The sequence below is a fragment of the Scytonema sp. PCC 10023 genome (assembly GCF_963920835.1).
In the GTDB taxonomy this organism is placed as follows: Bacteria; Cyanobacteriota; Cyanobacteriia; order Cyanobacteriales; family Nostocaceae; genus Kalymmatonema.
On the sequence record NZ_CAWUDP010000084.1, the window covers coordinates 1 to 42152 of the forward strand.

At 45.4% G+C, this 42152-nt stretch carries 35 protein-coding genes and 1 pseudogene; 7 read left to right on the forward strand and 29 right to left on the reverse strand.

Annotated features, from left to right (window positions below; translation table 11 throughout):
• Positions 1-59: 59 nt before the first annotated feature.
• The 3 genes from ACM0OZ_RS35895 to ACM0OZ_RS35905 form a co-directional block, all read right to left on the reverse strand.
• Positions 60-752, reverse strand: a complete 693-nt coding sequence (locus ACM0OZ_RS35895) for a DevA family ABC transporter ATP-binding protein (protein ID WP_414587642.1) — start codon at positions 750-752, stop codon at positions 60-62.
• A 136-nt stretch (positions 753-888) separates the two neighbouring features.
• Entirely contained in the window at positions 889-2082 is a 1194-nt protein-coding gene (devC, locus tag ACM0OZ_RS35900) for an ABC transporter permease DevC (RefSeq protein WP_414587611.1), read from the reverse strand.
• Positions 2079-3389, reverse strand: a complete 1311-nt coding sequence (locus tag ACM0OZ_RS35905; RefSeq protein WP_414587612.1) for an HlyD family efflux transporter periplasmic adaptor subunit — start codon at positions 3387-3389, stop codon at positions 2079-2081. Before ACM0OZ_RS35905 ends, devC begins: the two co-directional genes overlap by 4 nt.
• 568 nt (positions 3390-3957) lie before the next feature.
• Between ACM0OZ_RS35905 and ACM0OZ_RS35910 the strand changes: the two genes are divergently transcribed.
• Positions 3958-4575 (forward strand): TetR/AcrR family transcriptional regulator, encoded by a 618-nt coding sequence (locus ACM0OZ_RS35910; RefSeq protein ID WP_414587613.1) that lies wholly within the window; start codon positions 3958-3960, stop codon positions 4573-4575.
• Positions 4576-4759: 184 nt separating this feature from the next.
• Here ACM0OZ_RS35910 and ACM0OZ_RS35915 read toward each other — a convergent pair whose 3' ends face one another.
• The 6 genes from ACM0OZ_RS35915 to ACM0OZ_RS35940 form a co-directional block, all read right to left on the reverse strand.
• Positions 4760-5458: an ABC transporter ATP-binding protein gene (locus tag ACM0OZ_RS35915; protein WP_414587614.1), complete on the reverse strand. Its 699-nt coding sequence runs from the start codon at positions 5456-5458 to the stop codon at positions 4760-4762.
• Between the two features lie 29 nt (positions 5459-5487).
• On the reverse strand, positions 5488-6702 hold the full coding sequence (locus tag ACM0OZ_RS35920; protein WP_414587644.1) for an ABC transporter permease: 1215 nt from the start codon (positions 6700-6702) through the stop codon (positions 5488-5490).
• A gap of 117 nt (positions 6703-6819) precedes the next feature.
• Entirely contained in the window at positions 6820-8373 is a 1554-nt protein-coding gene (locus ACM0OZ_RS35925) for an efflux RND transporter periplasmic adaptor subunit (RefSeq protein ID WP_414587615.1), read from the reverse strand.
• 350 nt (positions 8374-8723) lie between these two features.
• Positions 8724-8912 carry a hypothetical protein gene (locus tag ACM0OZ_RS35930; protein ID WP_414587616.1) on the reverse strand — a complete coding sequence of 63 codons (189 nt, stop codon included), beginning with the start codon at positions 8910-8912 and terminating at the stop codon, positions 8724-8726.
• A gap of 146 nt (positions 8913-9058) precedes the next feature.
• Complete coding sequence (locus ACM0OZ_RS35935; RefSeq protein ID WP_414587617.1) at positions 9059-9553, reverse strand: hypothetical protein; 495 nt, start codon at positions 9551-9553, stop codon at positions 9059-9061.
• A 211-nt stretch (positions 9554-9764) separates the two neighbouring features.
• Positions 9765-10547: an intradiol ring-cleavage dioxygenase gene (locus ACM0OZ_RS35940; protein ID WP_414587618.1), complete on the reverse strand. Its 783-nt coding sequence runs from the start codon at positions 10545-10547 to the stop codon at positions 9765-9767.
• A 291-nt stretch (positions 10548-10838) separates the two neighbouring features.
• Between ACM0OZ_RS35940 and ACM0OZ_RS35945 the strand changes: the two genes are divergently transcribed.
• Both ACM0OZ_RS35945 and ACM0OZ_RS35950 read left to right on the forward strand, forming a co-directional pair.
• Positions 10839-11522, forward strand: coding sequence for a response regulator transcription factor (locus ACM0OZ_RS35945; RefSeq protein ID WP_414587619.1), 684 nt, complete (start codon positions 10839-10841; stop codon positions 11520-11522).
• Positions 11519-12985, forward strand: coding sequence for a sensor histidine kinase (locus ACM0OZ_RS35950; RefSeq protein WP_414587620.1), 1467 nt, complete (start codon positions 11519-11521; stop codon positions 12983-12985). The genes ACM0OZ_RS35945 and ACM0OZ_RS35950 overlap by 4 nt, the downstream gene beginning before the upstream one ends.
• 34 nt (positions 12986-13019) lie before the next feature.
• On the opposite strand, the gene ACM0OZ_RS35955 is transcribed toward ACM0OZ_RS35950, so the two are convergent.
• On the reverse strand, positions 13020-14072 hold the full coding sequence (locus tag ACM0OZ_RS35955) for a YheT family hydrolase (RefSeq protein ID WP_414587621.1): 1053 nt from the start codon (positions 14070-14072) through the stop codon (positions 13020-13022).
• Positions 14073-14229: 157 nt separating this feature from the next.
• On the opposite strand from ACM0OZ_RS35955, the gene ACM0OZ_RS35960 reads away from it, so the two are divergent.
• The gene (locus ACM0OZ_RS35960) at positions 14230-14976 is read left to right on the forward strand and encodes a response regulator transcription factor (protein ID WP_041035005.1); all 747 of its coding nucleotides are present in this window, start codon (positions 14230-14232) and stop codon (positions 14974-14976) included.
• A gap of 504 nt (positions 14977-15480) precedes the next feature.
• Here ACM0OZ_RS35960 and ACM0OZ_RS35965 read toward each other — a convergent pair.
• From ACM0OZ_RS35965 to ACM0OZ_RS35975, 3 genes are all read right to left on the reverse strand, one after another.
• Complete coding sequence (locus ACM0OZ_RS35965; RefSeq protein WP_414587622.1) at positions 15481-16236, reverse strand: choice-of-anchor K domain-containing protein; 756 nt, start codon at positions 16234-16236, stop codon at positions 15481-15483.
• Between the two features lie 367 nt (positions 16237-16603).
• The gene (gene chlP, locus ACM0OZ_RS35970; RefSeq protein WP_414587645.1) at positions 16604-17824 is read right to left on the reverse strand and encodes a geranylgeranyl reductase; all 1221 of its coding nucleotides are present in this window, start codon (positions 17822-17824) and stop codon (positions 16604-16606) included.
• Between the two features lie 151 nt (positions 17825-17975).
• Complete coding sequence (locus ACM0OZ_RS35975) at positions 17976-18590, reverse strand: GAF domain-containing protein (protein ID WP_414587623.1); 615 nt, start codon at positions 18588-18590, stop codon at positions 17976-17978.
• Between the two features lie 262 nt (positions 18591-18852).
• Here ACM0OZ_RS35975 and ACM0OZ_RS35980 point away from each other — a divergent pair, with 262 nt between their 5' ends.
• Complete coding sequence (locus ACM0OZ_RS35980) at positions 18853-19869, forward strand: sulfate/molybdate ABC transporter ATP-binding protein (protein ID WP_414587624.1); 1017 nt, start codon at positions 18853-18855, stop codon at positions 19867-19869.
• A 139-nt stretch (positions 19870-20008) separates the two neighbouring features.
• Here the strand turns inward: ACM0OZ_RS35980 and ACM0OZ_RS35985 are convergent, their stop codons facing one another.
• Positions 20009-20794 carry a class I SAM-dependent methyltransferase gene (locus ACM0OZ_RS35985; RefSeq protein ID WP_414587625.1) on the reverse strand — a complete coding sequence of 262 codons (786 nt, stop codon included), beginning with the start codon at positions 20792-20794 and terminating at the stop codon, positions 20009-20011.
• Positions 20795-21225: 431 nt separating this feature from the next.
• On the opposite strand from ACM0OZ_RS35985, the gene ACM0OZ_RS35990 reads away from it, so the two are divergent.
• Both ACM0OZ_RS35990 and ACM0OZ_RS35995 read left to right on the forward strand, forming a co-directional pair.
• On the forward strand, positions 21226-21753 hold the full coding sequence (locus ACM0OZ_RS35990; RefSeq protein WP_414587626.1) for an STAS domain-containing protein: 528 nt from the start codon (positions 21226-21228) through the stop codon (positions 21751-21753).
• A gap of 196 nt (positions 21754-21949) precedes the next feature.
• Positions 21950-22600, forward strand: a complete 651-nt coding sequence (locus ACM0OZ_RS35995; protein WP_414587646.1) for a sugar transferase — start codon at positions 21950-21952, stop codon at positions 22598-22600.
• 717 nt (positions 22601-23317) lie between these two features.
• Here ACM0OZ_RS35995 and ACM0OZ_RS36000 read toward each other — a convergent pair.
• The 15 genes and pseudogenes from ACM0OZ_RS36000 to ACM0OZ_RS36070 all read right to left on the reverse strand — a co-directional run bounded on the left by ACM0OZ_RS36000 (position 23318) and on the right by ACM0OZ_RS36070 (position 41211).
• Complete coding sequence (locus ACM0OZ_RS36000) at positions 23318-24301, reverse strand: NAD-dependent epimerase (protein ID WP_414587627.1); 984 nt, start codon at positions 24299-24301, stop codon at positions 23318-23320.
• A 108-nt stretch (positions 24302-24409) separates the two neighbouring features.
• On the reverse strand, positions 24410-25600 hold the full coding sequence (locus ACM0OZ_RS36005; protein ID WP_414587628.1) for a hypothetical protein: 1191 nt from the start codon (positions 25598-25600) through the stop codon (positions 24410-24412).
• Positions 25601-25641: 41 nt separating this feature from the next.
• Entirely contained in the window at positions 25642-27441 is a 1800-nt protein-coding gene (locus tag ACM0OZ_RS36010) for an asparagine synthase-related protein (protein ID WP_414587629.1), read from the reverse strand.
• A gap of 29 nt (positions 27442-27470) precedes the next feature.
• Positions 27471-28562 (reverse strand): polysaccharide pyruvyl transferase family protein, encoded by a 1092-nt coding sequence (locus tag ACM0OZ_RS36015; RefSeq protein WP_414587630.1) that lies wholly within the window; start codon positions 28560-28562, stop codon positions 27471-27473.
• Between the two features lie 66 nt (positions 28563-28628).
• On the reverse strand, positions 28629-29747 hold the full coding sequence (locus tag ACM0OZ_RS36020) for a glycosyltransferase (protein ID WP_414587631.1): 1119 nt from the start codon (positions 29745-29747) through the stop codon (positions 28629-28631).
• A complete protein-coding gene (locus ACM0OZ_RS36025) occupies positions 29744-30652 on the reverse strand; it encodes a glycosyltransferase (protein ID WP_414587633.1) in 909 nt (302 codons plus the stop codon). Before ACM0OZ_RS36025 ends, ACM0OZ_RS36020 begins: the two co-directional genes overlap by 4 nt.
• Positions 30653-30674: 22 nt before the next feature.
• Complete coding sequence (locus tag ACM0OZ_RS36030; protein WP_414587634.1) at positions 30675-32162, reverse strand: MOP flippase family protein; 1488 nt, start codon at positions 32160-32162, stop codon at positions 30675-30677.
• Positions 32163-32174: 12 nt separating this feature from the next.
• Positions 32175-33158: a glycosyl hydrolase gene (locus ACM0OZ_RS36035; RefSeq protein WP_414587635.1), complete on the reverse strand. Its 984-nt coding sequence runs from the start codon at positions 33156-33158 to the stop codon at positions 32175-32177.
• Complete coding sequence (locus ACM0OZ_RS36040; protein ID WP_414587637.1) at positions 33155-33754, reverse strand: acyltransferase; 600 nt, start codon at positions 33752-33754, stop codon at positions 33155-33157. The genes ACM0OZ_RS36035 and ACM0OZ_RS36040 overlap by 4 nt, the downstream gene beginning before the upstream one ends.
• Positions 33755-33768: 14 nt before the next feature.
• On the reverse strand, positions 33769-35133 hold the full coding sequence (locus ACM0OZ_RS36045) for an O-antigen ligase family protein (RefSeq protein WP_414587638.1): 1365 nt from the start codon (positions 35131-35133) through the stop codon (positions 33769-33771).
• Positions 35130-37259: a GumC family protein gene (locus tag ACM0OZ_RS36050; protein ID WP_414587639.1), complete on the reverse strand. Its 2130-nt coding sequence runs from the start codon at positions 37257-37259 to the stop codon at positions 35130-35132. The genes ACM0OZ_RS36045 and ACM0OZ_RS36050 overlap by 4 nt, the downstream gene beginning before the upstream one ends.
• Positions 37260-37354: 95 nt before the next feature.
• Positions 37355-38356, reverse strand: a complete 1002-nt coding sequence (locus ACM0OZ_RS36055; RefSeq protein ID WP_414587647.1) for a glycosyltransferase family 2 protein — start codon at positions 38354-38356, stop codon at positions 37355-37357.
• Positions 38339-39172 (reverse strand): annotated as a pseudogene (gene argE, locus ACM0OZ_RS36060) (bifunctional arginine dihydrolase/ornithine cyclodeaminase); the annotation flags it as partial. The pseudogene argE and the gene ACM0OZ_RS36055, both read right to left, overlap by 18 nt.
• A 30-nt stretch (positions 39173-39202) precedes the next feature.
• Positions 39203-40348 carry a glycosyltransferase family 4 protein gene (locus tag ACM0OZ_RS36065; RefSeq protein WP_414587640.1) on the reverse strand — a complete coding sequence of 382 codons (1146 nt, stop codon included), beginning with the start codon at positions 40346-40348 and terminating at the stop codon, positions 39203-39205.
• 59 nt (positions 40349-40407) lie between these two features.
• On the reverse strand, positions 40408-41211 hold the full coding sequence (locus ACM0OZ_RS36070; RefSeq protein WP_414587641.1) for a WecB/TagA/CpsF family glycosyltransferase: 804 nt from the start codon (positions 41209-41211) through the stop codon (positions 40408-40410).
• Between the last annotated feature and the right edge of the window lie 941 nt (positions 41212-42152).

Here is a 42152-nt window from a genome sequence, read left to right on the forward strand (position 1 = left end):
GGCTAGCCCCCATAAATAGAATTTAGGGGCTAGCTCGCCGTTGTTATTCCGGTCTATTGCTATCCGACGGTAGCAGGGGCTTTTGCTAACTTACCATCTTCCATGTAAACAATGCGATCGGCTATATCCAAGATACGATTGTCATGAGTCACCAACAAAATGGTACAATCTTGCTCTTTTGCTAGCTTATGCATCAGGTTCACCACATCTCGACCCGACTTACTATCAAGGGCGGCGGTAGGTTCGTCTGCGAGAACAATTTTGGGTTGACTCACCAGCGCACGGGCTATAGCCACCCGTTGTTTTTGTCCCCCCGACAGGTCATCCGGGTAGTAATTGAGACGATGCCCTAATCCTACCAAATCTAGCATCTCGGCTGCGCGTCTGTGCATCTCTTGTGGAGTAACACTCTTGTGCAGTTCCAAACCCATCCTGACGTTTTGCAGTGCTGTTAAGCTACCGTGCAGGTTGTGTGCTTGGAAAATATAGCCGTGATTACGTCGCGCCAGTGTGAGTTGTCCTGCATTTGCACCACAGAGTTCTTGTCCTAACACCCGCAAACTCCCTTCCTGGGCTGAACGCAACCCACCTACCAAGGTCAGAAGTGTGGTTTTACCAGAACCAGACGGACCTGTCATAATAATAATGTCACCGGCGTTTATCTCCAAACTGATGTCAAATAGCACTTGTTTGCGGAGTTGACCTTTACCAAAGTAGTGGTTGAGATTTTGAACAGATATGACAGATTTCATAGTCATTAGTTATTAGTCATTAGTCATTAGTTATTAGTTATTAGTCATTTGTAGAGACGCGCCATGGCGCGTCTGTACATCTTCATTAGTCATTAGTTACTCTGTGCGTCCGGTGTGTCCTCTGTACAACATGAGTTTAGAACATATCGGCGGGGTCAGCAGATTGGACTTTGCGGGTAGCAATTGCGCCAGAAATCATACACATGATTATGGTCAGTACTTGTACCTGAATTGCTCTTGCCAAGGTCATGATCACTGGTAAGTTGGTGGCGTTCCGCGTCATGGCGTACAGTCCAAAGGATACGGTGACACCTGGTAAAAAGCCTAACACCGCCATAATGATTGCTTCTTCAAACACCACTCCTAGTAAGTAGGCATTGCGATACCCCATTGCTTTGAAGGTGGCGTATTCTTTCATGTGAGCATTGACATCGGTGGAAAGGACTTGATATACGATAATCACCCCCACCAGAAAGCCCATTGTTACACCTAGGCTAAAAATAAAGCCGATCGCAGTGTTTGTTTGCCAATAGTTCTTCTCAAATTCAATAAATTCCTCTTTTGTCAAGACTTTGACATCATTCTTATCTGCTAGCTGGGATTTTAAGGCAGTTGCGACTTGCTTTGGGTCATACCCTGGTTGCAGTTGAATCAAAGCCAAATTCACAGCCCCAGGCTGTTGTCTAGGAAATACTCGCAAAAAGTTTTGGTCGCTGGTTATTAAGGTACCATCAGCTATAAAGGAAGCTCCCACTTTAAATAAGCCATTAATGGTAATCGTCCGCCGTCCTATTTCGGTGGTGGCAGGTTTCCCCTGCTCAATTTGGGCAAATACCTTGTTATACTCTCCTCTAGAACCACTGTCAAACAGCATGGTATCTGGCATCTTAATCGCGTTTAATTGGCTGTTCACCTCTGGTAAATTAAACGCTGGTTTATCGGGATTGATCCCTATAACGAGTATGCCAGTCTGTTTGCGCGTTTGAGGATTCTTCCAATCGATAAAGCCAAGATACATTCCCTCTGCTGACTTCACCCCCGGTATATCCATTGCCTGCAATAGTCGTCGCCGAGAAAATGTAGACAAATATGCCAGGTTACGTGCTTGGGGACTGATGAGAAAAATGTCTGCCTCCATGCTGTGATGGAGTCTGGTGTTGCTGTCAAACAGGGCAGTCTGAAATCCCAGCTGCATGAACATAAGAACATCGGCAAAGGCAATGCCTGATAATGCTACCAAAAAGCGACTCTTGTGGTGAGTGAGTTGCAGCCATCCTAATGGCGTTCGCCGCCGTAGTTGCTGAATTTGCTGGAAGATAAGTCCAATCACAGTTCAATTACCGCCCTTACTTGCAAATTGGAGAATCTCGCAGATTTCTGACTGGATGGCTCATCAAGTCGTACATGGACTTCCACGACTCTGGAATCAATATTGCTTGTGGGGTCACTGTTAATAACATTCTGCCGTTGTACTTGCATCCCCAAACGATCCACAGTTCCCACCAATTGATCAGGTAGGGACTCACTCTGTAGCCGCACTCGTTGCCCTAAACGCACTTTGTTAATATCACTTTGGTAAACTTCTGCGACTGCATACATCTGACTAGTTTGCCCAATCTCTGCAATACCGTCACTAGTGGACACCAATTCTCCAGGACGGGTATTAATTTTGAGGACTTGACCTTCTTCGGGTGCTCGCACAAAAGCAAGTCTGAGATTTGCCTCTGCTCTTTTTACGGCTGCTTTAGCACGATTGACTTCTGCTTGGGCTGCTTCTACATCCACAGAACGGACTTCCGCAATTTTATTTAAGGTCGCCCTGCCTTCTGCTATTTCTTGTTCTCGGGATGTTTGGATGCGTTTGAGGTTGGCTCGTGCTTCTGCTATTTGTTGTTCTCGGGATGTTTGGATGCGTTTAAGGTTGGCTCGTGCTTGTGCTATTTGTTTCTGGGCTGTCGTGAGAGTCAAGCGCTTGCTATCCTGGAACGAAGCAGAAATCGCCCCTTGTTGATAAAGTGTTTGATAACGTCGGTATTCTGCTAGGGCATTGTTTAGCTGTGCCTCCAGTTGACCAATCGTTGCTTGTTGTGCCTCGATTTCCGTATCTCTTTCTGCCTCTAAGCGAGCAAGGGTTGCTTTTTGCGCTGGAATTTCCGTGTCTTGTTCTGCTTGGATGCGGGCAATAGCTGCTTTTTGCGCTTCTATTTCTCCCTGTTTGGCACCTGCTTTTACCTGCGCCAGATTTGCCTGGGCGATTCGTACCTGCTCTTGTGCTTCTGCTAGTGCTGCGGCGAGGCGATCGCGACTGTCCAAAATCGCAACTATCTGCCCTTCGTTAATCTTACTTCCTTCCCTGACCAGCAATTTTTCAACTCGACTCCCTTCTGCCGATGCTGGCGCAGAAAGTTTAATGATTTCTCCCTTTGGTTCCAAGCGTCCCAGTGCTGTCACCGTTTTGACTTGTACTACTGGAACCGCCTGCTTCTTGACTGCTTCAGCGTTGGTATTTCGGGTTTTTTGTACTGTGTAAACACCGACTCCTCCTGCTGTTATAGTTGCCAGTACAGCCATCAGAAGAGGTGGACGTAAAACCGGTTTGAGAGGAGATGGACCCTCGAAATTAGAGTTTTCAAGCATAGTCTGCTACCATTGGGTGTAAAACTAAACGGTTTAGTCTTATTTGTCTTATTTAGTCTTATAATATATCTAAACTAAACTGAATAGTTTAGTTATATTCCTAGCGGTTTTTATTGACACATATCAGGGCACAACAATTATCTTGCTCGTGCTTCGGTGGAGGTTGTCATCACTAGGAAACTGCTTGTCTTGGGTACACCCTAGCCACATACCTTATCTAAAGCAGGGTAGTGAAACCATACACCTTAAGTAGCATTTTAGGCAAATGTTTCACATTAATAGTGTTAAAAATAAAAAAAAGAATGAAACTCAAAAAGATTATGCAAGTCTCAAACTTATGGTGAAATTGTCCTGTTTGAATTTATGAATTTGTGCTTCCTGCAAAAGAGTTGCACGCTTTGCTCGCACAACCGGTAGGGCATATTTTGAATTGACCTTAAGTGATAATTTATACTTTAGATTATCTATCTAAATATATATTTAAAAAAGGTGCATTTCATGTTAGTAAACTCCAAAAAAATCAAGGAACTTATCGATAAGATTGTTTACACGACAGTATATTTGAAAAATGGTACGTGAAAGAGCTACTGAAGTTGAGCGCGACAGTTCATTAGATAAAGTTGAACAAATTTTACAAGGGGCGATGCATGAATTTCTCCTGCATGGCTACGCCGGTACTAGCATGGATAGGATAGCGGCGTGTGCTGGAGTTTCTAAAGCTACAGTTTACAGCCACTTTCAAGATAAACAAGGACTTTTTAAGGCGCTGGTAGAAAAACTGGCTCAAGAACGATTTCATTCCATCTTTGGTGCAGATCGGCTTGAGGGAGACCCGAAAATTGTCCTGCGGCGATTGGTAACAACAGCATTGAATGAAATGCTCAAAGATGAAGAGTTTCGTGCGTTTAAGCGAGTGGTGATTGGCGAGTCTGGTCGTTTTCCTGAGTTAGCCCAGTTGTGTATCGTATGCTTGATTAAACCGGCGATTGAGACTCTTAGTCAGTACCTGGCTTCTCACCCTGAACTCAACATACCTGATCCAGAGGCAACGGCACGAATTCTTCTTGGGTCATTGGTTCATTTTGTCATGACTCAGGAGATGATGAACGGTAAGGAAATTATTCCGATGGAGAGCGATCGCCTGATTGATGCTTTGATACACCTGATTCTCAAGTCAGCTGAATGATATTGATTGTGGGAGCGACGCCATACAAACTCTGCAGCTTCACTGACAAAATGGACGGTTTTCGCGTTCCGGTGCAGTAATTTGTTAGACCGTCGCAATCGCACGTGAAGATGCAAGAAGCTATAATACCTGTGAGGATTTGTACTTAAGGCTTTCACAAAATCTGGTTGTTAAAAGCATTTGTTCATACAAGACTGTTCGCGTGGCTTGCTGCTGGACTAGTTAAGCCATCTTTGACATGAATGATGCGGTGAGTTTGCTCGGCGACATCTGGTTCGTGCGTCACGATGACAATCGTGATGCCTTGACGGTTTAGCTCACTCAGCAAATCCATCACTTCCTGAGAGGTTTGAGTATCTAACGCTCCAGTGGGTTCGTCTGCTAGGACAAGCGCAGGGCGGTTGACGAGAGCACGGGCTATAGCCACTCGCTGCTGCTGTCCACCAGAAAGCTGGTTTGGACGGTTGAACATTCGCTCTGCCAAGCCAACGCGGGTTAAGGCTAGCTCTGCCCGCCGCCGACGTTGTGATTTGGGAACACCTGCATAAACCATTGGCAGCATTACGTTTTCTAAAGCCGTAGAGCGAGCCAGTAAATTGAACTGCTGAAACACAAAACCGATGCGCCGATTACGAATATATGCCAATTCGTCATTGTTTAGCGTAGTCAGGTTTCTGCCTTCTAGAACATAATGTCCGGATGTTGGGCGATCAAGGCAACCGATGATATTCATCAGCGTAGACTTCCCCGAACCAGACATCCCCATAATTGCGACATATTCTCCTTCCTCGATAGACAAGTCAATGCCCTTGAGTACCGGAACCTCGACTTCACCTAGACGGTATGTTTTCTGAATTCCTTCCATCCAAATCATGGTTGCCATATTAGGTAATCCTCTGCTTCAACAATGTTTTAATCGCTCCTCAGCGCCGCAATCGGGTCAAGACTGGCAGCATTGCGAGCCGGAATTACGCCAGCCAGAAGCCCAATCAGAAATGTCAAACCAAAACCAAGCAGGATCGACCACAGCGAAATCACGAAGGGAAATTTGAACAGGTTTGAGGCGGCGAAGGCGATCGCAACTCCTAGCCCAATCCCAATTACCCCTCCCATTGCCGCAATAATCACAGCCTCGGCTAAAAACTGGCTCAAGATGGCAGCGCTAGTCGCTCCGATTGCTTTGCGAATCCCGATTTCCCGCGTCCGCTCAACCACTGACACAAGCATGATATTTGCAATACCAATACCGCCAACGATTAAAGAAATTGCGGCGATCGCCACCACCATCACGGTAAAAAGTGACGCTGTACTGGTGAGCGTGTTGATGATATCGGCTGAATTCACGATCCTAAAATCATCCGTATCTCCTTCTTCGGGAAAAATCCCATGTCGTACCCGTAAGAGATTGGTAATTTGATACTGAGCAGCGTCTAGCTGATCCTGGCTTTTGACTTTGACATAAACTCCTCTCACCGCAAGTCCCTTGACAGAGTTGTTTCCCACTAACCGGGCAGACATATTGGTAAGCGGGATATAAATTTGTTCATCCGGGTTTTGTGGACCTTGCGCTCCCTTCGCTTCCATGACGCCAATCACGTCATAGGTTTGTCCAGAGATGCGGATTTGTGCGCCTTCTGCATTGCTTCGTGTCCCCAGCAGGTCATCTCGTGCGGTGGGACCGAGAACCGCCACAGGTTTTGCCCCATCGACTTCCTCTTGAGTGAAAAATCTACCTGTTTGGGGATGCGTGTTGCGTACATCTGGATAATTGACATCGGTTCCAATAATGGTCATCGAGTCGTTGTTTTGGGCATAGACGACTTGGGCATTCTGTTGCAGGAAAGCAGATACCTGTTCAACTCCTAAAACCTGCTGAGCGATCGCCTGAGAATCTTCCAAAGTTAATGTCGTTGCGCTTCCACTGCCCTGTCGCACCGCACCACTTCTGGCTGCACCCGATTGCACTTGCAAAATGTCGGTTCCGAGTGATTGTAATCGTTGCTCGGTTGCTTTTTGGGTGCCTTGACCAATGGCGGTAACGGCGATTACTGCCGTAATACCAATGATGATGCCTAGCATCGTGAGCACAGTGCGGAGTTTATTACTCCACAGCGCCTCAATCGCCATCGTCAGAATTTCAAAGACTGATACCGAAGAACTCTGGATGAGAGCAGAAGCCTGTTTAACCAGTGGTTTGCGCTTGCGTGATTTTATCATTGCTAAACCTTGTATGTAACACCAAGTCTAAAAACCACTGCGGGGACGACCACCACCGGGGGGAAAACCACCCATGCCGCCGGAACGACCACCCCTGTTACTGGAGTTACTATCTCTGTTAGAAGATCCTGGTGGCGCACTCACCAAAACTTTTTCATCTCCTTGCAAACCAGAGCGTACTTCAGTTTTGTCATTCACGATAACTCCGGTTTTCACTGGAACAAAGCGAGTGCCGCCGTTTTCCGTGAGTACCTGCACTCCGGTGCCGTTCTTCTGGCGTGCGATCGCCACCGTTGGGACAACAAGCACGTTATTCAATTTGCCTGCATCGAACTTTGCATTGACATTCATGCCCGGACGCAGGAGAGTTTCAGGATCGGTGAGGTCTACTCTGACTTCAAAGCTGGTAACATTAGAAGTCACCGTTGCCTGAGCCGCAACAGCCGCAACTTTCCCCTGAAAGGTTTTGTCAGGGTAAGCATCGGCTTTGATGGCGACCGACTGCCCTACCTTAATTCTGCCAATATCAGTTTCGGCAACATTTGCCACAACCTGATAGGTTGATGCGAGCGACAGAATCGAAGAAGAGGTTGCACTAGATACTGCACTTCCCGATGTGGTGGGTGTGACGAAACCGCCCGGATCGGCATACTTGGCAGTTACAATACCACTGAAAGGAGCACGAATAACTGTGTCTTCAATCTGCGTTTGAATCGTTTTCAGGTTGCCCTGTTGCTGAATCACCTGAGCGCGTGCGGAGTCAATGTCTTCCTGGCGTGTTCCCGCTTTCAGCAGTGCTAAAGCTTCCTGTCTTTGCTTCACCACCGCCTTTGCTTGCTCGATATCTTCTGTGCGTGACCCTGCTTTTTGCAATGCTAGCGCTTGCTGCGCTTCGTTTACCTGAGCTTGGGCGCTGTCTTTGTCAGCACGTTTCTGGTTTACAGTCTGAAGGGAAATGGCACCAGCATTGTATAGTTGCTGATTGCGGTTCAAATCATCTTGCGCTTTTGTTAAACTTGCTTGAGCGCTTTTTAAACGTGCCTCAGCCTGACCGATATCTTGAGGACGGTTACCTGCTTGTGCTTTTTGCAAATTCGCTTGGGCTTCTTCTAATTGTGCCTGTGCTTGAGCAATATCTTGCGGGCGATTGCCTGCTATTGCCTTTTGCAAATTCGCCTGGGCAGAAGCCAGAGATCCCTGTGCTTGAATCAGTTGCCCTTGAAAGTTTGAGTCATCCATGTATGCTAGGACTTGTCCTGCTTTAACATAGTCACCTTCCTTCACCAGCAAGCTCTTTAGCCGCCCAGAGTTTTTGGGGCTGACGTTGGTTGATTGTTTGGCTTTAATTGTGCCGTTGGCTGAGATGGTGATGGGTAACGTCTCTCGCTCGACTGGGACTGTCAGCATTTTGCTTCTGGCTTGCTGGCTTGTGGAAATCATCGTCTGACGGTAAACGAGATATCCACTCCCCGTCAGTGAACTGAGAATCAGTAACCCTATCAGCCACTTGGTTAGCTTATGTTTCATCAAGCCTTTTCCTGAAGGCTTGAATATAGTGGGTTGAGGAGAATCAAGTGTCATACGTTTCTTTGCACCTGGGTTGTAAACAACAATTGAGTCGTTGCAATGCCCTTGCTTCTACAAACCTTCCCTCAAATTTCTGGTGAGAGTGGAAAGAGCCGATAGTTTCAATTACGCCAGCCCAAGATGACGAATTGCCCTCTGCTTGAATTACAATTTTGTAATTTGTTTTGTAATTGCTACGCTTTAAAAATCCGTTTCCAGGTTCTAGTGAGAAAGTGACGCTGCTCAACCATGTGCAATGCAACCAGTGCCAGCAAAGTGTAGGACAGCCAGAAGTGTAGATTATGAGCGATTGCGCGGAGCGCAGTGCCTTCGGCAATCGCCATAATAGAACGATTCTCCTCAAACTAATTGGGCAACCTCACAAAAAAGAACGGAACATCATGCCCACCTGTGTTTGATAACAAAATGCCGCTCATCGGAACAATCAGCATCAACAGATAAAGCAGTTGTGGTGTGTAGCATAAAGACCTTGTATCGGTGGGAAGTAGAAAAGGCTTAGCGCTGTCAAGCCCTTGATACCAAGTTGCATTCATACAGGTAACTTTCTCTTTTTTTTCTCTGTGTTCTCTGCGTTCTGGAGCGGTTAATTCAGAAAATTCTCTCTTTGAACGCAACTTGGTATGACGCCTAAAACCAACGTTGTATCAACCAACTTCGAGTAGGAGCTTTGAATACTAAACTACCTGTTTGCAGGAGGACGCGGTGGAATGCCGAGTGCGTCTGTCAACTGTTGTTCAGTTACACCCAGCTTCGCCGCCGCCGCCTTAAAATCAGGGCGAGGAGGACGCCCATTTCTATCAGCTCCATTTGGAGGATTGGCAGGCACTCCCAGCGCATCCTTTAACTGTTGTTCAGTTACACCCAGCTTCGCCGCCGCCGCCTTAAAATCAGGGCGAGGAGGACGCCCATTTCTATCAGCTCCATTTGGAGGATTGGCAGGCACTCCCAGCGCATCCTTTAACTGTTGTTCAGTTACACCCAGTTTCGCCGCAGCCGCTGCAAAATCAATCCGAGGTCGTCGCCGCTGTCCTTGCGGTGGTTGGTTGGGCGCATCTGTTGCCTGTGCGATTTGATGCAATGGAGCTTCGGCATTTGCCTGATTGGGTAAAGTAAAAACCAATGTGCCAGCCAGAACGGAAATCGCTGTCACGACCAATGCTTGATTAATTTTCATGCTCAACCACCAAAAGATAGATTGTTTACATTTCTAATTAAGCGACCCCAAAATGACACTTCGCCCTGCTTTTGAATGACAGTTTTGTAATTTTTGTCATTAAACAAGATTGCATGCACTCAATGTTTATGAAAAAAACCACAGATGTAGGCGTAAGCCTACATCTGTGGTTCCAAATATCTTTAAACCGGAATGAGTGCAAGAAGTCTATTTAAGCCAAAGTTTGAAGTCCAACATCAAAGGTTGCTGCGTAGCCTTGTCCATTCTTGGTGAGCTTGAGCAACAATTGGTCGCCACCATCTTTAAAAATTCCGTCCTCAGCGTTGTTCTGCGTGCGCTGTCCCTTACTCGCGTATGGTGCCTGGGTGTATACGCGATCGCTAATCGAGTCATCAAAGTACAGCTGTGACGTAAACTCATAACGCTGTTCTGATGTCGCATCTGTGCGTACCTTAAAGTGGATATGGACCGTTCTGCCTGGATACCAACCAGGATAAATGGTTGTGAACTCGACAATTCCATTCGCGTCCGTCACTTGATAGCCGCGCAGGAACTTTTTGCCGACGGTATTGAAACTCCGGTCTGTCACGTCCGAATAAACGCCTAGGGCGTCACAGTGCCAAATATCCACGATCGCACCTGCTAGAGGCGTGCAGCCAGTACCGCTGATCCCAGAAACGCGAAGCGTCAGTTTGAGCGGCACACCGTCTTTCACCGAACCGTCCGACGGATCGGAGCGGATGTCGGAGCGGTTGAGCTTCTCGTCCACGAAATAGGGTCCTTCAGTCTGCTCCGGACGCACGATACATGCAGGTAAAGTAGCAGAATTGGCGGTCGATGATGCTGCGACGGCTACACTCGACTGTGCCTGCGCGGAGTTGGACTTTCTAGGTGTGCATCCAACCAGAAATATTGCACTTCCGGCTACCCTAAATAAAGCAAGTGCCTCTCTTCGACTTAAAATCCGACCTAATTGGCGATTATTATTTTTCATACTGCCTATTTTTTAAGTATATCGACACAATTCAACTGCAGACGCATATCCGTGCAGAGCCTCTGTGCTTTCCTTCTAAGGGTGCCGCAGGCAGAGGGTCGAGTGCAACAATCTGGTTTTAAATTCAGTGTATTTACTTATGTGTCTCCAAACTGTTTACATTTCTGATTAAGCAGAATCAAAATGACAACTTGCCTGCTTTCTGAATTACAGTTTTGTAATTTGAGCCAAAGGGTAATGAATCTAGAATAAAGCAATAGGTGAAGTCATAAATAGTTGTAATAAATAGTTGTGAACGTTCTGTTTGTCGAAGATGAAGCAAAAATTGCTAACTTCGTCCGGGCTGGATTGAAGGAGCAGGGATTTGTCGTAGACTACTGCGATAACGGTGATGAAGGGTATCTGCGGGCATTAGACAACGAATATGATGCGATCGTACTCGACATCATGGTGCCGGGAAAAGATGGACTATCAATTCTCAAACAACTGCGGCAGAAAGGTCGGAATGCTCCCGTGATTTTGTTGACGGCTCGCAATGAACTCGACGATCGCCTGTCCGGGCTGAATTTGGGAGCCGATGACTACATCGCCAAACCGTTTTTTGTGGAAGAGTTAGCGGCTCGAATTCATGCCGTTGTGCGCCGGAGTGTGGGCGATCGCCAAAATCTGCTTGCGGTTGGAGCGCTCAAGCTTGATCGCATCACACGAGAAGTTACCTGCAATCAACAGGCGATAGAACTCACCAGCCGCGAGTTTAATCTTCTGGAATATCTCATGCGTTCTCCCGGACGGGTTTTTACCCGTACCCAAATCCTGGAACACGTTTGGGGCTACGACTTTAATCCCAACACCAATGTCGTGGATGTTTGTATCCAGCGAATTCGTAAAAAAATTGACCCCATTGATGAAGCAGGCTGGATTGAAAGTATTCGAGGGGTTGGATATCGGTTTCGCAAGCCAGAGCCTCAAGCATGAAACTGCGTTCGTTTCGACTCCGGATTGCTTTATTGTCTACGGCTTTGGCTGGAAGCGCATTAGTAGGGTTTGGCGCAGTCTCTTGGTTCCAGATTTACAATGCTCAGATCAGCCGCCTCGATGCACAACTGTTTAATCAGTTGATGCGGGCAACTCGTCCACCCGAACGAGAGCGATGGCAGTTCTACGGAGACTCATTAACCTATGCCTTCGGAACAAAGACAAAAATCCCGATCGCACTGCTGGTGCTTGATCCAAACGGCAACACACTTTATCAATCCAAGGAAGTGCCTGCGGATCTCGACGTGAATCGTCTGCTGCTTAAGCGTCTTGAGTTGACTCCTCTGCCACCCTTTCCTAAACGTCAACCACCGCCAAAACTTGAGAGTACAAATCCATCCGCCTTTGCACCACCCTTGATTCCCCCACGCCCACCTCGATTCGTCACCCAGCAGACAGCAACAGAAACCTGGCGGATTGGGGCAGCTAAATTTCGCAATGTTCACGTTGCCATTGCTGTTAGCCTGCAAGCAGTCAATCAAGAGATGGCTACCATTCGCAATATCTTCCTTGTTTCAATTCCGGGGGCGCTTGTGCTGGTTGCCTCTGGGGCATGGTTGGTTTCTGGTAGTGCTTTGCGTCCCATAGGTCAATTAACGGGTGTCATTCAACAAGTGACGGTTAAAGGGCTAGATCAGCGGATTCCAATTGGGACAACGGATGTTGAATTTGTCGAACTGATTCGGGTGTTTAACCAAATGCTGGAACGCCTGGAACGCAGTTTTACACAAGCCTCCCGCTTCAGTGCTGACGCCGCCCACGAACTGAAAACGCCACTAACCATTCTGCAAGGCGAATTGGAACGAACGCTGCAACAGGTGAAGAACGGAAGTGAAATGCAACAGCGCTTAAGCAACCTGTTGGATGAGGTACGCCGCTTGAGTGGAATTATGCGGAAACTCTTGCTGCTGTCTTTGGCAGATGCGGGACAAATGAGCTTGTATCTGGTTGAGGTGGATATGTCTGACTTGCTCATCGAGATGGTAGAGGATGTGGAACTGCTGGCTCCCCACCTGAGTGTGCAAACTGATATTACTGATGGATTACGGGTACAGGGCGATCGCGATCTCCTCATTCAAGTTCTGCAAAACCTGTTGAGTAATGCCATCAAATACAATCTCGCCAACGGCTGGATACAGATTCACGCTCACCAAACTCAAACAACTCTCTACGTCACGATTGCTAATGCTTCAATTGATATTCCAGTCAGCGATCGCTCACGCATTTTTGACCGCTTCCATCGCGGTGATCCTGCGCGAACCCGCAAGGTAGAAGGAATCGGACTGGGACTCAGCCTAGCCCGTGAAATTGCCCGCGCACATCATGGCGACCTCATCCTTGACTCAACATCTTCTGGTCAAACAGCGTTCACCCTCACCTTGCCGATTACGTTACACAGTTGAGCGATGGCTTCCCACCAATCATCTCTTTGTGCGGCTAACCCTGCTTACCAATCCACTCTAAAATCCGATTCCATGCCCACCACTGGTCGGGGTCTTTTGCTTGGCGCTGGCACGTTTTACTACTTATATAGCCAACATGACCGCCGTAACGGGTTAGTAACAAATCTACCATTGGATTGTTAGCACAGGCGATTTGCAATTCAGGTATAATTGCCGGTTCAAAGAACGGGTCGTCTTCGGCGTATATAATCAAAGTTGGTTTTGTCAGGTTTCGCAGCAGTGGTAAAGCGCTACTTGCATCGTAGTAAGCTTCCACTGTCGGGAAACCCAATCGCCCAATCACGAGTTCCTCGTCAAAACCCCAGATACTGTTTGCTCTTTCAATCGCTTCGGGGTCAATAGTTCCAGGATGAGCATCATGAATTTGCCATGCGAGTTTTTTCAACTGTCGCGCGATCGCCCTCTCAAAGTACTTCCCTACCGGGTGCTTGACCAAAAAAGAGAGCGATCGCGCTGAATCCAAACTCGGACAAATGACTGCTGCACCGCCAATGTCGCTGTCTTCTAGCCCTAAATTTTCATCCTCTCTAGTTAATTCCACAGCAGCTTTCACTGCCCATAGCGCCAATTGTCCCCCCAGAGAGTACCCTGTAAACCAAAATTTTCCTGGGCATCCCATTGCTTTGGCTGCGGCGCTGATACGAACAAAATCCTCTCCTTCGTACAACCCATCACTTGTTAACGTTGGCGACAGCTGAGCTGTCTTACCGTGGGCACGCCAATCAAAGAGTACGACGGCATACCCTTGAGCATATGCTTTGCGCCCCAGCAGCCTCAGATACCATTGGTTATCCAAATCGCCTGTAATGCCATAAGTGCCGACGATAGTGCCATGAGCGTTTTCAGGGATAGCTACCCAGCCAAAAATCGGTACCTCTTGGGCACCTATAAAGATTTTTTCCTCGTAGGGCGGCTCTGGGTTTTGGGTTGTACGTTGCCAATCACGACTAGCGCAAACAGCGGTGTAGACAGTCAGAACAACACCGTTTTGCAAAAACCACCCTGGACTGTAAGAGGAGTCACACATTAAGACCGAAATTTAGTATAGTTTAAGTTTGGTTCCCTAATCCTTTAATCTTAATCTTTATGTTAGATTTAAAATATTTTTTATAATCAATAAAGCAATCTTTGTATCTACCAAAGGTTCTTATTTATCCTTAATAAGTAGTAATAAATTTTTACTAATGCCGAGGATTCTTGTCATAGACGATGACCCTGCAATTTCAGAACTCGTTGCCGTCAACTTAGAAATGGCTGGATATGATGTCAGCCAAGCTGAAGACGGCATCAAAGGTCAGGCGCTAGCTCTCCAGCTACAGCCAGATTTGATTATGCTCGACTTGATGCTGCCCAGGGTAGATGGATTTACCATTTGCCAACGCCTGCGGCGGGATGAGCGTACAGCCGAAATTCCCGTGTTGATGTTAACGGCTTTAAGCCAAACTCAGGACAAAGTCGAAGGCTTTAACGCTGGTGCAGATGATTACCTCACCAAGCCGTTTGAAGTTGAAGAAATGCTAGCACGGGTGCGGGCGCTCTTGCGACGTACTGACCGAATTCCTCAAGCAGCCAAGCACAGCGAAATTCTCAACTACGGACCGCTTACCTTGGTTCCAGAACGGTTTGAAGCAATATGGTTTGGTCAAACAGTGAAACTGACTCACTTGGAGTTTGAGCTTCTGCACTGCTTGCTGCAACGCCACGGTCAGACAGTTTCCCCCAGTGAAATCCTTAGGGAAGTCTGGGGTTACGATCCAGATGATGATATCGAAACCATTCGCGTACACATTCGCCACTTGAGAACCAAACTAGAACCTGACCCGCGCCATCCCCGCTACATCAAAACGGTATATGGTGCGGGTTACTGCTTGGAGTTACCCAGCTTACCTCAATCAACTGAAGGTGCTTCGACGACATCAGGAGTTGAGTAACGATCAAATAAGGGAGGTGATGACCGTGCGGAAAGTCGTTATGCTTCTTGTGCAGTCTTCTGGGCTGCTGATGGCTCGACCTGCTGCAAAGTGTCTCACATATTGGTTTCCAAGTCTGCCAAAAAGGGGCGCGGTTTGATTTGATGGAGGATAAACTTACTCTCGCGCCCCCCGTGATAGATGATTGCGCCTCAATTCGACTATCATTGTCTTTAAGTTGATTCAAAAAATTGACACTCTACGCTACGGAAAATTTAGAGAGTGCCAATAGTGTATCGTGTACCCAATTTGTTTGATTTCAAGACCGCCGACCCAGGGGTTTTAACCCCTGGTTATACGCAAAAGATGGATACAAATGATGTATAAGCGGTTAGCAATTTATCGTAAATTAAAGGGTCTAAGACCCCTACGTCTATACGTAGTCTCAGTTTCAGTTGGGGTTTAAATCCCCCTATGTAACTGTCTTTAATGCTGTACCTTATGAATGAGCGAATGAGCGAATTGTTAAGAGTTGTTTGCCCTCAAGGATTTCTTGCGTGTTATGAGGTAGATGCCTAGTACTGATAACCCAACTGTGCTAGCTGTTTCAGGAATTTTTTGCGGTGGTGTCACCCGAGTGATTCTGCCATAAAGAGCTGGTGTCGTTTTCTGATCTTCAAGAACACTAAATTCGCTAACACTTGTATTACCGCCATCTTGGCTAAAGCCAATGACATTCAGTAAGTACTCATTCCCATCCAACTTGAAACTGCGAGTGCCAAAATTTTCTTGGACATACACAGTATCGGCATCGTTGTCAGGATCTTCTCCAGAGTTCGTTGTATTATCAAGCAGAAAGCCGAAGTTGAGAACTTCGCGGAGATTACTGGGGTCGGTAAATGATAAAGTGAGATTTAAAGGTACAGAATCGACGTTTGTCTTTTCCTCAACCTTGCCGTTGTAGTATTCTAAAGCCCCTATCTTAAACAGTGAACCGACATCGTCTGTGGAAATAGAATTTCCAGTAAACGTCAGTTGATTTGCAGGTGTTCCATAGTTGTTTTCACGATCATCTGGACGAGGACGTCCCCAAGTAAATGTGTTAGTTCCCACACCAGAAAAAATGGGGTCGGTATTGCTCCCTGAATTAGGTGTTCCCCAGATACCACTCGAGTTGCCTAAAAAAGTTAGACCCTGAGCTTGACTGGAGAAACCAAGCGCTGTGATCACACTCACAGCAAAAGTTGACAAAGCAGTTGCAAAAACTGGACTTAGTTTCATAGCTAGGCTTTTACTCCTATTCAGGAGCTTGTCTCAAGTTGGTATCCCGTCCACCTTAGTAAATCCACGGAAAAGTTGCCAAGAAAGTAATTGAATTTTCATGAAATCTTTATATAGACTTTGTAAACTCTTATCAAAGCAACTCTCTTTTTAGATTGTTCATAAGGCTATTATAAGGATTTCACAAAATATTTAGTGTTATTGAAAGAATAACCATTACTTAACACATAACTTTTTTGGTCAGAAAAACATATAACAGTCAATAACCCACGGCTCAGCTGAGTACACCTATAATCGTGAGTTATTGACTGTTAAATTGACGAGGTACAAAGTTTTTTTTAAACTTCCCCACCTCTTCGTGTCCCTTCTAAGGAGCAAGGGCGTTACCGCGAAGTAAGCTACCAATAGTCTTGGCAGTAATTTTCAGCTGAGTGATGGGATTAGCCGGCACAACTGTTTTGTAGAGATAGCTATCAAAAGTCAGCCGTTGGACATCCAGATCAGCGCACATTTCCACAAAAGCTTCGCGGGTGGCGTCGGAACGATAAAATACGGATTGCAGGATATCCAGTACTTTGTAGGTCAGCCCGTATTTGCGATCCCAGCGCTTAATATACACCTTAAGGTCAGCTTCTGTAGGAATGCGGCTACCGCCATTCGACATTTCTACAATCGTTTCGGCACACATCCGTCCTGATTTGGCAGCAAAGTAAATGCCTTCACCAGAAGATTTGGTGACATAGCCAGCAGCATCACCCACCAAAGCTATTCTCCCAACAACGCGACGGGGACGCGGATGTTCGGGAATCGGGTGTGCTTCTACTTTGATAATTTGACCGCCAATCAGCTTGCGGGCTGCACGGGCGCGGATACCAGCTTGCAATTGTTTGATGCTAGCTTTGTTAACGTGCATCGTGCCAGTCCCTACTGCGACGTGGTCGTATTTAGGGAAAACCCAAGCGTAGAAATCTGGAGACACATCGTCGCCGACGTACATTTCGGCGAGATCTTCGTAGTAGATCATTTTATCTTTAGGCAGGCGAATGCGCTCTTGGAAAGCGATCGCATAGTTGTAATCCCCTGCATCCATTTCCTTAGCAATGCGGGAATTTGCCCCATCAGCCCCAATGATCATATCGACTTTCAGGGTTTTGGCAATACCTTGGGCACCGCCTTCTGTGTGGTCTACATAATGAATGGTATAGGGATCTGTATTGTTGCTGGGAATATCGAGTTTATGAACGGTGGCATTAATTAAATTTGCGCCTAATTTTGCCGCGCGATTCCGCAGATAACCATCTAGCACCTCACGGCGGCACATTCCTATATATTCGTCTTGTTTTTCTAAATTGATGTCAACCTCACGATTCGAGGGCGAAATCATTTTCATTTTCCGCACTTGGCGGTCAATAATATTCTGTGGCAAGTCAAATTCACTCACCATGCACAGGGGAATGGCACCGCCACAAGGTTTGGCATTATCTAGCTTGCGCTCAAACAGGTAGGTTTCAATTCCAGCTTTGCAGAGCGTTTCTGCGGCAGATGAACCAGCTGGACCGGACCCAACAACAGCAACCCGTAGTGTCAAAGGTCTTCTCCCAATCTTGACATTTACCGAAAGCATCGTATCACGGACTTTTGCTAGAGTCTGCACTCCACTTTCGAGATTTGATATAAACGCAATATTCCTTAATATTTCGCTACGAACACTTCGATTGAAAATTGGTCATTGGTAATTTTTATGCAAATTTTACGGTATTGACGCAAAAGGTGCGTTTATTGAAGCCGAGGAGATCCAACCAACCTTTCTGGTTGTCGCGAACCTGATCGAATTTCAAGAGTCCTGCATCCTTGATCTCTATTTTGAGGCGATGGGCAACGAGTTGCAGTTGCTGCACATCGCGCTCGGTGAATTGGTGAGGGTCTAAAGTGCCGACGTGCAGCACCCCGACCACTTCCTGATTGAAGGACACCGGGATGCCGACGAGCGATCGCAGACCCTTCTGGCGTAAAATAGGGCTAATAACCTCGACCTGGGCCAAGTTATTGACTATCATTGGTGACCTACTTGCGGCGATGCGACCAGCGACACCCTGTCCCATGGGGATACGGATCTGTTGTACGATTTCCTCCTCAAGTCCGAGGGTGGCGTACACAGCTAAATTCTGCCGCTCCGCAATAGGCAGCAGCAACGTAACGGTATCTACAGACATATACTCTTGCAGCCACGCGAGCAGCTTTTTCAAGGAAGCGGCTAGCTTTGTTGTCGTGCCGTTCTGCTCCCCAGCGACAAACACATCCCAGCCTCTATAAGGTTTTGGTAAACCAGTATAATCTCCCCAAAATACCATCATTACACTCCAGTAACTGTAAAATACTGACGTTGCTACGGTTGCATAAGCTCCCACCTCGCCTACTTTTCTCCTCTCCTAATCCCAAGGAAGTAAGGATTTAGGGAGGAGTTGGGGGCTGGGGGTACTTTTATTATTGACCCTTAGACAAACTCGATATGATAGCGTTAATCCAAAAGCAATGACTTATGATATATGTAATATACGCTAATCTTCTTCCTAAACCGTAGATTAGTTGCACAGGTGCAGTACCAGTGAGCATACTATGGGCATAGTAGTTGAGAACGTATCCAAACAGTTTGGCAGTTTTAAAGCAGTCGATGAGGTCAGTCTAGAAGTTAAAAGTGGCTCACTGGTAGCGTTGCTTGGACCGTCAGGTTCCGGAAAATCTACCCTGCTACGGCTGATTGCAGGTTTGGAGTTGCCAGATACTGGCAGAATTTTGCTGACTGGCAAAGATGCTACATATCAAAGTGTGCAAGAACGGAACATTGGGTTTTTGTTCCAGCACTATGCCTTATTCAAGCATCTAACAGTGAGGCAAAACATAGCCTTTGGCTTAGAGATTCGCAAAGCAACAAAAACAAAAGTCAAAGAGCGAGTCGAAGAATTGCTGGATTTAGTGCAACTACGTGGACTGGGTAATCGCTACCCATCGCAGCTTTCCGGCGGTCAACGCCAACGGGTAGCATTAGCACGGGCATTGGCAGTAGAACCCGAAGTATTACTCTTAGATGAACCATTTGGCGCACTCGATGCCAAAGTCCGTAAAGATTTACGGGCATGGTTACGCCGCCTCCATGATGAAGTTCATGTTACCACAGTTTTCGTCACCCACGACCAAGAAGAAGCGATGGAAGTCTCCGATCAAGTCGTGGTGATGAATAAAGGGCGCGTGGAACAGATAGGCACGCCAGCGGAAATTTACGATTATCCAGCGACAGCATTTGTCATGAGTTTTATTGGACCTGTCAACGTGCTGCCCAGCACAGCGCAGATTTTCCGGAGTAATGGGTTTGATTCTACACATCCAGAGACATTTTTGCGTCCCTCTGACATAATTGTGGAAACGACAGCCAACGGAGCTACGGTACCAGCTACAGTTAGTCGGTTGATACATCTAGGTTGGGAAGTCCAAGTGGAGTTGACCTTCAATGACGGACAAGTGGTTACAGCCCATTTGACGCGCGATCGCTTTGACGAGTTGAAGTTGGAACCGCAACAAAAGGTTTATGTGAAGCCCAAGGATGCAAAGTCTTTCCCGCTTTATTACTCGATTTAGTAGTATTGCTCCACAAAGAACAAGTTTAGCCTCAAATTCCTGGACGTGGAATGACTTTGCTACCTTTGCCAAACTTGCAAGGGCGCACGACCCGTTTCTTAACTGCTGCTCAAATGCATTTGCCCTCAAGTTATGAGGATTATGACTTGAGGGCACTGACTTCTAATTTCACCATACGAACATGTACTAATCCATCTTGGTCAAGGGGAATCCTTTGGAGGTATGTCTCCACAAAATGAGTGATAAAATCGCCCCGTTTACTCTCAGGAACGCTTTGTGTGAAAGGCATCCAGGTTGTGCGTATCCAACCTGCTAAACCCTCTTTACCAACATGCGTCATGTCTTTTGGAATTAACTCAAGCCGCTCAATGTTAAAACCAGCTTTTTCTAACCATAGTGAATAGTCCTGATCCCCGTAGAAGAAATAGGGATTCTGAAAGCCATCAAAATAGTGCTTCCAAGGTTCGCAGGAGATAAGTTCAGAGAAAACTTGCAAGATATCTGCCGCAGTACCCTGACCACCACATGCAATAACCAACCGACCCCCACGTCGCAACGACCGACTCGCACCTCCAAGAAATGCTTGGTGATCGTCAACCCAGTGCAGCGCCTCATTTGAAAAGCACAGATGGAACTCCTGCTCGAAATCGAGAGAACGTGCATCAACACAAGCGAAAGAAAGGTTTGCATATACATGAGCCCCATAGGTGCGAGTAGCATAAGCAATCATATCGGGGGAACTATCTATACCAACCACTCTGCCTTTGGGTAAAGTAGTTGCAAACTCAGCGGTGATTTTTCCATCTCCACAGCCGACATCCAGAACGGATTCATCACCTTGCAAATTAAGACTTTGCTTTAGTTCCTTTGCCCATTTCAATTGAGCATCCGAGTTTTTAGCATAGTCTTGTGGATTCCACTTCATACACTACTACCCAAGTTGAAATACAATCAATCCGTGAAGATGTCCTGACATCTTATCACACAGCTTGTTGCTGAGCGGACCTTTGTAAAGCAATCTCTCCTGCACCACCTTGAGGCTGCGGTAGTCCCACACCCGACGCACGACCCGCTAGGGCTTGCGCCCTCTAATTCTCGGTCAAACCGGCAGAAAAAATGAGCGGATCGTGAGTACTTAAGTGTAAGGTAGCGAAAATGACTAACCACTTCAAGTCACTTCGGCTCTCAAATCCCCACTGGAAAGGCTTTGTCGAAGTACGCATTTTTTACTTGCTAAATATCGGCTCATATCTTAAAGAAAGCTTTACCGTTATAACATAATCTTTCAATCATATTTTTATAGGTTTTTACCTCATATTAATTATCGTTTTTATCTTAGAAAGGGATAATAAAAAAGTGAGGTTTGAAAACAATAAAAAATCACTCATAAAAAAACATTTAAAAAAAAAGCAACAATTGTCAAATATGGAATCAAGATTATTTACGGCTTACCAAAGTTGCCGCAATCAAAAAGTTTTAAAGTCTCTCAATATGCAATTTGTCGAACATACAAGTACGTTCCTTAACAAGAATACAGATATAGAAGCCAGCAATAATCATAATTTTAAGTTTATTGTGCTTCAGCCTCAGAGACGTTTTGATATGCAGTATGGGAAGGTTTTAGAGAAAGAACTGGCTGATTTAATTCCTCAAACTTACTATTTCTTGGTGATTGATCTAGGCCAAGTCGATTTTATCGATACTTCCGGATTAAGGGCTCTAATGAGGGGATTTTCCGCTACACATTTCAGGAAATGCCGCCTTGTAATGTGTAATTTACAAGCATCTATCCGGATGATATTTGAACTAACTCAATTGGATTCAGTGTTTGAAATTTTTGAGAGTTACGAGGCAGCCCTGACCACGGTTAACGCTCAGTTATGAAGTAAGCTAATCGTTCTTCAAATTACAACTTCGCGTCCCGCTTCATCAAACCAAATATGCTTAGGCAATCTTATTCAAGCCGAGCATATTGTTGAAACTACAAGCTTTATAGCTGACGGAATTCGTAAACTAATCCACTGAAACTGTGATTACCATGTTTAACCTTTTTACTTCTTACGCCATTTACATACCAGTTATGGATGATGCCTACACCCCTGATTTCACCAAACTTCCTGTTCATCCTTCTGTAACAAGCAAAGTCAAGCGTATAATTGACATCTTGGGTGCCGTTGTAGGGTTAGGGATTACTGCAGTCGTCGCGATTCCTCTTGCTATAGCTATTCAACTAGATAACCCTGGTCCTATCTTTTACACTCAAATTCGCTATGGTTTAAACGGTCGTTGCTTTCAGATTTGGAAATTTCGCTCTATGGTAGTCGAGGCTGATCGACTCAAGCATCTGGTTAATAATGAAGCCAAAGGTCATCATATCTTCAAAAATGAAAATGACCCTCGCATTACCCGTGTGGGCAGGTTTCTCCGTCGCACCAGCCTAGACGAACTCCCTCAGTTTTGGAACGTGCTGTTGGGAGAAATGAGTCTAGTCGGCACCCGTCCTCCCACTCCCAATGAAGTGATACACTACTCAAGACACCACTGGGAACGGTTGAATGTCAAACCGGGTATTACAGGTGAATGGCAGGCTAATGGTCGCTCTAGTATTAAAGACTTTGAAGATATTGTTCGCATGGATTTAGACTACCAACGTAAGTGGTCTATTGCCTACGATATTAGTTTGATGTTGAAAACTTTAAAGGTTGTGTTAAATAAGAGCGGCGCTTGCTAGAGCACTGATTCAGTTAGGGATTTCCAACAAATAAATTATCCAATCTTGTCTGGGGTGGAGAGAAGTCCGAGGGTCGGTTTCCTCCGAGCCTCCTTTGGAGGAGCTGAGTGCCTTTGGCACTCGCGTTCGCTAACGGAACTTCGGGGCATCCCAAAGCGCCCAGTTTCTAGGACGCTCCTCAATCCATTGGTGTCAATTTAAGCTAAAACCCTTCTAAAATCTCGTTTCCAGGTGGAACCTGGAAATGCCGTTGAAGCGGCAGAGCCGCTGTTAAGACAGGCAGAGCCTCAAGTTATGCATTCCCAGCCTCAGGCTGGGAACGAGGCAATCTCTAAAAGCTTGTTCTATGCTGGTTTTCACCTTAAGTTGACACGTATGTCCCCAGTCCCTGAAGTTCTGAGTCTCCGGAGGAGACGCTACGCGAACGGAGGAAACCGACCCTCAGACTTCTCTCCATCCCACAAGAAAAAGTTGGATATTTTTTGAAGGAGAAGTCAGAAGTCAGAAATCAGAAATCAGCAATGCTTGCAGTGGAACATTCAAATCACAGACACAATTGTAGACCACCAATTTTACAATTTGCTGTGGTTTTTCACCATTTATTCTTCCCTTGCGTCGCACAGAATTCAGCCCTGTATGCTGGCGACTGGTACCTCTATTCTTTCTTGTTAAGACTGACTTAAAACACTGAGTTTTTAGGTTAATTTAATCATAATTTTACATAGTGTAGTAAGATTTGTACCATTTGACAAAATGTTCTAAACCGACGTGCAGTGGAGTACTGGGTTTGAAGCCAGTATCTTTTACTAAATCATCAATATCAGCGTAAGTCTCTGGAACATCTCCTGGTTGGAGGGGAACTAATTCTTTCTGGGCTTTTACCCCAAGGTGGTTTTCTAAAATTTCGAGAAAGTCAATGAGATTAACGGGCTGATTATTACCAAGGTTGTAAACTTTGTAAGGTGGTGAATTTGCCCCTGCGTTTGTATTGGGTTTCCTGTCTATAACCCGAGTAATTGCCTCTACGATGTCATCAATATAGGTAAAATCCCGGCGCATTTTGCCGTAGTTAAATACCTTAATTGGCTTTCCACTTAAAATTGATTGAGTGAATAAGAAATATGCCATATCAGGTCTGCCCCAGGAACCATAAACTGTAAAAAATCGCAGACCTGTTGTTGGTAACTCATACAAATGACTGTAGGTATATGCCATTAATTCATTAGCTTTTTTCGTTGCTGCATAAAGGCTAACGGGGTGATCAACGCGATCGCCTACAGAAAATGGTATTTTGGTATTTGCACCATAGACAGAACTTGAGGAAGCGAAAACTAGGTGTTTTACTTTTGTATGACGGCAACCTTCTAGGATGTTTACAAAGCCTACTAAATTGCTATCGACATAGGCATGGGGATGCGTGAGTGAGTAACGAACACCTGCTTGAGCTGCTAAGTGAACAACTAATTCAGGCTTCCATCGGGCAAATAATTCTGCAACATCCGCTTGATGTGCAATGTCCAGTTGGAAGAACTGAAAATCTTTGTGATTAAAAAGTTGAGCTAGGCGCGCCTGCTTCAAGCTGACGTCATAGTAATTGTTCAAGTTATCCACACCAAGGACACTTTCACCCTTGACTAACAGCTTTTGGCTCAAATGAAAGCCAATAAAACCTGCTGCTCCTGTGACTAAAATTCTGCTCATATGAGAACCTCTTAATACTTTTTACGCTCGCGTTGTTGAATCCAAATATGAATCATGCGATTGCAAGGGAAAGCAGTGCCCTCGTGCCCAATCGCTCATTCTATGCCCTTATTGCCTTTCTAGGGACAATAACGTTCTCGATCTGCGTAAACGATTTTTTAAGGTACTTGGCAAATAAGCTTTCAATGTGTTTACACGCCGATTGCGTCTTATGGTCTTTTCTAATGCCGTAACCCACGAATCAGACATAAAGTTATCTTTGGCAGCAGCTAAGATGGGATCGTATTCGGTTAATTGCACTTCTTTAAGACCTCGAAGACTCAAAATTTCTCGCTCGCTAACATCTTGTTCAAAGCATGGAGGCAAACCGCTTCCAACGACTCGGAAATTCAGAATAGTCCGAATGCATTTCTCACAACGTCCACAGTTACGGTCTTTTTGATCACCTTGCCAGCATACTCTGAGATTTTGTAAAGCTTCGGGCCAATTAGCAATCTCCTTAACTTTTTCTGTTCGGGTAAAGCCTGAACCATCATGAACGATTTGAAAAGTGCGACTGGACAGTAGCGGATCTGTAATTGGATTTGAGCCATAGGGTAGATTGAGTGCATGGTATGGATCCGAGCTAGGAATCAAACCAATCGAGTAGCCACCCTGTAACAGCATTAAGCAAGAAGCAACTCCTACCCCGTGTGCATCATCCCAATTTTGCTCTATATCTCGGAAGTTAGTTGCCATAGGAATAAGTTCTAGATTCAAGCTAGCGAGCATTAATTTAGACTTTTGTGCTGCATACTCAAATATCTGCGGCTGCTGTAGTGGAATGTCGAGTCCGTGAACCATCAATCCTGCATGTAAATTGCGCTGTACCCTGCCACAACGCTTTTTGGCGTGGCGAAACGCCGTAAAGCAACTATCTACCCCGCCTGAGAAAGCAGAAATTGCTCTCTCAATCGTGTGAGCTGTAGGCTGTTCTTTCTCAACTTCAGCGGTGATTTCGATTTGCTTATAACGCCTTGGTTTCCAACGCGCCCATACTGCTTGGAACTCTGCAAGATTTTGCAGTAGGGAGGGAGAAACTTCACCATGAACTACCACATCAGATCCTTGGTTCATAGCTATGAAAATGGTACCAACAACAAAAGGATCGCAACTGGGTGTTATCAGAGAACTTTGTTGAGCTGGAACACGATACCACAAAGGAGTTTGTACCTGGTTGGGAGTCTCAATCAAGACACTAACAGTGGTTGAGTCATTGACTGTTGTCGTCTGTTCTTGCCAAATATGAGTCTGAGGCATAATTGAGTTTTCTATTATCTGAAATGAGTATGAACTAACTTCTAAATATGCTCTTTAGACCAAAGCAACAGTCCAACTAAAGCTTTGATGCCGGAAGCATCAATAATTGGATCTTTATACTGTGTGCGTACATCTGGAGTTGGCAGCAGTGCATTGAAAACATCTTCATGGAACAGACACCTGATATGGTCTCGATACAGTTCTGCTTGCTGACGTATAGCACGCCAACCATCATTATTGAAATCGTAAGTGCGAAAGTAATAGCGTCGCTCATATCCCAGTTTCTGCTGCTGAAATTGCCACCATCGGCGCTGTAATTTAACTAAGGGAGCTAAAAACTGATTTTTGCGACCTAAGAGTGGCTCTAGATTATATGCATTGCGGTCTAAAGGCAGTTGAGCTAACTGTGGAAAGTAAGTACATAGCAATTCCATTTGCGCTCGTCGTTGAGCTATAGTCTTCTCTGGTAAGAGAGCGCTTACTTCTAAAAGCTGCCAATTTAGCACTGGTAAGATAGGCCAAGCTCCAAAGCTAAGCTGCCACGCTGAACTACCTACATGAAACCGATTTGAGTGAAAAATTTCAAACCACCATGATCGTCTAAATTCCGTGCCAGGATAGCTTTCGTAAACTATGCGAATGCGAGCAAGAGTATCTTGTACCAAATCGTAAAATACTTCTTGACGTAAAAGTCTCTTTAGTAAATTAGGAGGGAAACCCCAACAGTTGACATTGTCGAAGAATGCTTCATATGACATCTCGTCTGGAGAGGGGGAGTATGGTGCCGAACCTCCAACGACTCTATCCATTAAGTAACCGGTGACAGTTGTAGGGGCTAATTTTTTGATATCACAGAGGATGCCCCAATCTGTACTAACATTAAAACCATTTGCAAGATGCTCCCACCTAACGACTGTGTCAGCACAGGCGGGATATTGAGCGAAGGGAACAGTTGCGGTGTGATGCTCAAAAGCAAGAGTTCGAGCTACCGAAGCTGCACACCTCATTTCAATATCAGTGCGCCTTCCTAGAGTTAATGCCGCAACATCAACATTTTGACGGCGAAGAAACCCCGCCAGCATTCGAGAATCTATCCCTCCAGACAGCAAGAGGCTAGCTCGCTTGCCGCTCATGTCATATTGAGCGATCGCCTGTTCAAGGGCTTGTGCCAACAGCTCGACTTGTTCAGCGAAAGAGAGTTGGGAATACTCAGAATCTTTCTCAGACTTGGGAAGTTGATATTGTCTGAGTTCCTTAGCAGAAGTTCCTACTTGCCAAAATAGTAAACATCCTGCGTCTAAACGTTTAATGCCTTGCCACAATGTTTGTCCATCAAATAGCCCATTAGTTAGTAGAATTCCCACAAGACCTGCGGGATTAAATGCTGGTTGGAAAAGCGGATGGTATCTGAACAGTTCCGGGCTTGAACCTACTAAAGCCACCTCACCATGAGTGTAGTAGTACACTGGGAACAAACCTAACAAATCTGCTCCCACTTTCAGCCCGTAGTGCTGATGATAGGTAACTGCCGCATAAAAGCCATTAAAAGCAGAATAAGTGTTGTCTGTAGAGTCTTTCCATAAGTTCAAAAGACCATCGGCATTGATTCTTGCGGCTTTGGTTTGGTGCATTGCATCTCCCCAAATCACAGCAGCATCCTGTTGCTCGACAGTGTGACTAATGGGAGCAGTAGAACTTGCAGCCCAAACGGCGCAGAAATTGCCTACAGAACAGGAATTTGTCACTAAGCCTTCTACTGGTGGCAATAGCGGCTCAATTTTTTTCACAAACTGCGATCGCCGCTCATGATCTGGATCTACAACAACAAAAAAGTTAGCCATGATTTTTCTCCTCTGAAGTTTTAGGTTTTTTAACCAGGGAATAATTCCAATAGTTCTCTTGCATTAGCTTCAATTTGTGAAGCATCTTTGATAAATCGACAAAATGGAATTTCTGAAGTCCATGTTGCATAGAAAAATTCGTTTTTATGGTAGGAATTAGGTAAAAATATATGAGGAATACCTAAAAGAGTCGAGAGAATGTGACCGTGTAACCGATTTGTAATAACTAGACGGTACTGTTTCAATTGATAAACTCCACTATGCATAAAACTCCATGAAGTTCGATGCAAAGAGGAATTGTATAGACTATCAAATTTACCAGCATAAGGTTGAAGATACTGCCACTTTTGTCGGGATACCCACTCTTGGGGAGTTGCTAAACCTCTTTGCCAAACTTTGCGAATAAGTCGTCGAATGATAACTGGAACAGGTGAAGCTTTAGGAGCACCTAACATCCATTTGAATGAACGCCAGTCCTCTACTATTAAGTTAGGCAGATTAATAGAGGTAGGAGAAGAATTTTGATTCAGTTCTTTATCTTGCCTGTAATGGTATAAAATAGGGAGGTTTGGATTACGTATGAATGATAATTCAGGCATTCCTGCCATGTGAAAAACCATGTCAGGTGACAATATTACCTCACAGTTATAAAAATATTTCAGCGCAATTTCATAGCTATATGTATCGCGAGTAAACAAAGTGAGATTTGGGTGAGAGTTAAAAATTTTTGCGGTTTTCTCTAAATTAGATTGACTTGTAAAGTAAATGCTCTGCGGAAGAATAATAATTGGTCTGTCTCGATACTTAGAGATAATTTCTTCACGAAATGTTTGATGAACAAGCCAAGTATCACTCAGATTACCTCCTCCATTAAGAAATATAGGAGCTTTACCGACCAGCTTTTCCATCGCTGAGTCAGAAAAATTTGTACTAGCCGCAATATAGTTAATTTTTGTTTTGGCAATATCAGTTAGATAAAATACGGATGCAAGCCATATCAAGTGATCGCCAACATTAAAGTTGTCAGGATAATCTAGGAGGGCACATTGTTCAAATTTTTCTAATTTTCCTAGCTTTGTGTGCAGAACTTCTTGAATCTTTTCAGGGCTGAAGTTATTCATGGCTAATTAGTTTTGTGAAAAATGATAGAAAAACTTGGCTAATTTAGTGTGTTAAGTTAACAGTTCCTAGTCAAAAACGCTGGTTAAAAAAAGTTTATGTTCCTTTAAAGTTTGGCTAATAAATTGTTGTAGCTTAGAGACAAAGACTGACTCAGAAAATTCCTTAGCCCGTTCAATACAGGTGCGGGAAGAGAAGCAAAGACCTTCAAATTCTTCGATCGCATGACACAAACTCTCTACAGTGGGTTCTTTAAAGAACAGTCCAGTTTTACGATCAAGGACGCTTTCTCTAACTCCCCCCTGTGCTAAGGCAATTACAGGGACACCATGCCCCATAGCCTCTATAGGTACAATCCCAAAATCTTCATAAGCACAAGGGAAAATCAAAGCTTTAGCACCTGCATAAATCTCAGACATTCTCTCATCCTCCAACACAAAGCCTAGAAAGCGGATGTCTGGACTTGCCATTGCCTGCAAGCGAGCTTCTTCACTACCTGTTCCCACAATCCAGAGAGGACGTTTAAGACGATCGCAAGCCTGGACGGCGAGCTCCACTTGTTTAGGACGTGTTAAACGACCAACATACAGGTAATATTCATTCCCCGCTTCACCTTTTCCTCGAACCGTCACAGGTGGTGGAATAACCTCTGCGACACGTCCATAGAACTTGGCAATTCGTCGTGCAACTTCCTGAGAGTTGGCTACAAATCGATCCACCCGTTGAGACGCATAGAAGTCGTATTGTCGTAAGGAGCTATTTACCCAGGTTTCGTACCAATGCTTGTACCAATGACTAGCTTGCGACTTTGTGTATCCCCACAAATATCGAGGAGGAGTATGACAGTAAGTAATGTGCTTTGTCTCCGGTCGAGTCAGCACCGATTTACTTAAGTAACCACTCGATGAAGAGAGAACTAGGTCGAACTCAGAGAAATCAAGGGATTCCCAGAAGTAGGGAATCAAAAAACGCAACGTATGGTGACGGTGAGCAATTCCGGGTATGTGTTGAGCATTAGTGGTGCGGATGTCCCACCCAGCAAAACGCGATCGCGCTGTCCCCAAGCCTGCATAGTCTACAAAAGCTGTGTAAACTGGTGCTTCTGGGTACAAACTATGCAAAACTTCCAAAACTCTTTCTGCACCACCATACTCTTTAAGATAATCATGAACCAGAGCAACTTTCATTGTTTGTGCCAACCTTCTCGAATACCTTGATACCGAGTCCAGGGAACCACGATATTTAACCAAGCTTCCCAACAACTCTCGTAAAAAGTGTGACTGCGTGCGAAAGTTTGTGTTAAAACCGTTGGCAAGAACCAACTCACACCTATAGCTGTCCTTAGCAACTCTTTGCGTCCAGTCGGTGTATGTAGATTCCAGCGTCGATGCAGATCTATTAAGGTACGAGCTTTGTAACGTTGCGATCGGCAGAAAGCTTTAAAATCAGCACGGTAGCGGTGCTGAACCAATCCGCCAGATTGGAGAAAATGAATGCGGTATTCTGTCTGAGTTTGCATACGCCAGTTTAAGTCTGTCTCCTCGCCACCAGAACGATCTAGTAACAAGCCAACTCGTTGAAACACATCCGCTCGATACATAACGTTAGCAGTACAAGCAGTAGGGAGAAAAATATGTTTGGCTCTATGACCAGGATCGTTCAAGCGTAATGCTTCATAACGTTCAATTGGATGAGTCAGTTCATAAGGTTCAATCGTTCCTGCGACTGCGCCAATTTTTGGGTCTGTAAAACCTGCAACTAAGTCTTTTAACCAGGTTGGAGAAACTACGCAGTCAGCGTCAGTACAGGCAATAAATTCCCCTCTTGCTTGTCGGATACCAGCATTACGCGCTGTGCCACAGCCCGGCTGCATTTCTGAGATGACAGTGAACGGGGTAGCTGCTAATATTTCAGCCGTGCGATCGCTTGAGTTATTGTTGACCAGTATAATTTCCAAACAGTCTTTTGGGTAGTCCAACTTGGATAAAGACTCTATAAGTGTAGGCAATACCTTTTCACCGTTATATACTGGCACAACTACTGAAACAAGGGGCGATTTACTCAAGTTGTCTTTAGACGTTTGCCATGTCATATGTTTTTTCTGGGTATAGCTATTAACCAAATTTCAACCAGCGTTTGGTAAAGCGCTCAGGCAGAATGCTAAGAGCCTCACTCAGCACTGTAGGAGCGATGAAGCGTAGTAAAATCACGTACACGATGCATCCCAACCCAATGGCAATCAAAAGCAGCGGTATTGGGGCAATGTGCAGACCAAATACTAAACCCCAGACAGCAAGACCCATACCACCTGCTGCTGTCACGACTCCACCTATGTTGTATATGTATTGGCTGTAGCTGGAGTTCACACACTTTAGTGTGTAGAATAACGACCACATCTCCATTCCAGTGTTAACCACTGTGTAACAGGTAGCGACACCAACAACTCCAAAAGGTAAGCCCACTAAGAATGAAACAAAGGCTAAAGTAACTGACACAAAGGTGAGCTTTAAGAGCAAACGAGTCTTACCCAGAGACACGAGTACTGTGCTGCTTAGCCAAGTCAACGACTGGACAATACCATTAAGTGCCAAAATTTGCAACAGAGGAACTGCCGGCAGCCACTTCTCGCCATAAACAATCCCTACAAACTGCGGAGCAAGGGCAATTAGCCCTAACATTAGCGGTGTTGTGACTGCCCCAATCAAACGGGTAGCACGGAACCAGCTAGACTTAATTTTCTCTACATCGTCTTGCAAACGTGATAGTGCTGGGAACAATACTGAACTCAGTACTTGAGCGAAACGCAGGACGGGAAACATCATCAAGTTGTAAGCCATCGTGTAGTACCCCAAAGCAGTGGCACTAATGAACTTACCGATTAAAAAGTTATCAGCATTGCGCCCAAAGTAGGCTAAGAGGTTGGAGGTGAGGACATCGCTGCCAAAACCGATCAACTCACGCACATCGCTCCAGCGAAACCACCACCTCGGTCGCCAATTGGTAACAAACCACATCAAAGTGGTTCCCACTACGGTGGTTATTGAGATGCGTGCCACCAGACTCCAAACTCCAAAACCCCAAAATGCCATCACAATTGAGCAAACTGTACCAATGAATTGTCCCAAGAGTGTACGCAACTCTAGGCTCCGGAAGTCCATCTGGCGATTGAGCAAAGCTTCTTGAGTGATACCTAACGAGAAAATCAAGAAGTTGCAGGATAGAGCTACGACCACTGGCTGCAGTAGTGGGTTGTTGTAAAACCCAGCAATCGACCAAGAAAAAACAACCCCTACCACCGTCATCACAAGTCCGACAAAGACATTAATCCAGAACACACTGGAAATCAGCTTTTCTTCAAGAGTTTGACGCTGAATCAGAGAGCTTTTCAGTCCTAGGTCGAGTACAAAGTAGACAATCCCCGTAAAGACACTTGCCATTGCTAGCAACCCGAAGTCTGTCGGAGAGAGCAATCGAGCCATGATGACACTCCAGGTTATGTTCAAAACTTGTTGAAGAACCTGCGATGCACCCGTCCAACGCAACCCAGCAAATAACTTTGAGCGGATTTTCTTAGTGCTATGATTTTCCGATTGGTCATGCATAAAACAATACGGCTATTTACCAGCGAAAGCAGCATAGCTATAGTAAGCAGGTAATGGAGTCACCTGACCTGAGGTACGGTTGCCTTCGACTAACCCAAAACGCAGAGGGTGTAAACCCGAACCCTGAACACCCCGATACCAGAAAAGTTTTTCTACTCGTGTCGCAAGTAACGGAAGCACGTTAGCGACGAAATCGGCTTTGGCTTGTTCGCCACCAACATCTGCAGAAAGACCTAATTCAGTAATCCAAAGCGGCTTTTGCACTCGCCCCAAGAAGTCGTCTACCAGACGGACGACCTGTTGAGGTTGATTTCGGTAAGGATGCAAATTGACGCGATCGCAGTAGCGTTGTAGCCCGTTATCAAGTAAAGCTTGCCAGTAACTAGAGCTAGCAGCGCCGCTAGGACCTGCTGCAACGACTGGCGCATCTCCCTGAAGCACTTGATAACTCGTTGCCAAGGTCTGAATGTAACTCTCAGGTGAACCTGCGTAGTACTTCGTTAGGTTTGGTTCATTGCCAATTTCCCACGCATCCACTAAATCACCCAAATTTGCTTTCAGCCATTGGCAATAGTCAGACAGTGCTTTAGTTTGTGGCACATCTCCCAAATCTCCATTGCCAGCATGGGGTGGAGTTCCCCAAATCATGAAAAGCACTTGAAAGTTATAATTCTTAGCAAAACGTAATGCCTCTTGGATAGAAGCTCCATCGTATGCGCCAGGTTCAGGCTCAAGTGTTGCCCAGTTGTACCAAACCCGCAGCCAACGTACACCAGCTTTTTGATAAAGCGTAAGTAATTGGTCGCGCAAGGATTTGAGACTCAGTTCAGTGCCGATGTTTAACCCAAAGTACTCCTGAGAGGGTGGTTCTGTCCCTAACTTTAAGCGAGGTGGTTTTCTTGACAACTTTGAGGAGAGTGCTTGATTCTGCGACAGCGCACAGGTACTTGTAATCGCTGCTCCTCCAATGATTCCCAGTACTGTTCTTCTTTTCATGATTGGATACCTGAGACGACCGCTTTTCTTTCTTGAGGTTGCAAGTGCTTGACAATGCACTCAGGATTGCCGATTACGACGACATTGGCAGGCACATTACGGCGAACAACGCAATCTAGTCCGACAACAGAGTTCTCGCCTATGGTGACGCCTTTGAGTATTCGTGCGCCTGCAGCAAGCCACACATTACGACCAATAGCCACAGGACGAATGCCGCTTTTATGCAGTAATTCATGTCGTGTTTCAGGATCGACATTGTGGTAGTCTGTGTCCATAATGTAGCAGTCAGAGATTAGACACTTATCTGCAATGTCTACCTGTTGGTAGCAAGCGATAGAGCAACCGTTGAGTAAACAATCACTGCCAATCGTAACTTTACCCTCACCAAATATATGATTGCGCTTGCGGATACGGGTACCGCTACTAATTGCTACCTTGACAGAGCCGGAGAGCTTTAAACGACCTGCAATCAGAACTCCTGGTTCTAGGATCAAATTAGGGTATCGTATGCTGTAGTACCACCTCCAACAATCGGAGGATAAGCGCTCTAAAAGCCGATACATTGATTGCATAGTAATTTGTCCAATGAAAGCCATTTTTGTACTCCAACTTATGTTGAACCGCTCCACCAGTGCTGGAGGCTTTGCCAAGGCGTGGGTGGTTGTGGTACTTGCACACCAGATAACCAAGGCTGCTTTGCTTTTATAGACATTTGCTCCTCCCAGTTCCAAGCACAACCCAGCCAGGCAGCTAGGACGAAGACAGTGACGCTAGCAGCTTCAAGTTCGCCGCTTGTCATGACAAACGTTAACCCTGCCCAAGCTCCAAGAGTCGGAGATAATTTGGGTTGTTTATGGATGAGCCGCAATAGAGCGACGGCGATCGCAATCCAGGCTACTATGAGGATGAAAGAGCCGAGTACACCTGTGTGGTAGAGTGTCGAGTAAACTTGAGAGTGAGAACCTAATGGCACCTCCAGGGTTTCGGAGCGACCATGAGTACCATAGCCTAGAAGAGGAGAGCGTAAGAAGGCTTTGAATGTCTCGTCATACAGAGCAAGACGAGCTGCCCCTGAATCACTGCGGTACTCAAAGAAGTACTTGTAAATTTCAACGACGACAACGGGCGAGACTAAGCCAAAAGGTATTAAACTGCCAAGAATTATCTTGCGTCCCAGACGACTACCAAACCAAATTGCCAAAAAAGTCGCAAGACTTATGCCTACTTGGGCTGAGCGTGCAGCGGCAAACCAAATTGTTGTCAAGCCACCTAAAAAACTGAGTATTTGCCAAAAGCGTTTGGGCTCACTTAACGACGCCATGCAAATGAAAATGCTCATCGTCCCAGCTAATGGATACCAATAGTAGAACGACTTGAGCCGAGGTATTGACTCCACATCCCAACCCAGTTCATCATAGCCATAGAGCTCGGCATCGAAGAATACCCGAGCCGGAATGGAAGGGACAAGCGTTGTAATGATGCTGTGGGTTTGTAACACCGAACCTGTCGCTAGCACATAACCTTGCCCAATGAATACAGCTAAGAGCTGGCAACATCCAACTATGCAGATAGCCCGGATAATAACGTGATAGCGAATTGCTAATCGACGCATGGCATACCAAACAACGACTGTGAGAACCCACACCCCAAAAATCGAACCCAGCGTTGTGATACTCCTACCAATTTCAGCAGTGCCAAGTGCCAGGTTTATGACTAATGACAGTAACCAAACACCTATATACAACCACCACATATTCCAGCCAAAAGGAAAAGTAACTTGTTTTGGCTGTCGGAAACTACGGTAAAACAAGTACCAGCCAACCAACGGATAAACAGCGATCTGAATTCCCACAATCCACCACAGAGGTACTAGAGCAATTGTCCAAAAGACTATCCGCTCAGCAGTTATGTCTAGCTCTTGTCTGCCTAGATAGCTTGTGCCAATGCTTTTTGGTGGTATCGTAGGACGAGTCATAAGTGGTTCTTGGCTCCTTGAAGACTCGCAAACTGGCGGTGGGTGAGCTTTGGCAATTTTAAGCGGTCATTTGGAGTTTGCACTGGTAGTTGATTGCTTTCAACACCAATGATCACCTGACCCAACAGACGCGTACTCCAGGTTTGTAAATTTTCCGCAGAAGCCTCTACCCGACGACGACCCAAGCGCTTTGGACACACGACCCAAACCACACCATCAGACATTGATGCTAGCACCGTCGCGTCAGTACTGTGGGAGACTGGAGCGCAGTCGATCACAATCAGGTCGTACTGCTTGCGCTTCTGTTCAAGTAAAGCAAGCCATTCCTTATACATGACGACAGAGGGTATATCGTCGGAAGACAAAATATCGAAGTTAGACAGCACTTTATGCTGAATTGTATGTCCCAAAATCTTACCATTCAGGTTATGCTCAGCACTGTGCTGACTTTGGTCGGTCTGCCAAAATTCAGGTTGAGCGGCAGAGCGTTTGTCTGCATCAATAAATAAAACGCGATGACCAGAGCGTGCTTCAAGTAATGCCAAGTTCTTAGCCACTGAGGAGCAACCCTCGGCAGGAGCCCAACTGCATACAGCTACAATCTGTACATTCCGTGGTAGCATCCTTATATTTGCTTGGAGTAGTTGGTAGCTGCTAGCAAGCCGGCTCTCATCTAAGTTTTCCTCTGGGGATAATAGTCCATTGCCATACCAAGGTACGGTGGCAATGATTGACAGTGGCAGGATGTCTCTAAGTTCAACAATCCCATCTAGGTCATTGTTGCGGCATCGGCACAACCAAACGACACCGAGTGAGATGCCAGTGCTGATGACTGCGGCAAGAGTAAAAAGCAGTTGGCGGTTTGGTGCTGCTGGTGTGAGATTAACTTCTGCTGGCTCGACAACACGAACATTACTAATGTTTTGCTCCTCAGCAATTTGACTAGCAGTATACTTCTCCTTAAAGGTGAGATATTCTTTTTGGGCTGCTTCAGCAGATTGTTGCAGCTGTGTCTGCTGCTTGATCAACTGCGGAAGCTTTTTGGAGCGCTCTTGTAGCTGCTGCAACTGCTGAGATAATTTGCCCAGTCGAGTCACCTGAGCAAAGCGTTCTGTCTCTAGTTCAACCCACTTCTCAACTAGGCGTTGATGCAAAGGATCTGTGGGAGATAAGGCGTTTGCTTGGTTTCCTACTAAGCGAAGCGATCGCTCCTGAAGCAGAACCTTAAGTTGATTGCGCTTCTGTTTGGCAGCCACGACTTGAGGGTTTTGATCAGTGAAGCGAATTTGCAATTGAGCTAAATCAGTTTCAGCCAGCACCAATTGAGTTTGCAACTGTTGATAACCAGCCTCCTGGCTTAAGCCCGCGACATTCACCGCAGCAGTCAGATCAGAAGGCAATTGCGTTTGCAAACGAGCAATTTTCTGCTCTGTAGAAGCAAGTTCAGTTCGCGCTGTATTAACTTGTGTTTCCAGGTTATTTAATGCGTTAGTCAGTGCATCAGTTTCGACAGTTGTCCCTAAGAAACGATTTTGGCTCTGAAATTGTTCGAGTTGGTTCTGAGCTTTCTTCAGTTGATTTGCAAGCTCTGGTAGACGTTGTTCCAGAAACTTCCGCGCCGATGCTCCCTTTTCACGATTGTTAAGCAGGTTTTCTTTGATATAGATATCGACAACAGTCTGTACGACCTTAGCAGCTAATGAAGCTGATTTTGATTTGTACGTAATTTCTAGTAAATCCGTTCCTTCTACGGCTTTAACTGATAATTCCTTAAAAGGAACCTGTTTTTCTGACAGATTTAGCTGCGCCAGAGCCTTTTTAAAGACAGGGTACGATTTTACCAAAGCTACTTGGTTGTTGATGGGGTTTACCCGCTCGCCTACTGTATCTAACCTTCCCAACTGAACCTGAGTGTCCAAACCAGTCAATTGTTCAGTACTACGTGGATACTCAATCAGAACCTTAGAGGAGGATGAATAAATGGCAGGAATGCGGCGAATGATTACGGTTGCAAGACCTAGCGAGAGTGTCAATGTCAGCAATAAAGGCCAACGCTCTTTGCTCAGCGCTTTAAAGACGCGCATTGCAAAGGGAAGACGAGATGGAAAATGCCAATCAGTAGTCACGGTAAACTCTTATAATCAAAACTCAGTAGTTGGCAGGCATAAACATTGTTATTTATATGCTGTTATGTACAGTGTTCCCAAACTGAGTAGCAAAATTACCATAAGATTTGATTTTTTTTGGAATGATCTTGAAACCAACCTGTAGCAAAGCGATGCCCTAACTGCAACATCCCGTTAAATATAGGTTTCGGCGCGATCGCCTGCAGAAAAATTGCCGCAAAAGTGATCGGTGCCCGTTGATCTCTCCAAAGTACCTGAGGTGAAGTGCGTAGCGCTTGCAGGGCATGTTGATAAGCTTTTGGGTAATTTCCTTCTACAAAAGCAGCCCTCGCCATCCAGCGATGAGTACAGGCGATCGCCAATGGTGCAAGCCGCTTAATGCTGTCTGGTGCATAAGTCGCAATTTTTGTCAAGAATGCCTCCAGCCCTTTGAGCATCCGTTGTGTATCGGCTGTGAAACTGGCAGGGTGAATGCGATATTCAGTCAACTGGTGAGGAACGAGTCGGAAATGATGACCATGAAAAGCTAAGCGAACCCACAGTTCATGATCTACAAAACGACGCAAACTCTCATCAAAGCCACCAGTTTCCTCAAGGACTGAGCGACGAACGACTGCGGTACTACCGTTACCCAAATAGTTTTTGAGCAGCAAAGCCTCGTGTGTTATAACTTTCTGAGTTTGAGCCATAGATAACCCAGTTCGTTGACCTTGCTTATTTATAAAAACTGACCAATCATAACTCACTGAGGCGTTGGGATCTTGTTCAAGTGCTTGTCGGTGAGCAGCCAATTTCTCAGGACACCAGCGATCGTCAGCGTCCAAAAATGCCACAAATTCGCCAATCGCGGCGCGGATACCCGTATTGCGAGCAGTAGCCAATCCACCATTGCTACGACGTACCAAATGTACGCGTGGATCAACAAAAGAAGAAACTATTTGAGCCGTATCATCGGTAGAGCCATCGTCTACGACAATAACCTCAAAGTCTGTTTCGGTTTGAGCGAGAACCGAGTTCACACAGTCCGCAATGTAAGCACTCACGTTGTAGGCGGGGATAACTACGCTGAATTTTGGTGTGTGTGCTGGCTTTCGCACTGGTTCTGTTACTCGTAGTGTTAAGCATTTGGCAGCGCCGCCAGCTTTGAGAAATTCTGTCAATGGTGTTTCAATGACTTGGAATCCGACTGCGGTTAAGCGGTTTTTGAGTTCATCACTTGCCTTGTTCATGATGACAACAGAGTCAATGTTAACTGTGTTGCAGGCAAAGTTCACTGCATCTGCTTCTTGAATGGGAATCCGCTTTTCTGGCGGTACCCGCATTTCAATTAAGCGGTTGGAGTAGGCATCAAACGCGGCTGGATAGTAAAGTAAATAACCACCGCTCAGGGGACAAAAGCAAGTATCCAAGTGATAGAACCGCTCATCTATCAACCGCAGCGAAAGCACTTCAATGTCTAGCCATTTTGCTAGATATGAGTGTGAGTCTAACTGGGAGCGGAAGCCGTATCCAGCCCATAGCCAACGTCCTTCCCGATCTAGCAGTGCATCTCCAGCGCCTTCAAATGACAAATCTTGAGGCAATTCATGTACAGTGTAGCCCTGGGACTCAAACCACTGTTTGAAGTACGGTTCTTCTCCCTGACGCTCTTTATGGAGGAATCGGCTGAGGACAACGTTATTTCCCAGAAGCAGTCCTGCATTTGCCGTAAATACCATATCAGGCCAACCAATTTGAGGTGGCACCAACTCCACTGTGGCATATTCTTTAATGATTTGGAATAGTCCCTGCCATTGTTCAACAGCGCGATCGCGCGAAGATTTATGAACGTTCCCTTCCATCCAAGGATTGATGACATAGTCAACGTCATAGTGGTCAGGAGAACACATGAGGAAGTTGATTGGAAAAGTCATGAGAGGAAAGACCTTTAAATTATTTATAAGTTATTTAGCTAGTTCGGATGAATGCCCGGACAATCGCGGTACTTCACGTTGGTACAATTGTCGGTAGAGTGATTCATACTGTTGCCAAGTACGTTCAAATGTCCATTGGCTCCAGTAGTCTGTCTGAGCTTGCTTACCCAAGCGATTACGCAGCGTCGTATCACTTAGTAAAGTTTCCAAAGCGTCACCCAAACCTTGAGAATTTGCAGGCATACAAAGGAGACCGTTCTCCTCGTGGCGCAAGACTTCGAGGTTACCGTCCACTGCTGTGGCAAGACAGGGTAAACCGACTGCCATGGCTTCAAGCAGTGCTAAAGGTAAACCCTCGTATAAGGAAGGTAAAACAAAAGCGTCAGCCAATGCTAGCCATTCTGCGACATCTGCAGTATGACCTAGAAAAAGTAAATCTTGAAGAATTCCTAATTTTTCTGCTTGAGTACGGAGTTGAAGCTCTAACTCACCTCCCCCAGCCAAGACAAAGCACCAAGACTGGCGTAGGCTGGGAGGTAACGAGGCAATAGCTTCTAGCAGATATGTATGACCTTTCTGGGCAGCAAGACGAGCCACTGTTAGGCAGACGCGGCGATTGGCTCGCTCAGTGTCCCTTGGGCGATTGGCTTTGCCACTGCCCGTTGCGCAATCGCTAATTGCTGAAGGTAAGTTCTGACGTAGAGATTGCACTCGTTCTAATTTAGGATTGCGAGAAAAGACGCCGTTGGGAATGAGCGCGCGGCGGGAACTTGGTAATTGGAAAAAGTCAGCGTGGTGTTGATCCATAGAACGGGAGCAACCCACAACAATGTCCGCAAAAGGTGTTAATCGGCGGTGCGTACGATAGGCAATGTGATTAGTTTGTACACTCGGTGGAGCTTGAGATATTAAATTGATCAGCAACGAGCAGTAACGGTCATGAACGTGTATAATATCGTATTGTTCTGTACGCAAGCGTTGCCAAAGATGCCACCAGTCTAAAGCTTTGTTGCCAGTAAAAAATCTTTCTGCCCCTACTGAGGTGGCGACTGATATGTCTCGAGCTAGAATTGTCACGCTGTGACCACTATTACGGGCAGCAGCGGTAAGGTCAGCGACTACTTGCAGCGCACCGCCACCTGTCCGAAATTGATAGATAGCTTGTAGGATCTTCATATTTTAAGAAGAAGGCAGATGGGAAAACTTTTGCGTTGATGGTATGTAACAGAGGCGACTTAAATGGTTGTGGAGTGGGAAAAACTGCCTGAGTGTTCTAAGTTTCCCATAACAGAATTGTTAATAGGTTGTGTGTCTATGATCTTGGCAGTGCTTTGATTCAGCTTAGCTAGGGCGATCTGTAGCGCAAAAGCTGGATTGCCCAGTAAATAGCGAGTTGCTAAACGTTTAGGTTCACGGTATAGGCGATATAACCACTCCAAACCTTTGTTTGAAAGCAGCGTTGGACAATCCGGGACAACTCCTGCTAGCCGATCTATGATTGCACCGCCAGTCATGATGACGTTGACGCCAAGACGGTTCCGGTATAGTCGAACCCAGTTTTCCTGAACAGGCATTCCCATACCTACTACTAAAATCTGGGGTTTGGCAAGATTTATTTGCTCAATAACTGCCTCGTTCTGATACGGATCTTCCATTGAGAAGTATCCGTCGTGTCCAGCCAACTTAATGTTTGGATAATTAACTTTTAACTGCTCCAAAGCTACCTGCAAATGCTCAGGTCGTGATCCAAGCAAAAAGAGTGACAAACCATGCTGATTACAATGTTCCAGCAGTTTCGGCATTAAGAGCGTGTAAGAAACTCGGTACTCTATTGGTAACTTCTGCCCCTCCACATAGCGAATAGCATTCAGGATACCCATGCTGTCGCAAAGGGTAATATCTGCACTCTGCAAGAAGTCGTAGAACCAGGGCAACTGCACAGAAAGATTAAAACCGTGCACATTGTAATGTCCTATAGTAATTTTTCTGTCTTCGATGCAAGCTTTGTGAATGCCTTCAATAATTGAAGAGACGGTCATACAAGAAATTCGTCGGCCTAGTAGATGCACATCGAAATTTGGTAAAGCTTCTAACGGATGATAGTATTGTTTCACGAACATAGTTTTAAATATCTATTTTTTAGAAAAGAGATTAGCAATAGCTTTGAAATCAAAATTTAAGTATCTAAGCAAAATTATTTTCACGCTGAATCCTAACTGAATAGGCGTTTGACCCAATTTTTTATAGGTAATTTAATTTGCATAAGCACTTATCTTTGATAACTGATACAACTTGGAATTAGTGAATTCAAGAAATTAATCTTGTTTTTGGACTAAGTCTTGAAGTTAGCATCTCTCAAAGACTTTGTTTTTTGCTATCTCTTTTATAATTCTTCTGAGAGCAAAATAGTTATCTAAACAGTAAATAGGCTATAAAAAATCAGTGAAGCTTATGATAAAGCGTGGAGACTGATTGATGAAGAATTGATGAAACACTAATTAGATGTCAAAGAAATGAATCAATAATAAAAGCCCTATACAAACTATAGATGAAGTTCACAATTATTCAATACGAAAATACACTTAACGAAGATAAGCTTAACAATGTGTCTCTATAGCAATTTTGATTGAAATTTCAGAAGCTGCCTAAAGATAAAGGGTGATGTTGGCGTAAAACTAGCAAATACACTGTCAGTAGCTCATAAACTTTTTGCACCTGAAAATATGCATTTTAAAGCCCTAAGTACTAAGCGCAAAGTGCTTTATTTTCGATAAAAAGTTCATACTCTCTTCCCGCTACAAGATGACCTATCAATTCCTTGGCGCGTTCTTGGCTCAGGAGCGGTAGCCTACGGCACGCCCTTCACCGTGGGCACGCGGCTTGGGCGAACGGGTAAGCGCAAAGCGCACGCTCCGCGCCCTTCAAACTGGAGTTTAGACTAACACATGACAAAATGACCCAGCAGCACTGAGTTTACAAG

Excerpts from the sequence above, each read along its gene's own strand:
- ACM0OZ_RS36000 (WP_414587627.1), bottom strand. The coding sequence starts at position 24,301 with ATGAGCAGAATTTTAGTCACAGGAGCAGCAGGTTTTATTGGCTTTCAT.
- ACM0OZ_RS36010 (WP_414587629.1), bottom strand. The coding sequence starts at position 27,441 with ATGGCTAACTTTTTTGTTGTTGTAGATCCAGATCATGAGCGGCGATCG.
- ACM0OZ_RS35925 (WP_414587615.1), bottom strand. The coding sequence starts at position 8,373 with ATGACACTTGATTCTCCTCAACCCACTATATTCAAGCCTTCAGGAAAA.
- ACM0OZ_RS35930 (WP_414587616.1), bottom strand. The coding sequence starts at position 8,912 with ATGAATGCAACTTGGTATCAAGGGCTTGACAGCGCTAAGCCTTTTCTA.
- ACM0OZ_RS35985 (WP_414587625.1), bottom strand. The coding sequence starts at position 20,794 with ATGAAGTGGAATCCACAAGACTATGCTAAAAACTCGGATGCTCAATTG.
- ACM0OZ_RS35920 (WP_414587644.1), bottom strand. The coding sequence starts at position 6,702 with ATGGCGATTGAGGCGCTGTGGAGTAATAAACTCCGCACTGTGCTCACG.
- ACM0OZ_RS35965 (WP_414587622.1), bottom strand. The coding sequence starts at position 16,236 with ATGAAACTAAGTCCAGTTTTTGCAACTGCTTTGTCAACTTTTGCTGTG.
- ACM0OZ_RS35940 (WP_414587618.1), bottom strand. The coding sequence starts at position 10,547 with ATGAAAAATAATAATCGCCAATTAGGTCGGATTTTAAGTCGAAGAGAG.
- ACM0OZ_RS35895 (WP_414587642.1), bottom strand. The coding sequence starts at position 752 with ATGAAATCTGTCATATCTGTTCAAAATCTCAACCACTACTTTGGTAAA.
- ACM0OZ_RS36035 (WP_414587635.1), bottom strand. The coding sequence starts at position 33,158 with ATGAAAAGAAGAACAGTACTGGGAATCATTGGAGGAGCAGCGATTACA.
- ACM0OZ_RS35980 (WP_414587624.1), top strand. The coding sequence starts at position 18,853 with ATGGGCATAGTAGTTGAGAACGTATCCAAACAGTTTGGCAGTTTTAAA.
- ACM0OZ_RS36070 (WP_414587641.1), bottom strand. The coding sequence starts at position 41,211 with ATGACCGTCTCTTCAATTATTGAAGGCATTCACAAAGCTTGCATCGAA.
- ACM0OZ_RS36025 (WP_414587633.1), bottom strand. The coding sequence starts at position 30,652 with ATGACATGGCAAACGTCTAAAGACAACTTGAGTAAATCGCCCCTTGTT.
- ACM0OZ_RS35950 (WP_414587620.1), top strand. The coding sequence starts at position 11,519 with ATGAAACTGCGTTCGTTTCGACTCCGGATTGCTTTATTGTCTACGGCT.
- ACM0OZ_RS35935 (WP_414587617.1), bottom strand. The coding sequence starts at position 9,553 with ATGAAAATTAATCAAGCATTGGTCGTGACAGCGATTTCCGTTCTGGCT.
- ACM0OZ_RS35955 (WP_414587621.1), bottom strand. The coding sequence starts at position 14,072 with ATGTGTGACTCCTCTTACAGTCCAGGGTGGTTTTTGCAAAACGGTGTT.
- ACM0OZ_RS36005 (WP_414587628.1), bottom strand. The coding sequence starts at position 25,600 with ATGCCTCAGACTCATATTTGGCAAGAACAGACGACAACAGTCAATGAC.
- ACM0OZ_RS35960 (WP_041035005.1), top strand. The coding sequence starts at position 14,230 with ATGCCGAGGATTCTTGTCATAGACGATGACCCTGCAATTTCAGAACTC.
- ACM0OZ_RS35910 (WP_414587613.1), top strand. The coding sequence starts at position 3,958 with ATGGTACGTGAAAGAGCTACTGAAGTTGAGCGCGACAGTTCATTAGAT.
- ACM0OZ_RS35995 (WP_414587646.1), top strand. The coding sequence starts at position 21,950 with ATGGATGATGCCTACACCCCTGATTTCACCAAACTTCCTGTTCATCCT.
- ACM0OZ_RS35905 (WP_414587612.1), bottom strand. The coding sequence starts at position 3,389 with ATGCTTGAAAACTCTAATTTCGAGGGTCCATCTCCTCTCAAACCGGTT.
- ACM0OZ_RS36015 (WP_414587630.1), bottom strand. The coding sequence starts at position 28,562 with ATGAATAACTTCAGCCCTGAAAAGATTCAAGAAGTTCTGCACACAAAG.
- ACM0OZ_RS36045 (WP_414587638.1), bottom strand. The coding sequence starts at position 35,133 with ATGACTCGTCCTACGATACCACCAAAAAGCATTGGCACAAGCTATCTA.
- ACM0OZ_RS35915 (WP_414587614.1), bottom strand. The coding sequence starts at position 5,458 with ATGGCAACCATGATTTGGATGGAAGGAATTCAGAAAACATACCGTCTA.
- ACM0OZ_RS36020 (WP_414587631.1), bottom strand. The coding sequence starts at position 29,747 with ATGAAAGTTGCTCTGGTTCATGATTATCTTAAAGAGTATGGTGGTGCA.
- ACM0OZ_RS36065 (WP_414587640.1), bottom strand. The coding sequence starts at position 40,348 with ATGAAGATCCTACAAGCTATCTATCAATTTCGGACAGGTGGCGGTGCG.
- ACM0OZ_RS35975 (WP_414587623.1), bottom strand. The coding sequence starts at position 18,590 with ATGATGGTATTTTGGGGAGATTATACTGGTTTACCAAAACCTTATAGA.
- ACM0OZ_RS36040 (WP_414587637.1), bottom strand. The coding sequence starts at position 33,754 with ATGGCTTTCATTGGACAAATTACTATGCAATCAATGTATCGGCTTTTA.
- ACM0OZ_RS36030 (WP_414587634.1), bottom strand. The coding sequence starts at position 32,162 with ATGCATGACCAATCGGAAAATCATAGCACTAAGAAAATCCGCTCAAAG.